The 52309-nt window shown below is 64.8% G+C and carries 28 protein-coding genes (1 of these 28 only partly in view); 12 read left to right on the forward strand and 16 right to left on the reverse strand.

The annotated features are described in order from the left end of the window. Together DL238_RS13005 and DL238_RS13010 are read left to right on the forward strand one after the other, a co-directional pair. Positions 1-3041, forward strand: the 3' portion of a protein-coding gene (locus DL238_RS13005; RefSeq protein WP_115492652.1) for an efflux RND transporter permease subunit. Its footprint begins 148 nt before the window's first position; 3041 of the gene's 3189 nt are visible here — the last part of the coding sequence; the start codon falls outside the window, past its left edge; it ends in the stop codon at positions 3039-3041. 11 nt (positions 3042-3052) lie between these two features. Then, the gene (locus DL238_RS13010; protein WP_115492653.1) at positions 3053-4489 is read left to right on the forward strand and encodes an efflux transporter outer membrane subunit; all 1437 of its coding nucleotides are present in this window, start codon (positions 3053-3055) and stop codon (positions 4487-4489) included. Between the two features lie 171 nt (positions 4490-4660). On the opposite strand, the gene DL238_RS13015 is transcribed toward DL238_RS13010, so the two are convergent. Further along, positions 4661-6709 carry a S9 family peptidase gene (locus DL238_RS13015; RefSeq protein ID WP_199798048.1) on the reverse strand — a complete coding sequence of 683 codons (2049 nt, stop codon included), beginning with the start codon at positions 6707-6709 and terminating at the stop codon, positions 4661-4663. Between the two features lie 374 nt (positions 6710-7083). Between DL238_RS13015 and DL238_RS13020 the strand changes: the two genes are divergently transcribed. After that, on the forward strand, positions 7084-9279 hold the full coding sequence (locus DL238_RS13020; protein ID WP_115492654.1) for a TonB-dependent receptor: 2196 nt from the start codon (positions 7084-7086) through the stop codon (positions 9277-9279). On the opposite strand, the gene DL238_RS13025 is transcribed toward DL238_RS13020, so the two are convergent. The 3 genes from DL238_RS13025 to DL238_RS13035 are packed head-to-tail and all read right to left on the reverse strand — an operon-like array spanning position 9273 to position 11831. After that, positions 9273-10286, reverse strand: coding sequence for a histone deacetylase family protein (locus DL238_RS13025; protein ID WP_115492926.1), 1014 nt, complete (start codon positions 10284-10286; stop codon positions 9273-9275). The two genes, DL238_RS13020 and DL238_RS13025, sit on opposite strands and share 7 nt — an antisense overlap. Next, positions 10286-10876: an FMN-binding negative transcriptional regulator gene (locus DL238_RS13030; RefSeq protein WP_115492655.1), complete on the reverse strand. Its 591-nt coding sequence runs from the start codon at positions 10874-10876 to the stop codon at positions 10286-10288. The genes DL238_RS13025 and DL238_RS13030 overlap by 1 nt, the downstream gene beginning before the upstream one ends. A gap of 1 nt (position 10877) precedes the next feature. After that, complete coding sequence (locus DL238_RS13035; protein WP_115492656.1) at positions 10878-11831, reverse strand: alpha/beta hydrolase; 954 nt, start codon at positions 11829-11831, stop codon at positions 10878-10880. A 166-nt stretch (positions 11832-11997) separates the two neighbouring features. On the opposite strand from DL238_RS13035, the gene DL238_RS13040 reads away from it, so the two are divergent. Further along, positions 11998-12756: an AraC family transcriptional regulator gene (locus tag DL238_RS13040; RefSeq protein WP_115492657.1), complete on the forward strand. Its 759-nt coding sequence runs from the start codon at positions 11998-12000 to the stop codon at positions 12754-12756. A 134-nt stretch (positions 12757-12890) separates the two neighbouring features. Here DL238_RS13040 and DL238_RS13045 read toward each other — a convergent pair whose 3' ends face one another. From DL238_RS13045 to DL238_RS13070, 6 genes are all read right to left on the reverse strand, one after another. After that, positions 12891-15095 (reverse strand): TonB-dependent receptor, encoded by a 2205-nt coding sequence (locus tag DL238_RS13045; protein ID WP_115492658.1) that lies wholly within the window; start codon positions 15093-15095, stop codon positions 12891-12893. Between the two features lie 124 nt (positions 15096-15219). Beyond that, entirely contained in the window at positions 15220-15903 is a 684-nt protein-coding gene (locus tag DL238_RS13050) for a Fe2+-dependent dioxygenase (RefSeq protein ID WP_115492659.1), read from the reverse strand. A 10-nt stretch (positions 15904-15913) separates the two neighbouring features. Continuing rightward, positions 15914-16915, reverse strand: a complete 1002-nt coding sequence (locus DL238_RS13055) for an FAD:protein FMN transferase (RefSeq protein ID WP_115492660.1) — start codon at positions 16913-16915, stop codon at positions 15914-15916. After that, positions 16912-17727: a DUF4198 domain-containing protein gene (locus tag DL238_RS13060; protein WP_115492661.1), complete on the reverse strand. Its 816-nt coding sequence runs from the start codon at positions 17725-17727 to the stop codon at positions 16912-16914. The genes DL238_RS13055 and DL238_RS13060 overlap by 4 nt, the downstream gene beginning before the upstream one ends. 20 nt (positions 17728-17747) lie before the next feature. Then, on the reverse strand, positions 17748-18269 hold the full coding sequence (locus DL238_RS13065) for a DUF2271 domain-containing protein (RefSeq protein WP_115492662.1): 522 nt from the start codon (positions 18267-18269) through the stop codon (positions 17748-17750). Between the two features lie 31 nt (positions 18270-18300). Beyond that, a complete protein-coding gene (locus tag DL238_RS13070; RefSeq protein WP_181883918.1) occupies positions 18301-18948 on the reverse strand; it encodes a PepSY-associated TM helix domain-containing protein in 648 nt (215 codons plus the stop codon). A 98-nt stretch (positions 18949-19046) separates the two neighbouring features. Here DL238_RS13070 and DL238_RS16400 point away from each other — a divergent pair, with 98 nt between their 5' ends. Further along, a complete protein-coding gene (locus DL238_RS16400; RefSeq protein WP_183312835.1) occupies positions 19047-19205 on the forward strand; it encodes a hypothetical protein in 159 nt (52 codons plus the stop codon). A gap of 48 nt (positions 19206-19253) precedes the next feature. Here the strand turns inward: DL238_RS16400 and DL238_RS13075 are convergent, their stop codons facing one another. The 5 genes from DL238_RS13075 to DL238_RS16185 are packed head-to-tail and all read right to left on the reverse strand — an operon-like array spanning position 19254 to position 39647. Further along, positions 19254-20405, reverse strand: a complete 1152-nt coding sequence (locus tag DL238_RS13075) for a TIGR03032 family protein (protein WP_115492664.1) — start codon at positions 20403-20405, stop codon at positions 19254-19256. Next, on the reverse strand, positions 20402-21694 hold the full coding sequence (locus DL238_RS13080) for a TolC family protein (RefSeq protein ID WP_181883919.1): 1293 nt from the start codon (positions 21692-21694) through the stop codon (positions 20402-20404). Before DL238_RS13080 ends, DL238_RS13075 begins: the two co-directional genes overlap by 4 nt. Before the next feature lie 56 nt (positions 21695-21750). After that, positions 21751-23037, reverse strand: a complete 1287-nt coding sequence (locus DL238_RS13085; RefSeq protein WP_115492666.1) for an HlyD family type I secretion periplasmic adaptor subunit — start codon at positions 23035-23037, stop codon at positions 21751-21753. After that, on the reverse strand, positions 23037-24770 hold the full coding sequence (locus DL238_RS13090) for a type I secretion system permease/ATPase (protein ID WP_115492667.1): 1734 nt from the start codon (positions 24768-24770) through the stop codon (positions 23037-23039). The genes DL238_RS13085 and DL238_RS13090 overlap by 1 nt, the downstream gene beginning before the upstream one ends. 15 nt (positions 24771-24785) lie before the next feature. Further along, positions 24786-39647: a cadherin domain-containing protein gene (locus tag DL238_RS16185; protein WP_181883920.1), complete on the reverse strand. Its 14862-nt coding sequence runs from the start codon at positions 39645-39647 to the stop codon at positions 24786-24788. Positions 39648-40008: 361 nt separating this feature from the next. Between DL238_RS16185 and DL238_RS13160 the strand changes: the two genes are divergently transcribed. The 6 genes from DL238_RS13160 to arfA all read left to right on the forward strand — a co-directional run bounded on the left by DL238_RS13160 (position 40009) and on the right by arfA (position 47267). Beyond that, positions 40009-40842, forward strand: coding sequence for a hypothetical protein (locus DL238_RS13160; RefSeq protein ID WP_115492668.1), 834 nt, complete (start codon positions 40009-40011; stop codon positions 40840-40842). Positions 40843-41590: 748 nt separating this feature from the next. Beyond that, on the forward strand, positions 41591-42685 hold the full coding sequence (locus DL238_RS13165; protein ID WP_115492669.1) for an ABC transporter ATP-binding protein: 1095 nt from the start codon (positions 41591-41593) through the stop codon (positions 42683-42685). Further along, complete coding sequence (locus DL238_RS13170; protein WP_234031074.1) at positions 42682-43602, forward strand: carbohydrate ABC transporter permease; 921 nt, start codon at positions 42682-42684, stop codon at positions 43600-43602. The genes DL238_RS13165 and DL238_RS13170 overlap by 4 nt, the downstream gene beginning before the upstream one ends. Then, positions 43599-44420, forward strand: coding sequence for a carbohydrate ABC transporter permease (locus DL238_RS13175; RefSeq protein WP_115492670.1), 822 nt, complete (start codon positions 43599-43601; stop codon positions 44418-44420). Before DL238_RS13170 ends, DL238_RS13175 begins: the two co-directional genes overlap by 4 nt. Beyond that, complete coding sequence (locus DL238_RS13180; RefSeq protein WP_115492671.1) at positions 44417-45736, forward strand: extracellular solute-binding protein; 1320 nt, start codon at positions 44417-44419, stop codon at positions 45734-45736. Before DL238_RS13175 ends, DL238_RS13180 begins: the two co-directional genes overlap by 4 nt. Before the next feature lie 19 nt (positions 45737-45755). Further along, positions 45756-47267: an arabinosylfuranosidase ArfA gene (arfA, locus tag DL238_RS13185; RefSeq protein ID WP_115492672.1), complete on the forward strand. Its 1512-nt coding sequence runs from the start codon at positions 45756-45758 to the stop codon at positions 47265-47267. Positions 47268-47376: 109 nt separating this feature from the next. On the opposite strand, the gene DL238_RS13190 is transcribed toward arfA, so the two are convergent. Next, a complete protein-coding gene (locus DL238_RS13190) occupies positions 47377-50238 on the reverse strand; it encodes a TonB-dependent receptor (RefSeq protein WP_234031075.1) in 2862 nt (953 codons plus the stop codon). A gap of 305 nt (positions 50239-50543) precedes the next feature. Between DL238_RS13190 and DL238_RS13195 the strand changes: the two genes are divergently transcribed. Continuing rightward, positions 50544-52094, forward strand: coding sequence for an alpha-N-arabinofuranosidase (locus DL238_RS13195; RefSeq protein WP_199798049.1), 1551 nt, complete (start codon positions 50544-50546; stop codon positions 52092-52094). The last annotated feature ends 215 nt before the right edge of the window (positions 52095-52309 follow it).

Below are 52309 nucleotides of genomic sequence, written 5' to 3' on the forward strand. Positions count from 1 at the left end.
TCTATCCCGGTGCCTCGGCCGAGACGGTGGCCGATACCGTCGCCAATCCGATCGAGCAGGAGATCAACGGCGTCGACGGTATGCTCTACCAGTCGAGCGAATCCACCGGCGACGGGCGGATGACGATCACCGTCACCTTCGCGCCTGGCACCGACCTCGACGAAGCGCAGGTGCTGGTCCAGAACCGCGTCGCAATCGCCGAGGCGCGGCTGCCCGAAGAGGTCCAGCGGCTCGGCATCGTCACCCGCAAGACCACGCCCGACTTCCTGATGGTGGTCAATCTGGTATCGCCCGACGGTTCGCTCGACCGCGAATATATCTCGAACTACGCACAGACGCGGATCAAGGACCGTGTCGCCCGGCTCGAAGGGGTCGGCGACGTACAGATGTTCGGCCAGCGCGAGCTGGCGATGCGCGTGTGGATCGATCCGGGCCGTGCCGCCGCGCTAGGCCTGACGGGCAGCGATGTCGTGCGTGCGCTGAGGGCGCAGAACGTGCAGGTCGCCGCCGGCACGCTCGGCCAGCAGCCGAGCCCCGATTCCGCATTCCAGCTCAATGTCGAGACGCAGGGCCGCTTCACCAGCCCGGACCAGTTCGGCCAGGTGGTGATCCGCACCGACGAACAGGGCCGCCAGATCCACGTCAGCGACGTGGCACGGGTCGAGATCGGCGCGGCGGACTACGCCACATCGGCCTACCTCAACGACACGGATTCGGTGATCCTGCCAGTGTTCCAGAAGCCCGGCTCCAACGCGCTCGCCGCGGCGGAAGGCGTCAAGGCGACGATGGACGAACTGGCGGCCGATTTCCCGCAGGGCCTCGAATACCGGATCGTCTACAACCCGACCGAATTCATCGCCGAAAGCATCGACGCGGTGCTGCACACATTGCTCGAGGCGGTGGTGCTGGTGGTGCTGGTGATCATCGTCTTCCTGCAGAAGGCGCGCGCCTCGATCATTCCCGTGCTCGCGATCCCGATCTCGCTCGTCGGCACCTTCGCCGTGCTCGCGATGCTCGGCTATTCGCTCAACAACCTCTCGCTGTTCGGGCTGGTTCTCGCGATCGGGATCGTGGTCGACGACGCGATCGTGGTGGTCGAGAATGTCGAGCGCAATCTGGAGGCTGGCTACAGCCCGCTGGAAGCCGCGCGGCGATCGATGGACGAGGTCGGCAGCGCGCTGATCGCGATCGTGCTGGTACTGTGCGCGGTGTTCGTGCCCACGCTGTTCATGGGCGGCCTCTCGGGCGAGTTCTACAAGCAGTTTGCGGTCACGATTTCCGCGGCGACCATCATCTCGCTGTTCGTGTCGCTCACGCTGTCGCCCGCGCTGTCCGCGCTGCTTCTGCGGCCGCACGAGCACCTGCCCGAGGACGCGCCGCGCTGGCGCAAGGCGATCGAGCGGGCGGGCGACAGGTTCAACGCCGGGTTCGAGCGCTTCAGCGACAGCTATGCGCGCCTGACCGGGCGGCTGGTGGCGATGCCCCGGCGCATGATGCTCGCCTATGGCGTGCTGATCGGCCTCACCGGGTTCGCATTGGTTATGACCCCCACCGGCTTCGTACCGCAGCAGGACCAGGGCTATTTCGTCTCGGTCATCCAGCTTCCCCCGGGCTCGTCCACGACCCGCACCGATGCGGTGATGAAGAAGGTCGCCGAGCGTGTGCTGCCGATCGAGGGGATCACGGGCACGGTCATGCTGTCCGGCTTCGACGGGACGACGCAGACCCAGTCCGCCAGCTCGGCGGCCGCCTACTGGGTGCTCGACGATTTCCATCACCGTGAGGGCAACGGCCAGTCGATCGACGAACTGATCGCCAAGGCGCAGGCCGCCACCGCCGACATCAACGAAGCGCGCCTGATGATCGTCAAGCCGCCCGTCATCCAGGGGATCGGCTCCGCCGGCGGGTTCCGCATGATGCTGAAGGACGATTCCGGGCAGGGCTACCGCCAGATGCAGGAAGTGGCCAATGCCGTCATCGCGCAGGCCAACCAGCAGGAAGGGCTGGCCGGGGTCTATACCTTCTTCGACACCGGCACCCCGCGCGTGAAGACCGATATCGACCGCGAAAAGGCGCAGATGCTGAGCGTTTCGCCGAGCGACATCTTCGACACGCTGTCGGTCTATCTGGGCAGCGCCTTTATCAACGACTTCAACCTGCTCGGGCGGACCTATCGCGTCACCGCGCAGGCGGATGCGAGCTATCGCGACGATGTCAGCGATATCGGCAATCTGTATGCCCGGTCCCGCAATGGAGCGATGGTGCCGCTGGGATCGGTTGCGACCGTGACCGACACAACCGGCCCGTACCGCGTCAGCCGCTACAACCTCGCGCCCGCAGTGGCCATCGACGGCGACACCGCCCCGACGAGTTCGACCGGGCAATCGCTGGTGACGATGGAGAAGGTCGCAGCCGAAACCGTACCGCAGGGCTATTCGACCGAATGGACCGGCATCGCCTTCCAGCAGGCCAGCACCGGCAACACTGCGATCTACGTCTTCGGGCTCGCGGTGCTGCTCGTCTTCCTCGTGCTGGCGGCGCAGTACGAAAGCCTGATCATGCCGCTGGCGATCATCCTGATCGTGCCGATGTGCCTGCTGGCGGCGATGATCGGGGTCAACCTGATGGGGATGGACAACAATGTCCTCACCCAGATCGGGCTGGTCGTGCTGATCGCGCTGTCCGCCAAGAACGCGATCCTGATCGTGGAATTCGCCCGCCAGGGTGAGGCGCTGCACGGGCTGTCGCCCATCGATGCCGCGATCGAGGCGGCGCGGACCCGTCTGCGGCCGATCCTGATGACGAGCTTCGCCTTCATCCTCGGCTCGGTCCCGCTGGTGATCGCGACCGGCGCGGGCGCGGAACTGCGCCAGGCGCTGGGCACGGCGGTGTGCTTCGGCATGCTTGGCGTGACCGGCTTCGGCCTGATCTTCACCCCCACTTTCTACGTCGTTTGCCGCGCTCTGGGCGACCGGCTCGCATCGCTGCGCGGTCCCAGCCGCCGTAGCGAGGCGAGCCCGGCGATGCAGCCGGCCGAATAGGACGAACAGCCATGCACATTCGCAACCTCACCCTCTCTGCCGTCTCCGCGCTGGCTCTCGCAGCCTGCGCGGCGGGGCCGGACCCTGTCGCCTCTACCCCCATCCGCGATGTGGAAACCGGCCCCTACCTTTCCGCCGAGGCCGACGTCGTCAGCCCCGCGCCGCTGCCGCAGGACTGGTGGCGCCTGTACGACGACCCCGTGCTCGACGGGCTGGTCGCCGATGCGCTCGCCGCCAATACCGATATTCGCCAGTCGGTCGCCCGGATCGACCGGGCGCGGGCGGCGCTGCGCGGCGCGCGATCGGATCGCTTGCCGCAAGTGGGGCTCGATGCGTCCGCCGGATATGGCCGCACACCCGAAGCGCAGACCTTGCCGGGGCAGGACCGCGACGGCGGCCAGTTCTCGATCGGCGCCGATATCGCCTACGAAGTCGACCTGTTCGGGCGGGTAAGCAGCGGTATCGCCGCCGCACGCGGCGATGTCGCCGCGGCGCGCGCCGATGCCGAAGCGGTCAGGGTGATGGTGGTGGCCGACACCACCCGCGCCTACGCCGACGCCGCGAGCGCGGCGGCGCGGTTGCGCGTGGCACGCTCGATCGTCGATCTGCTCGAAGACAGTCTGCGCCTGACCCGCCTGCGCCACGATGCGGGCTATACCGATGGGCTTGCGGTGGCGCGGATCGAGAGCCTGCTCGAACAGCGCGCCGCCACCATTCCCGCAATCGAGGCGGAGCGCCGCGCCGCGCTGTTCGCGCTCGCGACGCTGACCGGCCGCGCGCCCGCCGCGCTGCCCGCCAATATCGGCGAGCGGACCGTTCCGCTGGAGATCGAGGCGCCGCTGCCGGTGGGCGACGGGACGCAGCTGCTCGCGCGTCGCCCCGATGTGCGCGCGGCGGAACAGCGCGCGCTGGCCGACGGGGCGCGGATCGGCGTCGCCCGCGCCGACCTGTACCCACGCATCACGGTGGGCGGGTCGATCGGATCGAACACATCCAAGCTGGGCGACCTGTTCACCGGCGGCCCGCTGGGCTTCGTGCTCGGCCCGCTGATCGACTGGGCCTTTCCCAATCGCGAGCCGGTCTATGCCCGGATCGACGCGGCCGAGGCGGATGCACGGGGATCGCTCGCCGCATTCGACGGCACCGTCCTCGTCGCCTTGCAGGAAGCGGAGACCGCCCTGTCGAACTACGCCCGCTCGCTCGAACGGCGGCGGATCCTGGTCTCAGCAGTCGCCTCGGCGGAGCGCGCGGCACGGATCGTGCGCGCGCAGAACCGCGAAGGGCTGATCAATTCGCTCGATACACTCGATGCCGAACGCACGCTGGCCGAAACCCGCGCGACGCTGGCCGATCAGGATGCCGATGTGTCGCGGCAGCAAATCGCGCTGTTCCGCGCATTGGGCGGCGGCTGGTCCGCCAGCCATGGAGGCAATAATGAAGCCCTCTAAAGATTCATGGTGGCACATCCATCGCGACGCCATCCTGTCCGGCATGTTCGGGTTCCTCATGACGTCCGCCATATTGCTCTGGCCGATCGTCTCGGCAGCCTAGCGCTGGACCAGAGGCACGCCCGGTCGTGCGATCGGGCGTTTCGAACACGATAGCGCCAGACCGCTTGTCTATGTGCGGTTGCGCGATGCGCAGTCGGAGACGCTCTGTTCGGCAAAAGCCCAGAAAAGCGCCATTTCGCTGTATTCCTCGCGCAGGTCGGCGCTTCCCTGATGCCCTGCATCCGGGTCGACCAGCAATATCGCAGGCTCCCCGGGCAAAGCGCGGTGGCGGACCTCGGCGACGAGTTTCGCGGGTTCCCAGTAGGCGACGCGATCGTCTTTCAATCCTGCGGTGCACAACAGTGCCGGGTAGCTCGCCGGTTTCACGTTCTCGTATGGCGAGATGGAGGCAATGTAGTCGTAGGCTTGCGGATCGGCGAGAGGGTCGCCCCAGTCCGGACGGAACAGCGGGACAAGGGGATGGTCGGCATCGCTCATGGTATTGAGCATGTCCACAAAGGGCACCTTGGCGATCACACCGGCCCATAATTCGGGCGCTATGTTCATCGCTCCGGCCACCAGAAGCCCTCCGGCGGAAAGCCCATAGGCGGTTACCTTTTCGGGCGCGCACCGCTTCTGCGCCACAAGGTGGCGCGCACAGGCGATGAAGTCGGTCATGGAATTGCGTTTCTGGAAGCGTCGGCCATCGAGGAACCACTGTCGCCCTTCCTCCCCGCCGCCGCGCACATGCGCGATCGCGTAGACCCAGCCGGCATCGACCAGGACGGTAGCGGGCAGGGAGAAGACAGGCTCGCTCGACACACCATAGGCGCCATAACCGTAGAGCAGCAGCGGCGATGAGGCGTGGCGAGGGTGATCGCGCCTCGAAAGGAGGGTCACCGGCACCATGGTCCCATCCGGCGCCCGCGCCTCCGTCCTCTCCACCCGATAGGCACCGGGATCGTAGTTCCGGAGTTCGGTCTCGCCGACCAGGGTACGCTCGCCCGAGACAAGATCGACGTCGTACCATGACATCGGCCGGGCGGGGGTTTCGAACCCCACGCGGACCGAAGATACCGAGTAGTCCTGCCCCGGCGGGAGGGTCAGCGCGAAGGCCGGCGCATTGAAGGCAATGTCCCGCTCCGTCCCGTCGGGTTTCATCAGGACAAGGCGATGCAGCCCATCGGCACGCTCGAGCCGGACCAGCCCGTCCTCGAAGGGCAAGAGCGACACGATCGGCCTGCCCGGACGGTGAGGGACCAGCGTGGGACCGGCTTTCAGCGTTCTGGAATCGAGGCGGACCAGCTTGCCGTCGAAAGCTTCGTCCATGGTGGTCAGCATCAGCAGCTGCCCGTTCCATTCGTGAACCGAGTAGATGATGCCTTCTTCGCGCTCGCGCACCACCCGCGGCGGTGCGCTTTCCGCACCGCGGGCGATAAGGCGGGTTTCGGACGTGTCCGGCCCCGCGAGCTCCAGCGCCACGAACCCGCCAGCCGCCGTACGCCGGACCTGCATGAAGATGGCCGGGTCACGCTCTTCATAGACAAGCGCCCCCTCCCCGCCCCCAAGTGCGCTGCGATAGAGCCGAGTGGGACGGTTGCGCGCATCGCGCCAGATCCAGAACAGGCTGTCAGATCCCGGCGCAAAGGTCAGGCCGCCATAGCCGTAGGCATCGCCGGGCACGAGCACGCGAACCTCGCCGTCCTGCGTATCGAGCACGCAGATGCGATGGCGGTCGTTGCCGACCAGATCCTCGGCCCAGGCGAAATACCGGTGGTCGGGGCTCGGCTGGAATTCGGTCGCCCGGTAATAGGAACGCCCCTCCGCCCGCACGGCCTCGTCGACGAGGATTTGCTCGGGCCCCTCGGGCTTGCGCCGCACGTGAACCGGGCGCGTCGCGCCTTGTGGTACGTAGCTGTAGTAGAGCCATTCCTCTCGCATAAGCGGCGGAGCGGCATCTGTGGTGCCGGATCGCGCGAGCATGGCCGACACGAAGGCCTCACGCCGCGCCTCGAGCGGACCCAGCATCGCACGTGCGTAGTCGGCTTCCTGCTCGAGGTGGTTCGCGAGCCGGGGCGGCAGATTGTCCAGCGAACGCACGCCTTCGTCGGGGATGAACTTCATCCACGAATAGGGATCGTTCCGGCGCCGTCCGAGCTGTTCGATCCAGTCGTCCACGCGCGACGCGACGGGCGGTGTCGCGTTCGGCCAGCAACCGCTCGCGGCGGTTCTCCCGGGTCGGGCAAGAGACCCCGCGCAGCTGGCCGTCATGAAGGCGGTGGCGGCGGTGCCGAGGAGCATGCCGCGCCTCGTCAATCGGGATCGGGAGAAGTTCGGCATGCATCCGATCCTAAGCTCGGGCAACGTAAGGAAGCGCGCTGATACGGGCCGATCACCGCATCGATCGGGCCGCAACCGATCTGCGATTATCGCGCCGCAATTGAAGCAATGATGCGCCTCATGGCCCAATCAAGCAACAATCTGACCCACCTTCAACGCCGGGCCACAAATCGGACTGATAGCATTGCCTCGTACTCAGAGGGAGGCACAGCATGAAACCCCGGAAAACCTTGATCGCTCTCGCCAGTGGCACGTCGCTTCTGGTTCTCTCGCAACCGGCCCTCGCCCAGGAAACGGACGAAGCCGAGACCGTAGCGCCCAATACGATCGTCGTGACCGCCACCAAGCGCAGCGAGCGCATCGAAGACGTTGCCGCCTCGATTACCGCGGTCACGGCGGAGGAGCTGGACGAGCTCAACGCCCAGAGCCTTTCCGACTATATCACGCGCGTACCCGGCGTGGTCTTCAACGACTACCAGCCCGGCGTGTCCGAAGTCGTGATCCGCGGTGTGGCCTCGACCACCTATCATGAGGCCAATCAGGCAACGACCGGCTATTATCTCAACCAGATTCCGCTGGTGGAGCCGGGTTTTCCCATTGTCATTCCGGACGTGGACACGTTCGATCTCGCCCAGGTGGAAGTGCTGCGCGGTCCGCAGGGTACGCTATTCGGCTCTTCCTCGCTCGGCGGCGCGGTAAACTATGTCGTGAACGAGGCGGATGCGAGCGGCTTCGATGCCGGGTTCGAAGGGATCGTGTCCTCCACGCGCGATGCCGGTGAGGCGAGCACCGCCGTAAAGGCCATGGTCAACCTGCCGATCGTCGAGGACAAGCTGGCGGTCCGCGTCGTCGCGCTCCAGCGGTATGATGCAGGCTATCTCAACAACACAGGCACGGGCGTGGACGGCAGCAACGACCTGCGTGTTCGAGGGCTGCGCGGCTCGATCGTCTGGACGCCGACCGAAGCCACCACCCTTTCGGCCCTGAGCATGTATCAGGAATACGAGCTCAACGATCAGACCTATGTCGAATTCCGCGACGATTTCGGCCCATTCGAGCGGCGCACCAACGTCCCCGAATATCAGAACACCAGTTTCCAGCTGCACAGTCTGCGACTGGACCAGGCACTCGGCTTCGCGACGCTGACCGCCATCGGCAGCTATACCCTCAAGGAAAACGACCTCGCGTTCGACGATTCGATCTTCGTGGGGATCGATCCCCGCACCGGTACGGCGCAGCTTTCCGGCTCGGCCGGCGACTCGGAGACCTATTACGGCGAGGCGCGGCTTACTTCGGATGAAACCGGTCCGTTCAACTGGCTGATCGGTGCGAATTTCACCAAATTGCAGGCCGACAGCACCGGCCGTGTCTTCATCGAAGGAATCGGTGACTACATCGACGCCAACCCCACCGAGTTCGGCGGGCTGCCCGCCAGCGAGATCGCGCCGGACGACTTCGTCCAGCGCACGGTCAGTAGCAGCGATGTGCGCGAGATCGCTCTATTTGGCGAGGCATCCTTCACGATCGCCGATGTGCTCACCTTGACGCTCGGCGGTCGATTGTTCGAATACCAATCCGAACCGCGGCTGCAGTTCCTCCCGAATGCCGACCTGATCGCCCCGTTCGACTACCAGCCGGGCAAGCAGACGGAGAGCGGGTTCATCCCCAAGGCCTCGCTGCGTTACCAGCCGACCGACAATTTCATGGTCTACGCGCTTTATTCGGAAGGCTTCCGGATCGGCGGGATCAACGTCTACTCGGTCGCCGCAGGCACGCCGCTCGATTTCGACAGCGACTCGACACAGAACTATGAGCTGGGGTTCAAATACCAGCCGCTGCCAGGGCAGATTTCCATCGAGGCGACCGCCTATCACATCGATTGGAACGACATTCAGGCGCGCCTGTTCGTTCCGGTTACCTTCGAAGCCTATACGACCAATGGCGGCGGTGCGGAAATCGACGGGGTCGAGGTCTCGCTCAATGTGAGCCCTGCGGATTTCGTGTCGCTGTCCACCAATGTCAGCTACAGCGATGCGCGGCTGTCCGACGTGCTGCCTACGACTGGCGGCGGCTATCCTGCGGGCACCAAGCTGCCCGGTGCTTCGGACTGGACGTTGTCGAACCGGATCGATTTCCGACTTCCCATTCCCGGCCTCGAGCCGCGGCTGGGCTTCGCCCACCGCTACCTGTCGGAGGCGCCCGTCGCGTTCGGCGACCCCCTGGAGAAAGGCGATTATCACCTTGTCGACATCAACGCCGATGTCACGCTTGCCGAAGGGATCGAGCTGGGCGTCTTCGTGAAGAACGTGTTCGACGAATACGCTATCCTGAACGCACCCTTCGGCTTTGCCGGTTCGGTGACACGGCCCCGCACCGTGGGTGCCAGCGTTCGGTTCGACCTTTACTGAGCCGGGAGAGCATCAAGGAAGGCGGTGACGTTTCGGCCGAGATCGTCCACCGCGTAGCCGCCTTCCATGACGACCAGAGTGGAAAGGCCCATTGCGCCGATGGCTTCGCCCAGGCGCGGAAAATCATTCTGTGAGAGGCTGAAGCCGGAAATCGGATCACCTTCGTAGGTGTCCGCCCCGAAGGACAGGACGAGAAACTTCGCCCCCCAGTTCGCGATAGCCTCGCTCGACCGCATCAGCGCCTCGCGATAGTCCCCCCAACCGGTACCGCGCGGCAGCGGCAGGTTGAGCGTCGTGCCCTCGCCGGCGCCTTCGCCGCGCTCGTCGGCATAGCCCCAGTAGAACGGATAATCGGTACGCGGATCAGCGTGGATCGAGGCGAAGAATATCGCATCGTCCTGCCAGAAAATGTCCTGCGTGCCATTGCCGTGGTGGTAGTCCACGTCCAGCACCGCCACCGGGCCGAGGCCCAGCGCACTCGCCTGGCGGGCCGCGATGGCGGCGTTGTTAAGATAGCAATAGCCACCCATGTAGTCCGGACCGGCGTGATGACCGGGCGGGCGACACAGCGCGAAAGCCGTGCGCTCTCCACTATCAGTCATGTCATGGAGAGCGGAAAGCGCGGTCTGTGCCGACCAGTATGCCGCCTGCCACGTCCCCTGGGCGATCGGCGTGCCGGCATCGTAGCTATACCGGCCCAGCTGCGCATCGATCCTGTCCAGCGCGAGATCGCGCCGCTGCACCACGGGGAAGGTGTAGCCGATGGCATCGCCCTGCCGCCCTGCGGCGTGCCATTCGGCGAAGGCGCATTTCAGGAAGGAAACATATTGCGCGTCGTGCACGGCGAGGATCGGCGCCAACCCGTGATCCCCAGGTGGGCGACAGTCCAGCAGCGCGGCAATATCGCCCGCCCGGCCGGGCACTTCGGCGTAGGCGACCCAGTCTCCGTTATGCAGCTCGCGAACCGGAGCATGCGCAAGTTGCCGATCGTCGAAGACCGCCTTGATCATGCCGTTCCTTCCACCATTTCGCGCATCCATTGCGCCAGTTGCCTGTCGGGATGGTTGGTGACAATTTGCGCGAAGACGTCCTTCTTTTCATCCTGTCCCAGCTTGAAGGCGGGGGTGCAGTCGCGCACGTGTGCGCGGAAGGCGATGATCCGGTCCAGCATGCGCTCGTATCGCGCGCCCAATTCCGCAGTCGTCCAGCGAGCTTCTGTTCGGCCTTCCAGATGGCCGAGCAGGCGCTCCACCGATGCGCCCGTCTCTTCGGGCTGGAACTCGATCTCGACCCTGAAGCGCAGGACCGCATAGTTCCATGTCGGGCCCCAGTCGGTCTCGCCAACATGACGGGGGGAAACATAGCCTTCCGGACCATTGAACAGGACCAGGCCCGAAGCGTCCTGCGCGAAATCCTCGCACAGCGGATTATGGCGCGCGCAGTGGCCGAAAAGAGAAATAATCTCGCGTTGTCTGTTGCATTCGGCGAGCAGCGGCAGCGGGCTGGCGTTGAATTGGCGTGAAACGACCCATGCCAGCGGATATTCACCGACGAGGCGCGCAACGCGCTCCAGCATATCGGGCGAATGCGCGGACATGTCAGTCCATGTCCAGCCGTTCGCGCAGCCATGCGGACTGCTCGGCGAGGGCGCGGCGCGCGATCGGCGCGATGGCCATCGCTTCGAGGAAGCTGTGAGTGGCGCCACGATAGATGGTGCGCTGTACGGGCACCCCTGCGGCCTCCAGCCGGTCGGCAAAGGCGATGTTGCTATCGGTGAGAATGTCGCATTCGGCGATGCCCACGAATGCCGGCGGAAGCCTTTCCAGATTGGCCCTGATCGGCGCGACCAAAGGATCGTCCAGATCCTCTTCGCTGCGCACATAGCCGCGCCAGAAGGCATCCATCTCGTCGGCCTCGAGCGTGTATTGCGGGCCGGAAAAGGCCTTGTAGCTTTGCCGAGGCTGCGGATCGAAGGCGCCGTAGTTCAGCAGCATTCCCGCAAGCAGGCTGCCCCCGGCATCGCGCCGGCGCAGACATGCGGCAACGCAGAGATTTGCCCCCGCCGAATCTCCTCCGATGGCCATGCGCTGCGTGTCGATGCCAAGCTCGCCGCCCTCGCGCTCGAGCCAGTCGAGCGTATCGACCACCTCGTTCAGCGCGATGGGATAGCGGCTTTCGGGAGCAAGGCTGTAGTCGATACCGATCACCGCAATGCCTGCGCGCGCGGCATATTCGCGCATCAGCCGATCATGCGTGTCGATGCTGAAGATCGTCCAGCCGCCACCGTGGATATAGAACAGGACGGGCAGGCCAGCCTCGTCGATCGGGCGGTGAAGGCGCAACCGCAAACCCTCGTGTTCCCAGGTCTTCGTTTCGGCCATGGGCGGGCCACCGCTACGCCATTCCTTGCGCACGAGCTCGGCAATCCTGCGGCGTTCGGTCGGGTCGGCGGGCTGCTGCGTAGCGTGTTCGGCATAGGCCTGTTCCAGTTCGGCGACGAACCTGGCGATGTCGGGATCCACGCGAGCATCGCTCGCTTCGAATCTCCCCATTTTCTAACCCTTCATCCTGCATTTCTCCCCGATCTCGGCTAATGCGACCGTAGCCTCATCTCTACTCCGGACGGGTCAATCACGCGTACGATCAGGCCAAGCTCTGTCTCGCACTTGCAATATTTTCGCCATTGCCTTTCAATCGGTCCGTATTCGAGAAGGTTCAATGCAACACAGCTTCGACATTCTCGCTAGAAAACAGCCGGTCGTGGTTCTGGTGGACGAATATCCGTCGGGATACCTCGACCCCCTCCACCAGCACGATCATATCCAGGTCCTGTACGCCTCTGCCGGGGTGATGTCGGTCCGTACGCCCGATATCAGCTACGTCATCCCTCCCCAACGGGCAGTGTGGATACCGGCGAATACCGATCACGAGGTCTATTGCCGCGGACCGGTCTCGCTGCGCACGCTCTATCTCGAGCCCGAATTGAAAGCCCGCGGCCACAATTGCCGTGCCTTCGAAGTCTCCGATTTCCTGAGAGCGCTGATCCTCGAGGCTGCGAAGCTGGATTCACCGGCCGATGAAAACGGTCGCGCCGGACGCATCATTGCGCTGCTGCTGGAGGAAATCGAGCGTATGCCCGATGCGCCCTATCAGGTGAACATGCCGCGCGATCCGCGCCTGCTGAAAATATGCGAGGCGCTGCTCAAGGATCCCTCCTGCACGCGCGATATCGACGACTGGGCAAAGGAAATCGGGATGGGCCGGAGGACTCTGACCCGGTCCTTCAAGGCCGAAACCGGCATGGGACTGGCGGTGTGGCGCCAGCAGGTCCGGCTGATGGAGGCGCTCTCGCTCCTGAGCGAAGGGATGTCCATCACCCGCGCAGCGTATGAAGTCGGTTATGAGAGCGCGAGCGGCTTCAGCGCGATGTTCCGCCGCACCTTTGGCCAGTCCCCTCGCCAGTACCTCGGTTCCTGAGCGGCCGCCTGCAGCCAGCTCGTGACAGGACACGATGACGGCCGCTGCGTGGGCTTGCGGACCGTTCAATTCTGAGCTGCGGCGGGTCATCCATGAAGCGGACCGCTTCGATGGATGACCCGCGCAGGTTGCAATCAGTACCGATACGCGACCGACAGCACCGCCTGGCGTGCGTTCGCCGGCACCGCGAAGTGGGGATTGCGCAGCTTGGTGACGTACCGCTCGTCGCCGACATTTTTCACGTTCAGGCGCAGGCCGAGCGTGTCGGTGATGGCGAACGCGGCGAACAGGTCCGCCCGCACGTACCCGTCTGCCGAGATCAGGTTTCCACCGTCCGCGAAGCGTTCGGACTGGTAATAGACCCCGCCGCCGACACTGAAGCGCTCATCGAACTCGACTGTGCCGGACAGCGAGAGATTGTGCTTGGGCGTATTGGGCAGCGTGTTGCCGACGTTGGAATCGCCGTCATCGGTCGGGTCGTCATTTCCGGACACCGTGTCTTCACGGATTTCGCTATCGACATAGGTGTACCCGCCGAAGAGCGAGACGGGGCCCGCTCTCCCGGTCACGCCGATTTCGAAACCGCGGATGCGTGCCGCATCGAAGACGTCGGTCACCTCTCCCAGCGCATCGGTATTAATGATATTGCCGCGATCCACCTGGAAGGCCGCAGCCGAAACCTGCATCGCGCCGCCGAACAGTTCCGCCTTGGCGCCGATTTCGTAATTCTCGGTTTCCTGCGGCGAGTAGGTTTCGTTCCTGATGGACGGATTGGCCGAGCCTGCGCCGACATCGGTCCCCGGAGGGTTCTTCGCATCGGCATAGGAAGCGTAGAGGCTAACCGACGGGACCGGCTTGAAGGTCGCGCCCGCCTGCCAAGTGACGAAGTCCGTTTGCACTTCGGCGTTAAAGGGCCCCCCGCGACCGCTGCCGGAGCCGCTTGCGCGGTAGTCGGTATAGCGCACGCCGCCGCTGACGATCAGCTGCGGGACCAGCGTGATCGAGTCGAACAGGTAGACGCTCAGATCCTCCGCGTCCGACAGCGACGGCGTATCGGACCGCGTGATCGAGCCGTCCCATGGGTCGGACGGGTCGGGATTCGGCAGATCGGTGCAGTTGAAATTCGCGATGTCCTCCGGCGGGCAGGTCCGGTTGCCGGTATCGACGTTGTAATTCAGATTATAGGTATCCGCCCAGGCGTACTCGGCCCCGAAGGAAAGGCTGTGGAGTACCGAACCGGTTGCGAACTCGCCCGAAAGGTTCGCGTTAGCGGTCATCGCTTCGGTGTTTGAATTGCGGCTCTTGATCGCGCGCCAGACGAGGCCGTTGGCGACGTTCCCGGCGCTGTCGTCCGGGTTGGTGACGATGTAGTCCATGTCGCTGTCGGAATAGCGCAGCAGCGCCGATGCGCTCCAGCCATTGCGCATGTCGTGATCGAACTTGAAGGTCGTGGTGTCCGTCCGCGATTTCTGGAAGTCGCGCGCCAGAAGGCCGTAGAAATTGTCGAAGTCGACATCGGCAGGCACGCGTTCCCCGCCGGGCAACTGGTTACGCGACGTCAGCGGAATGCCGTAGTCGGGCAGCTGGTCGCCCTCGAAGTGATAATGGGTCAGGCTGACGACCGTGTCGCCGCCCACGCCGAACGCGATCGACGGCGAAACACCCCAACGATCATCGAAGACCTCATCGCGGCCCGGCTGGTTCGAATCGTGGAACAGGCCGACGAGCCGCACGGCGAGCTGGTCGCCGATCTGCTGGTTGATATCGGCGGTCACCCGATAGAGGTCGGATGTACCGATCGTGCCGGTGGCCGAGACGAAATCGCCCGCGCGTGCCGTCTTGCTGACGATGTTGATCCCGCCCGCAGCCGCACCGCGGCCGCCCAGCGCGCCGCTCGGCCCCTTGAACACCTCGATCTGCTCGACCGCGAAGGTCTCGCGCGTCTGCGATCCGATATCGCGCGCGCCGTCGACGAAGACATCGCCGGTCGCATCGACACCGCGGATCAGGGGAATATCCGCCGCTGCGGTGCCGCCCTCGCCCGCACCCAGCGTGATGCCAGGGACCGTGCGCAGCGCTTCTTCGAAGGAATAGGACGCGGTCTGCTCCAGCGTTTCCTCGGTCACGACGTTCACGATCCGCGGAGTGTCGAGGATCGAAGCGGTGCTCTCGTCAATCTCCAGTTCGTCCGCACGCTCGCCGCTGACGATGATGCTGGAGTTTGGCTGGGCACCCGCTTCCAGCTCGCCCTCTTCTGCGAGAGCGGGTGCGCTGGCGATGAAGCCGACACATCCCAAGGCGAGATAGGTGGCGGGCCGGGCGGCAATGGTACGCTTCATGATCGGTCTTTCTTCCCTGTCCGTTTTATGAACGGCGCCTATGGGGAAGGTGAAAACCGGAGTCAATGCAAATGCGAACTATTCTCACTTGCAAGAATATCTGTGGGGGCGCCCCTCTCGCGAGCTAGGCGTCGGCCCAGCTGCGCATCAGGTTGTGATAAAGGTTGGTCAGCTCCATCACCGCCTCGTCCTGCGACCCCCGATCGGCCGAAAGGACACGAACGGTGCGGTCGAGCCGGTAGAGCTGCTCGCGCTGGAAGGGATCGCGCACCATGCTTTGCAACCAGAAGAAGCTCGCGACGCGTACGCCATCGGTAACCGGCGTGACGCGGTGCACGCTCGATGCGGGATACAGCACCATGTCGCCGGCGCGCAGCTTCACCCGGTGTTCGCCGAATAGGTCCTCAACCACCAGCTCGCCGCCTTCGTAGCTGTCGGGTTCGGACAGGAAGAGCGTGGCCGACAAATCACTGCGGATGCGGAAATCGGCGCCTTCCAGTCGGCGGATCGAATTGTCGACATGGTTGCCGAAAGTCTCGCCCCCCTCGTAGCGGTTGAAGAGCGGCGGAAAGACCTTGAGCGGCAGTGCCGCAGCCACGAACTCCGGCGTCTGCCCGAGCGCGTCGAGAACGATCCGGCCTGCCCGCTGCGCCGCTTCGCTGCCCTGGCGAAGCTGACGGTTGCGTTTGGCGGTGCGCGACTGGTGGCCCGATGTCTCGTTGCCGTCGACCCATTCCGCCGCGTCGATCATCTCGCGAAGGCCCTCGACCTGCTCGGCACTCAGCACGTTTTCGATCCGAACCATCATAGCGGCTCTCCTATTGTTTCCATTCGCGCCACGCGGCGCTTTCGGCGACGCGCCGCGGCCCCACGATCCGCGCGGGCACCCTGTGCCGGTCTGCAAAGGCAATGCCTTCGTCCAGCCCCAACACGATCAGCGCGGTCGCCAGCGCATCCGCCTGCATGCAGCCGGGATGGAGCACATTGGCCGACAGCGCGTCGTTTGTGGGATCACCGCTCTCGGGATCGAGAGTGTGCGACCAGGAGCGATCCTGCGCAAATCGCCGCCGCTCCCAGTGGCCGGAGGTGGCGAGCGACCAGCCGGTCAGGCCGATCCGCGTGCGGCTTGCCACCGATCCCAGAGGTACGGACAGGTCGATCCACCACGGCAGTGCATCGGCGCGCAGGCCGACCGCTTTCGTTTCGCCGCCGATATCGAGCAGCATGTGTCCGATGCCCATCCGCGCGATCGCAGCGACCCCCATGTCGACGGCGTAGCCTTTTGCGATGCCTGACAGGTCCAGCACCGCACCGCCCGGCTGAACCAGGACGTCCGGCTCGTCGGTCCTGATACTCCCCAGGTCGACATTTGCAGACCGTGCGGGCGCAGGTGCTGCTTCGTCGAAACCTTTGTCGCCAAAGCCCCAATGGTCGCTATGCAAGCCCAGCAGGGGGTCGAACGCGCGCTCGCTCGCGCGCTGTATCGAATGTGCGCAGTCGAGGACCTGCCGGAACTGCGGGCCGATCCGGTGTCGACTGCCGGGCGCGCCGGCATTGAAGCGGCTGAGCTGGGAATCCCGTCGCCACTGGCTCATCTGCGCGATCACGCTTTCGAAACAGCGTTCAAGGACTGCTGCCATCGGTCCCGTGTCCAGTTCCGGTGGTGCGAGTGCCCGCAACGACCAACCCGTTCCCATCGTCGTACCGGACAGGGCGATCTGGCGCGCATCTGCCGGTGCGGGCGAGCAGACAGGCTCGCCCGGCGGCAAAAGCAGGTCGAGCGTATCGTCGGCGCCGATGCCTGCGGCCCTTGTGCTCAAAGCGGCATGAATTCGAGCACGGCGGTGTAGGACATGCGACGCGCCGTCCCCTCCTCGTATTCGCCCCGTCCCGCCGATGCTTCGAGATAATACATCCCGGCCTCGTCCGCGCTCAGCGTCACCATGCCATCGGCATCGGTGGTCAGCGTCTGGATGCCAGGTTCGTCGCGATAGCGGGTGCCGCCCGCGACGAATTCGAGTTCCAGCCCGGCCGCGGGCTCGCCATCCATCAGGAAGCGCATCTGCGCGGGCTCACCCGCGATCAGATCGTTGGGATGGGTCACCGGGATCATCTCGAGGCCGACATTGGTGGGCGCCAGCGCGGTCTCGTTCGGCGCACCCAGCGTCACGAACGTTTCCGTGCGCCCGGAATTCTCGCTGATCCGGACGTCGGTCGCCCCTTCGGGGATAGCGGTTTCGAGCTCCGCACGGCTCCCGCGCCAGCGGCGGCGTTCGCCGTTCAGCTCATAGAAGCCCATCATGCCGTTGCTCGCGATCGCGATCCGATAGGTGCCCTGGCTTTCGAGTTTGAGATCGAACACGCTGCGATAAGCGCCGCTACCGATGATCTCCGGGGTGACGGACTGGCCATCCGGTCCGATCACGACCAGATCGTCGAGGCCGAGCGGGCGATGTTCGAAAATGAACAGACCGTTGGACGCTGCTGCGTCGACGGTAACCGTTTCCTCCTCGCCTGCCATCACGGTGGCGGACGGCAGCAGCCAGCGGCGATGCGCCTCGGCGGCGCTGGGCGCGAGGGTCGACAGGCCGAGTGCGAGGCCGGCGGCAATGAGGGAAGGTTTGGCGAACATAGAGAGGAATCCTTCGAAGGTCAGGGCTGGATGGAAAGACGCACGGTGCCGAGTTCCTTCGAACCCGATTTGGAACCCGTCATGGGCTTGGCCGGCGGCCACTGAAAAGGAATGCTGACAAGCTCGCGACCGCCGACCTCGCGGGCCGCCTCAACGCGCAGCACATAGGACCCCGCCGCGAGCCTGGGCAGCGGGCGGGTGCCTTCGCTGAAGCGCAAAGTGTAGTTTCCCGGGGCCTGCGTCGGTCCGCTGATGCCGTCGGCGGGCATGTCGGTGGTGCGCCCTGCACGCCGCCACCAGGTCCGCATATCGGGCAACCATTTGCGCGGATCGTCGCCGCGCAAATCCACATCGTACCAAACGTCGAGATTGGCCACCGCCTTACCGTCGGCGTCCTCCAGCCATATCGCGACGTAAGGATTGTGATATTCGGCCACGCGCAAGCGCGGGATCTCTACGCGCACCTGCATCTCCCCCGCCGCAGCGGGCGCCGCCACGGCAGCAGCGGTCACGGGAATGGCAATTCGGTAGGCTTTACGCATGAACGGGTCCTCGTTCGGAAAAGTGTAGCGGTCAGTGCATCAGGAAAAGGATGAGAAGCAGCGGAATGACGAGGCCGGCGCCAACGATCGGCCAGGTCGAGGGGCGCTTGCGGGCATGGACCTGCAACAGCAGCAGGCCCGTCACGCAGAATATGACGCAGGCCCCCGCGAAGATATCGATGAACCACGCCCAGGCGAGGCCTGTGTCGCGCCCCTTGTGCAGGTCGTTCAGGTAGGCAATTGCGCCGCGATCGGTGTCTTCGAGCGTGGCATCTCCCGAAGCCAGATCGATCGCGATCCACCCGTCACCTCCGGCGCGCGGCAGCGGCACATACAGCTCGGTCCCGGTCCATTCGGGGCGCCTACCATCGAGCTCGATGTCGAACTCGCGCTCAAGCCATTCCTTCGGTGCCTCGGCCGGCTCGCCCTCCGGTGAAGCGCGCAGCTGCGACAGCAGGTCGGCGGGCAGCGTAGCCTCGCGCGTCTCGATCGTCGGGTCCGCCTCGATCGTCCCCGCATGATTGAGCGTGATGCCGGTGATCGCGAACAGGACCATCCCGACGAGGCAGATCGCGCTGCTCATCCAGTGCCAGGTATGAAACTGGCGCATCCAGAAGGGCGAGAAACGCGACCGCCGCTTCGGCCTCGCGATCTTTGCGTTCTTGACCGCCTGATTCATCAAAAGTGCCGATCCAAAATGACAGACCAGTGCGAATGACCTCATTGCGAATGCATGTCAATAACAGTTCCAGCGTTGAGCCACCCAGCGTGGCTCCGATGATCGACCTCTATCGCCTCGCGATGAATCGGAGGGACGTCTCAGCCCCAGATTATCTGGCGAGCCGCTGCCGCTTTGCGCCGAATGTCGGTCATAGGCAGGCCGTCGCCATTCGCCTCATCGCACCCGAACTTGTACTGCCGGGATGGAGCCTTTGACGCACCCGTATCGCCGTGTTCACGTCGCGATTGGCCCTTCGCCCCACTTCACAGCTCTTGGGTCGGTCCCATGGAGAGCGTGCGTTTGAGTTCTTCCGAGGTGGGGCCGATCATCGCTGGCTGGCGTATGCCGGGGAGTGCGACGACGTCGTAGAGTTCGGTGACGATGCCTTCGAAGTTGATCGTGTGGAGGATGGTGCCGCTTTTGGTGTCGATGAAATAGAGCCCGGCGCGCGGGGAGATGCCGCGCTTGTCGAGCTCTTCGTCGAGGGAGAGGCCGCTGAAGGTCTTGTTGTCGCGCGGCAACGAGAGGCCAGCGACCGCGACATCGCCCATGAAGGCGAGGCCGCGCAGGTATCCGGGGCAGAACGCCACCGGGACAAAGGACTTGGCGTCGAGGTCGACATAGCCGAACTCGCCCTTGCCGCTGTTGTGCAGCCACAGCTTGCCCTCGTGCCAGCGCGGTGAGTGCGGCATGGAGAGGCCCCCGCACACGATCTCGCCCGTCTCGACATCGATCACGATGCCCCTGTCGCGGCGTCCGTCGCGCCAGGCGTCGTAAGTGTCGGTCGCACTGATCGCGGTGACGAAGGCGGGCTTGCCGTCGCGCATGGCGAGCCCGTTCAAGTGACAGCGATCCTCGGCCACCAATGCACTGATGAAGTCCGGCTTCCACACGGGCACGAAGCTGTGATCGGCCGAGGGGCGCGCGAGGCAGTTGAACAGCGTGTTGACGAAGACCGGCTGGCTCTCGCCGTCGATACCGATGTCGTGCGCGTCGAGATCGCCGGTGAAGTAGCTGAGGCGCGGCATGTAGAGCGCATCCGAGCCCTTCACCGCGCTGGCTCCATCTTCGAGCACGTCGGTGAAGCGATAGAGCTGCGTCTCGCTGGAGATCCACAGATGCCTGGGCTTGCCGCTGCCCACGTCCGCGGCGCTCGCCATGCCCAGGCAGCGACCGATATTGCGGTTGTAGGTCCACAGCTTGCCCTCCTGCCCGATGCCGAAGAGGATGACCTTCCCCACCTGATAGGTGGTGATCGCGACGCTCGCGTTCTGACTGGCCAGCCATGTCTCGAACCCGCGCGAGACGTTGACTTCGAACCTTGCGTCGCCCGGCGTGGCAGTCTGGGCGGTGCTGGCATCGACGGTCTTCTTTGCGGCGGTCTTTTTTGCGGCGGGCTTCTGGGCGGCGGTCATCGCTCGGTATCCTCGGAAACGGAAAGGGGTATGGCCTGGGTCAATACGGCGATGGTCAGCCGTTCGCGCAGCGCGCGGTACTGCGCCCGGATCGCCTCGGCCTCGGCGCCTGCGAGCGCCGCTTCGGCCAGTTCGTATTCCTGATAGGGCCTGAGGCCCTCGTCGAACTGGCGGCGAACCGCAGCAACCTCGGCGGCAAGCGCGCCGACCTCGTCCTCTCGCGCATCGGCGAGAGCGGCGAAGGCGTCGGCGCGGGCAAGGCTGGCGCGAAGCTGTTCGGCAAGGTCCCGGCGTTCGCGGTCCGCCTCGGCTCGGGCGCCTGCGAGCCGCGCAAGCGCCTCGTCGCGCTCCCCGCCGTAGCTGCCGCCGCCGAACAGCGGCATCGAGACGTCGAGCCCTACCCTGCGCGCGGTGGTCCAGCGGTCGAACAGGCGGTCGTACTGATAGGCGCCGACCGCCTGCACGCTGATCTCGGGCCGCTGGATGCGCCGGGCGACATCGACATCGGCGCGCGCGGCGTCGATCCGCGCATCGGCGGCGAGCATGCCGGGCGCGGTGTCGATCGCGTGGGCCACGCTTTCTTCGGCGGCGAACGGAGAGATGAGCGCAACCCCCACCGCCATCTGCCCACTGCACGGCTCCGCCATATCGCCCACCAGGCTGGCAAAGCGGATCCGCGCGCTGCCCAGCGATGCCTCGCGCTCGACCCGGTCGGCGCGGGCCGAGGCGATCTCGGCGCGGATGCTGCTGGCGGTGGCGATGGTGATGAGCCCGGCCTCGAGCCTGCGCGGCAGGCCTTCGGCAAGCGTGCGGAAGCGCTCCTCGCGCCGCTCGGCCGCGGCGACCAGTTCGGTCAGTTCGAGAATGCCGAGGAAGGCGAGCCCTGCATCGCCCTGCAGGTCGAGCGCGGCTTCGCGCGTTTCGAGCATGGCCGCCTGGCTCCGTGCGCCGAGCGCACGCCTGCGCGCGGCGCTCTGCCCGAAATCGAACAGGCGCTGCGAGAGGACCAGTCCGGTCTGGGTATTGGTCCGCCCGTCGACCAGCCCGCTGTCGCCCTCCGCAGCGCGGGCATAGGCGGAGACCTGCGGGAAGGCGGTGCCGCGCTCCTGCCGCAGGCGCGCCTGCGCGATCGAGGCATTGGCGCGCGCGGCGGAGACTTCCGGGCCGCGCTGCTGCGCCAAAGCGAGCGCTTCGGGAAGGGTCAGACAGGCGCCGGGCGCGGGCTGTTCGCCGAAGGGGCTCGGCGGACCGATAGCATCGTCCTGGGCTGCCAGCGGAGACGCGCTCAAGGTGCCCACAACGGCGCACAGAAGTGCACAGGGGACACCAAGCCACTCCACAAAAGTCACGAACGCGCGCCTCGCCGAAGGATGCTGGTGAGCGGTTCGAAGAAATAGTCGAGTATGGTGCGCTTGCGGCCCGACTCGAGGAAGGCCTCGACCGGCATGCCGGGCACGATCTTCGCATCGATCTGAGCGCGTTCGCCCGCGTCCATCCGGATGCGCGCCTCGTAAAAGCTGTAGGACCCGTCGGCGCTGGTCTTCAGGTCGGCGCTGACCCGGGTGACCTCGCCCTCGATGCTGGGCGAGCGCCAGCTGTCGATCCCGGCGAGGCGCGCGCGCACCTTCTGGCCGCGGAAAATGTCCTCGATGTCGGACGGGCGGATCTCGACCGTGGCGACAAGCCCTTCGCCCTCGGGCACGATCTCGAGGATCGGCTCGCCCGGCGTCACCACGCCGCCGGCAGTTCGGTAGCGCAGGTTGAGCACGGCCCCTGCCATCGGCGCGCTGATGACGTTGCGCTCGACCACGTCCTCGACCGATGTCCGCCGTGCCTCGAGTTCGGATTGCCGGGCGAACTCCTCGACCAGGTCGGCGGCGACGGTTTCGGAGAACTGCGCGCGGGCCTGCGCGATCTGTTCGGACAGATCGGCCATCTCAGCGGTATCGGCGGCGCGGGCGGTGTTGAGCCGGCCCAGCTCTGCCGAGAGTCGCGCCTCCTCCCGTTCGAGCCCTGTGACTTCGGAGCGGGTCACCAGCTGTTCGCGTAGCAAGCCGCGCTTGTCCGCCAAATCTGCTCGCACGATAGCGAGCTGGCGCGCGTTGCCGTCGATCTCGGCCTGCCGGTTGCGGACCGAGGCGGCGAGGCCTGCGCGGCGCGTTTCCAGCACCCCGACATCGGCATCGACCTTGCGGCGCTGCTGGAAGAACAGGTCGCGGTGGCGCTGGACGATCTCGGCCTTCGCCTCCGCAGGCACCCCGGAGAAGTCCACCCGGTCGAGATCGGGATCGGCTGCGCCTGCGGACAGCGCGCGCAGCCGCGCGATGCTCGCCGCGTTCTCCGCCTGGTCGATCGCCGCGCGCTCGCGGCCCGAGGTCGCGGCGACATCGCGCAGGATCATCAGCGGCTGCCCTGCTTCGACGCTGTCGCCTTCCTCGACCAGGATTTCATCGATGATCCCGCCTTCGAGATGCTGGACCACCTGCCGGTCGCTGTCGCCCGCCACCTTGCCGAACGCGGTCGTCCCTTCGGCTAGCGGAGCCATGCCCGCAAAGACGATGAACAGCCCGAACAGGACGAGGCAGGCGATGCCGGATCGCCGCAGCGTGGGATCGGATCGCAGCACGCCCATCACGACCGGTTGCCTATCGCGACCACTCCGGCGGGCGCTGCCGCCTGCTCCAGCCCGGCGAGATAGGCCTGCGGCTCCACCGCCGCGACCCGCGCGGGGGAGAGCAGCATGACCCTGTCGGCAAGCTGGATCATCGAGGGATCGTGGGTCGCCAGCAGCACGACGCTGCGCGCGGCGGCCTTCTCGCGCCCGATCAGTTCGATCAGCGATTCGCGCAGTGCCCGGTCGAGGTTTGCGGACGGCTCGTCGAGCAGGATCAGCGCGGGCTCGCGGAAGAACGCGCGGGCCAGCGCGATCATCGCGACCTGCCCGCGGCTCAGATGCGCGCCGCCTGCGCCCACCTGTGTATCGTAGCCCCTTGGCAGCGCGGCGATGAGATCGTGGGCGCCCACGCTGCGAGCCGCTGCGAAGATCTCCTCGCGCTCCGCATCGCCGAAGCGGGCGATGTTCTGCGCAACGGTGCCGGGCACCAGCTCGCCGTCCTGCGGCAGGTAGCCGATATGGCGCCCGCGATCGGTGCTGTCCCACACGTGCAGATCGATCCCGCCAAGCCGCACGGTGCCCGCCAGCGGCGGGAACACGCCCGCGAGCGTCTGCAGCAATGTCGTCTTGCCCGAGCCCACTGTGCCGACAAGGCAGACGACTTCGCCCGCTGCCACCCTGATCGAGAACTTGGGCGCCAGCGGCTTCTCGCTGCCGGGCACCGCCAGTTCGAGGTTCTCGACCGCCAGCGAAGGCGTGGGCCGAGGCATCTCGGTAATAGCAGGCCTGCTCTTGGGGCCGAACAGCCTCGTGCCCAGCTCGCGCCATGCGGTGCGCGCGGCGATCAGCTGCCGCCACATCGAGACCGACTGGTCGATCGGGGCGAGCGCGCGGCCCATGATGATCGAGGATGCGATAATCGCGCCGGGCGTGGTCTCCTGCGCCAGCACCAGCGCCGCGCCAATCCCCAGCGCCGCGATCTGCAGCCCCATGCGCAGGGTCCGCGCGATCGAGGTGAAGGCCCCGTTCTCGTTCGCGCGCGCGATCGTCCCCGCGCTCGCGGCGCCCTTCCTTGCCTGCCAGTCGGCAAAGGTCGCGCCGACCATGCCCATGCCGATCACCGCGCTGCGCTGGCGTTCGAGCAGGGCGGCGAACTGGCTCGCGCCCGCTTCCGCCGCCTGTGCCCGCTCGACCGCGCTGCGCGTGGTCAGCTCGCTGTAGACGGCGACCCCCAGCACAATCGCAGCCCCCAGCACGCCCAGCCCGCCGATCACCGGATGGACGAGGAACATCAGCGCGAGGAAAAACGGCGCGAAGGGCAGGTCGAACAGCGGCAGGACCAGTCCCTGCGCCAGAAAGGACTGCAGAGTGGAGAGCCGCCCCTGGCTGACCCGCAGCGTGTTCCCGTCGCTATCGGCCAGCGCCTCGCGGAAAATCTGCTCGTCATAGGCCGCTTCGAGCTCGGCCGCCGCGAGCGCGACCGCTCGCCTGCGTGCCATCTCGGAAATCGCGAACACCACGAGCAGCAGCGCCGCCACCGCCGAGATCAGGATCAGCGTCTCGGTCGATCCCGAGGTCAGCACCCGGTCGTAGACCTGCAGCATGTAGAGCGGGGAGACCAGCATCATCAGGTTCGCGACCAGCGAGAACAGCATCGCCGCGCGGAAATAGGGCACCAGCGGACCCTCGCCGCGAAGTATCGCGCCGAGGACCGATCCGCCTTCTGTCTCGCTATTGCTGGAGTTCGTCATACTTCGCGCCAGCGCTCAAAGCCCCCCGAAGTCTTGCGCCGTCTGATCGACCGGCAGCGTGAGCTCGACCGCAAACCGTCCATCCATGGTGTCCATCCAGTTCGCCATGTCTAGCGCATCCAAAGCCAGCGACGCGTCGAACGGATCGGGTGCCATGAAGGGGCCTCCCGAGCCGCCGCCGATGCGGACGCCGCCAGACGGGTCGGTGTCGGCCAGGAAAGCGGCGATATCGATGGAGTCGATCGTGCCCGGCGCGTCGAGATCGATCGCGACATCGGCCCCGAGATCGTCGCCCAACTGCGCGCGCGCACCCTCGAACATGCCGTGGTCCCCCCTGACGCCAGCCAGGGCAAGCTCGGTGCCGAAGATCATCGCAGTGACGCCGGTCGAGACCTGCACGCCCTGCTCCACCAGAAGGTTGGCATTGCCGGACTGGTAGAGATCGTAGTTCACCCCATCGATCTCCCGCGTGCCGCCAGCCACGAAGCCGTCGGCATAGACCTGGTCGCTGGCGGTACCGTCCACGATCAGCTGCGAGCGTCCGCCGCTGCGCGCATCCGAAATCTCGCGGATTGCGGCTTCGGAAACCGTCAGTTCGTTGAATCCCGTGCCGGTCAGGTCGATCCGCTCGATCGAGTGGAGGCGCGACAGCAGGGGCCGATAGGTGAGGTCGAGCATCATCTCCACGCTGGCGAGCGCCAGTGTGTCGGTCCCGTTGCCGCCGTCGATATCGGCGAAGGCGAAGTTCGATACGGAGATCGTGTCGTCGCCCGCGCCGCCCCGGATCACGTCCGCGCCGCCATTGCCGATAATCGTATCGTCGCCCGCATTGCCGATCAGGTTGTCGGCACCGCCGGTTCCGGTGCGCGTCAAGGCGACCGTGCTCGCGCTGCCGACGGCACTGCCGAAGATAACGTAGGCTTCGCCGCCCTGGCTGTATCCGTTCGGATCGGCGTACATCGCCCCCACGATCAGGTCGTCGAAACCGTCGCCGTTGAGATCGCCCGCCCCGGAAACGGATTTGCCGCTCCGGTCATCGCCGTCGATCCCGAGGATTTCAAATCCGTCGGTACCGTCGAGCGCGGCAAGATCGAGGCCGGTGCCGAAACCGTCGGCGCTGCCGAAGACGACGTAGCTTTTGCCGACAAACCCCTGTTCGTCGACCGTCGCACGATAATCTCCGATAATCAGGTCGTCGAACCCGTCGCCGTTGAAATCTCCCGCACTGGAGACAGCGCTGGGTACGGTAAATTGCGAAGGGTCGATCCCGAAAATCCTGAAACCATTGGTGCCATCGATCGAAGCGAGATCTACGGTGGCGCTGAAGCCACCGGCATGGCCGAACACCACGTAGGCCTCCCCGCTAGAGATCCCGCCATCAAAGGCACCGCCGCTGGCTGCGATGATCAGATCGTCGAAGCCGTCGCCGTTGATGTCGCCCGCCCTTGCGATAGACAGACCCACATTGTGGTAAGCGCGGCTCCCGTCGATCCGGAAGCCGTTGCTTCCATCGAGCGCGGCGAGATCGAAGCTGTCTACGAAGCCGGTCGTGCTGCCGAACACGACGTAGCTCGATCCGGCACTCTCCACCCCGTCCACATCGGTAGACGAACCGATGATCAGATCATCGATACCATCGCCGTTGATATCGCCGGCAGCGGCAACGGATTTGCCACCTTCGTCGCCTGCCGTCAGCCCATCGAGCCGAAAGCCGTTGGTCCCGTCCAGCGACGCGAAAGAGGTGACAGCGGCGAACCCATCCGCCTTGCCGAAGACGACGTAAGTCTCGCCTGCCGCGAATTTTCCGTCCGGATCGCCGCCAGGTGCACCAACGATGATATCGTCGAAGCCGTCTCCGTTGATATCGCCCGCGCTTGCGACCGCGAAGCCGCTTCTGTCGCTTCGATCGATGCCTTCCATCCGGAAACCGTTGCTTCCGTCGAGCGTGGCGAGATCGAGGTTGCTTCCGAAGCCGTCCGCCCTGCCGAACACGACATAGGCCCTGCCCGCCTGGAACTGACCGTCTACCCGAGCAAGGTACGAGCCGATGATCAGATCGTCGATACCATCTCCGTTGACATCGCCCGCGCTGGAGACCGATCGACCGGCTTTCTCCCCTAGGTCCATGCCGGTCATCTTAAAGCCCTGCGTAGCGTCGAGCGCCCCCAGGTCGATGCTGGCCGGATAGCCGTCGGCCGTGCCAAAGACGACATAGGCCCCGCCGGTCCCGGAAGTCGAAGCCGATCTGGCGCCTTCCGCCCCGATAATGATGTCGTCGAAACCGTCGCCGTTGACGTCGCCCGCGCTTGACACCGATCGGCCGACGCTCTCGCCACTCCTCGTCCCATCGAGCCGGAAGCCGTTGTTTCCATCCAGCGATGCAAGCGAGATCACCCCCGCAGGCTCCATGACAGAGACCGCACCCTCGACCAGCAGTCTCGCGGTCCCATTGGTGAAGACGGTATAGCCCTCGCCATCCACCACGGTGTCTTCGCCCCGCGTCCAACCGCGGATGACGACACTGTCGCCGACATCGCCGGTAATGGTCAGCGTCGTCACCCCGCCGCTGAGATCGTCGGACAGGCCCACAACGCCCAGCCTGTCCAGCCAGACGGCGTTGTCGCCGCTGCCGGTGAGGTCGATGGTCTCGATCGAGTCGATCCGCGCGCCTACCTCACGCGAGGTCAAGTCCAAAACCATGCCGCTGCCCGACAGGGCCAGCGTGTCGCTGCCACGCCCGCCATCAATATCGGCAAAGGCGAAGTCGGCGATGGAGATGATATCGCTGCCCGCACCGCCGCGGATCACATCCGCACCGCCGCCGCCGGTCAGCAGGTCGTCGCCCGCATTGCCGACCAGGTTGTCGGCCGCGGCGCTGCCAGAGCGTGCCACCGCCTTCGAATCCTCGGTGCCGGTGGCACCCCCGAACAGCACGTAACTCCTCCCCGCATCGGCATTGCCGCCGGGATCGGCATTCGGCGCACCGATGATCAGGTCGTCGTACCCGTCGCCGTTGACGTCGCCCGCCGCGGCCACCGAGTGTCCGCTGAGCTCGTCCCCGTCGACGCCTTCGATCCGGAAACCATTCGTCCCGTCGAGCGACGACAGGTTCCAGCTGGCCTCGAAGCCGCCCGGCTTGCCGAAGATCACATAGCTTTCGCCAGCGCTGCTCTGCCCGTCGGGATCCGCCTGACGCGCGCCGACAATGATGTCGTCGTACCCGTCGCCGTTGACGTCGCCTGCATGCGCGACGCTGCGACCGCTCATGTCGTCCGCGTCGATCCCATCGATCCGGAAACCGGTGCTGCCATCGAGCGTGGAGAGGTCGATGCTGGCGCCGAACCCGTTTGCGCGACCGAACACGACGTAGGTCGCACCGGCGCCGGCATTGCCGTCGGAGGCGACACCATAGGCGCCGACGATCAGATCGTCGAAGCCGTCGCCGTTGATGTCGCCGCCCCCGGAAACGGAGAACCTGCTGATGGCATCCGCGCTCCAGTCGATCCGGAACCCGTTGGAACCATCGAGCGAGGCGACGGAGAACCTGCGGGAGAAGGTTCCATCCACCGCACCGAACACGACGTAGCTCTCGCTGGCGTAAACGACGCCGTCGGGCGATGTCCGGTACGCCCCGATGATCAGGTCGTCGAACCCGTCGCCGTTGAAATCGCCCGCACCCGAAACGGCAAAGCCGCTGTTGTCGCCTGCTTCGCTGCCCGAGAGCCAGAGCTCGGCATCGTCGAGGCGGTAAGCTGGGGAGAAACCCGGCCCGCCGAAGATAAGAAAGCCCGCTCCGATGTCCGGGGTAGTATTGAGATCTGCGTCAAGCCTGGAACCCGGGGCGCCCACGATCAAGTCATCATATCCGTCGCCGTTGAAGTCCCCCACGCCCGAGACGGAGGCACCGGCCCGGTAGTCGTTGAAAAATGAGTTGAGCGCGAAGCCAATTGCTCCGTTCAGCTCCGCCGGATTCAGAGTCGGCTCGAACCCAGTCGCGCGACCGAGCACCACGTACGCAGTGCCCTTGTCGAGATCTCTGCCGGGCGCACCGATGATGAGATCGTCGATACCGTCGCCATTGATATCGCCCACGCCCGCGACAGAGTGTCCACCCTCCGCGTACGACTCGAAGCCGTTGAACCTGAAGCCGTCGGTGCCGTCCAGTTTGGATAGATCGATGCCGGGATCGAATCCGCCAGCCCGGCCGAAGACGACGTAGCTGTCGCCGGCACCGAATCGGCCTCCGTCCGGTGCCCCGATGATAAAATCGTCGAAGCCGTCGCCGTTGATGTCGCCCACACCCGCGACGGACCTTCCGCTGTGGTCGCCCGGGGCGATTCCATCGAGCCGGAAGCCGTTGCTGCCGTCGAGCGAGGACAGCGCAACCGCGCCGACCGGGTAAGACACCGCAACCCCATCCTGCACCAGCAGCCGGGCGTTGCCGTTGGTGAACACCTGGTAGGTGCTGCCTCCAAGGTCGATGCCGGCACCCTGCGCCCAGCCCCCGTCTTCGATCCGCAGACGGTCGCCCGCATCGCCGTTGACGGTCAGCGTGGTGACGCCGCCGCTGCGATTGTCGGACAGCTCGAAAATAGACTGCGCATCCACGGTCAGCGTGTTGTCGCCGCTGCCCGCCAGATCGATCGTCTCGATCGAATCGATGCGCAGGCGAGGGTTGGCGGTGAGGTCCAGGTCGACCGCGCTGCCTTCCAGCGCCAGCGTATCGCTGCCATGGCCGCCATCGATGGACGCAAAGGCAAGGTCGGCGATCGCAATCGTATCGCTGCCCGCACCGCCCCGGATTACATCCGCGCCGCCATTGCCGACGAGTATGTCGTCGCCCGCGTTGCCGATCAGGTTGTCGGCCCCGGCGGTGCCCGTGCGCGAGATCGATCGGGTATCCTCCGTCCCGGTCGCGCCGCCGAAGATGACGTAGCTTTCGCCGGAATTTCTTCCGCTCACATAGCCATTGGGCGAACCGACGATCAGGTCGTCGTAACCATCGCCGTTCACGTCTCCCGCGCTGGCCACGGAGGACCCGCTACGATCATATTGATCGATACCCAGGATGCGGAAACCATTGGCCCCGTCGATCGAAGCAAGATCAAGACTCGCGCCAAATCCCTCTGGGCGGCCGAACACGACATAGCTTTGGCCGGAATATGCGGCCTCACCGGAGGAAGTGGGGGCCCCGATGATCAGGTCGTCGAATCCGTCGCCGTTCACATCGCCCGCACTTGCGACCGAATAACCGCTAAGGTTGCGCCGCCCGCCTCCATCGATCCTGAAGCCGTCACTCCCGTCGAGCGCGGAGAGATCGATGGCAGCGCCAAAGCCGCCCGCCCGGCCGAAGACGACGTAGCTTTCACCGGCGAAATCTCGACCATCGGCAGAAGCGCGGCTGGCCCCGATGATAAGATCGTCGTAACCATCGCCGTTAACGTCCCCGGCACTCGCCACCGAACTGCCGCTGCGGTCGTATGGATCGATCCCGTCCAGACGGAACCCGTTCGTGCCGTCGAGCGAGGCGAGGTCGATCGCCGCACCAAAGCCGCCGGCCTTGCCGAACACGACGTAACTCGCGCCGGCTTCGAAATCTCCGTTGGGCCGAGCACCGGTGGCCCCGATCATGATATCGTCGAATCCGTCGCCGTTGACATCGCCCGCGCCCGCGACCGAGTAACCGCTGTTGGAATAGGCACCGGCCCCATCGATCCGGAAGCCATTGTTTCCATCGAGCGATGCGAGCTCGATGCTGGCAGCGAAACCGTCCGCCCGACCGAACACGACGTAGCTTTCGCCCGCGGTATCCTGACCGTTCGGATCGGCGCTGAAGGCGCCTATGATGATATCGTCGAACCCATCCCCGTTGAGATCGCCCGCGCTCGCGACCGATCGCGCACTGGTATCGTAATTATCGATCCCGCGAAGGCGAAAGCCGTTGCTGCCATCGAGCGAAGCGAGGTCGAGACTTGCGCCGAAGCCGTCCGTCCTGCCGAACACCACATAGGTTTCTCCGGCATACCAACGCGAACCCGGGTTGGCGAAGCGCGCCCCGATGATGAGATCGTCGACCCCGTCCCCGTTGACGTCCCCCGCGCTTGCGACCGAGCTGCCGCTGGCGTCATCCCAGTCGACGCCATCGAGCCTGAAGCCGTTGCTTCCGTCGAGCGAAGCGAGATCGAACGAGGCTTCGAACCCGCCGGGCCCGCCGAAAACCACATAGGATTCTCCGGCATCTTCCAGTCCGTTCGCGCCGGCGCCCGGAGCACCGATGATCAGATCGTCGTAACCATCGCCATTGACGTCGCCCGCGCTGGCGACGGAGGTTCCGCTACTATCGAACACGTCGATCCCGTCGAGCCTGAAACCGTTGCTCCCGTCGAGCGAGGACAGAGCGACAGACGCGACCGGCACAGCCACCGACACCCCGTCCTGCACCAGCAGGCGGGCGTTGCCGTTGGTGAACACCTGGTAGGTGGCCCTGGGAAGGGTGATGTTCGCCTCTTGCGTCCAGCCACCGTCGGTCAGGCGCACGTCGTCGCCTGCATTGCCGTCGACCCACAGCGTGGTGACGCCTGCGTCGGTATCGTCGGACAGGCCCAGCAGCGCCAGCCGGTCGAGCGTCAGGCTGTTGTCGCCGCTGCCGCTCAGATTGATCGTCTCGATCGAATCCAGACGCGAACGCATCGCGTTGTCCGTCAGGTCGAGCGTCAGACCGCTGGCCCACAGCGAAAGCGCGTCGGTTCCATGGCCCCCGTCGATATCGGCAAAGGCAAGATCGCCGATGCTGATCGTATCGTGGCCCGCACCGCCGCGGATCACGTCCGCCCCGCCGTCGCCGATCACCATGTCGTTCCCGGCATTGCCGATCAGGTTGTCGGCTCCGGTCGTGCCGATGCGTGTTACCGGCGCGGTATTCTCGGTGCCCGTGGCGCCCCCGAAGATGACGTAGCTTTCGCCGGAATTCGACCTTGCGCCATCCGCCCCCGGCGCACTGACGAGGAGATCGTCATAGCCATCGCCGTTGACATCGCCCGCAGAGGACACGGACGCACCGAGTCGATCCAGTGCGTTGCCGCCCTGGATGATGAACCCCTGCTGCTCCGTGAAAGCGGCGAGGTCGATCAACTGGCGGCCATCGACACTGGTGCCAAATCCGTTGCCACCGCCGTAGATGACATAGGCAGACCCGGCGGATTGGCCCCCGTTATCCGTCGAGGACGCGCCGACGATCAGATCGTCGTAGCCGTCTCCATTGACGTCCCCGGCCGAAGAAACCGACGTACCCGCATGGTCGAACGTCGCGGCGCCCCTGACGACGAAGCCTTGCGCGGCGGTCAGCGTGGCGAGATCGATGACGCGTCGTCCGCCAACGTCCGTCCCGAAACCGCCCGCCGATCCGAACACGACATAGGCGTCGCCATTATCGGTGCTCCCGCCACCTCGGGGCACACCGATGATCAGATCGTCGTAGCCGTCCCCATTGATATCCCCGGCCGAAGAAACCGCGCTTCCCAGACGATCGCCACCCGCTTCGGCCTGAATGACGAAGCCCTGACCGGCGCCGAGCGTGGCGACGTCGAGAACCTGGCTGCCACCAACGTCGGTCCCGAAACCCCCTGCCGAACCGAAGATGACATAGGCTTCGCCTGCGTAGGTTCCGGCATCGTTGCCGTAGGGCCCGCCGACGATCAGGTCATCATAGCCATCGCCGTTCAGATCGCCCGCCGAGGAGACACTGAAGCCCAGCGTGTCTACGGCATCCCCGCCCCTGACGATGAAGCCCTGACCCGCAGAAACGGTCGTCAGGTCGATCACCTGGCGTCCGCCGACGCTGGTCCCGAAGCCGTTCGCCGATCCGAAGATGACATAGGCTTCGCCCGCCGAAGATCCGCCCCGGTCATTGAGATAGGCGCCCACGATCAGGTCGTCGAAGCCATCTCCATTCACGTCGCCTGCATTCGATACGGAGTAACCGGCGAGATCGCGCTCGGCATCGCCCTGAATGACGAAGCCCTGCGCCGGCGCGAGCGCGTCCATATCGATGATCTGCCTGCCGCCCTCGTCGCTCCCGAAGCCACTGGTCGAGCCGAAGATGACATAGGCGCTGCCGGAGTCGGGTTCGCCAAGATCGCTGAAAGGCGCTCCGACGATGATATCGTCGATCCCGTCGCCATTGATGTCGCCCACCCCGGAAACCGACCAGCCGAAATCATCGTACTGCGCTTCGGCGCGCAGGATGAAGCCTTGCGCCGCGGTCAGCGTGCTCAGATCGATGACCTGGCGACCATTTGCTTCGGTCCCGACCGCATTCGGCGAGCCGAAAACGACATAGGCCTGGGTCGGGTCACCCGCCACGCCGCGCGCGCCGATGATGAAATCTGCGTAGCCGTCCGCGTTGACGTCGCCCGCGTCGGAGACGGAGACACTGGACAAATCGCCTGTCACATCGCCAAGGACGACGAAGCCCTGCGCAGCGGTGAATGTGGAAACGTCGATCACACGCGCCGGTTCGAACACGTCGGTCACGCTGAGGCTGACCGCCTGGTTCGTGCTGTAGGTGCCGTCGCTCGCCGTGACGGTGAACTGGTAGACGTTGTCGCCATCCGCGTCGGCGGGCGCTTCGAAGTCGGGCGCGTTGCGGAACGTGACTTCACCGGTTTCGCTGTCGATCGCGAACAGAGCGGCATCGGTGCCGCTGAGCGAGTATGTCAGCGCATCTCCATCCGCATCGCTCGCGTTCGCATCATAGGCTGCGGTCTGGTTCTCGGCAGCGCTGGCGCTCGCAGCGGAGGTGAATGCCGGCGCATTGTCGTTGACGTTGGTGACCGTGATCTGGACCGACTGGTCGGTGCTGTTCGTGCCGTCGCTGGCGGTGACCACGAGGTCGTAGACGTTGTCGCCATCGGCATCCGCCGGGTTCTCGAAGTCGGGTGCGCTGCGGAACGTCACGACGCCGGTCACGGCATCGACCGCGAACAGCGCGGCGTCGGCGCCGCCGAGCGAATAGCTGATCGAGCCGCCATCCGCATCGGTGGCATCGACATCGATTACGGCGGTCTGGTTCTCGGCCACCGAGGCCGATGCGGCGCTCGTGATCGCCGGAGCATTGTCGTTCTGGTTGGTTACGGTGATCGCGACGTTCTGATCCGTCCCGGTGGTGCCGTCGCTCGCGGTCACAACGATGTCGTAGAGATTATCGCCATCGGCATCGGCGGGGTTCTCGAAATCGGGCGCGGTGCGGAAGCGCACCACACCGGTCTCGACATCGATCGTGAACAGCGCCGCGTCGGTGCCCGACAGGCTGTAGCTGATCCCGTCGCCATCCGCATCGGACGCGGTGGCGACATAGGCTGCGGTCTGGTTCTCAGCCACCGCCGCCGATGCGGCGCTCGTGATCACCGGCGCGTTGTCGTTCTCGTTCGTCACGGTGATCGCGACGTTCTGATCCGTCCCGGTGGTGCCGTCGCTCGCGGTGACCACAATGTCGTAGACATTGTCGCCGTCGGCGTCGGCCGGGTCCTCGTAGTCGGGCGCGGTGCGGAAGCGCACCACACCGGTCTCGACATCGATCGTGAACAGCGCCGCGTCGGTGCCCGACAGGCTGTAGCTGATCCCGTCGCCATCCGCGTCGGACGCGGCGGCGACATAGGCTGCGGTCTGGTTCTCTGCGACCGACGCCGATGCGGCGCTCGCGATCACCGGCGCGTTGTCGTTCTGGTTCGTCACGGTGATCGCGACGTTCTGATCCGTCCCGGTGGTGCCGTCGCTCGCGGTCACGACGATGTCGTAGACATTGTCGCCATCGGCGTCGGCCGGGTTCTCGTAGTCGGGCGCGGTGCGGAAGCGCACCACACCGGTCTCGACATCGATCGTGAACAGCGCCGCGTCGGTGCCCGAGAGGGAGTAACTGATGCCGTCGCCATCTGCGTCCGACGCAGCGGCGACATAGGCTGCGGTCTGGTTCTCTGCGACCGACGCCGATGCGGCACTCGCGATCACCGGCGAATTGTCGTTCTGGTTCGTGACGGTGACCTGGACCGACTGATTGGTGCTGTTCATACCGTCGGAGGCGGTCACGACCAGATCGTAAACATTGTCGCCATCGGCATCTGCCGGGTTCTCGTAGTCGGGCGCAGTGCGGAACGTGACCACGCCCGTCGCGGCGTCGATGGTAAAGAGCGCCGCGTCGGTGCCACTGAGCGAGTAGGTCAGCGGGTCGCCATCCGCATCGGTGGCGTCTACGTCGATTGCAGCGGTCTGGTTCTCGGCCACCGAAGCCGATGCGGCGCTCGCGATCACCGGAGCGTTGTCGTTCTGGTTCGTGACGGTGATCTGCAAGGACTGATCGGTGCTGTTGGCGCCCTCGCTAGCGGTGACGACGATATCGTAAACATTGTCGCCATCGGCATCGGCAGGCGCTTCGTAGTCGGGCGCAGCGCGGAATGTCACCACGCCCGTCGCGGCGTCGATATCGAACAGCGCGGCGTCGGTGCCGCTCAATGAGTAGGTAAGCGCATCAGCATCCGCATCGGTGGCGTCGACATCGAGCGCAGCAGTCTGGTTCTCGGAGACGATCGCGCTTGCGACCGAGGTAATCACGGGCGCGTTGTCGTTGCCGTTGGTCACCGTGACCTGGACCGACTGATCGGTGCTGTTGGTGCCGTCGGATGCGGTAACCACGAGGTCGTAGACATTGTCGCCGTTCGCATCGGCAGGAGCCTCGAAGTCGGGCGCAGTGCGGAAGCGCACCACGCCGGTTTCGACATCGATCGCGAACAGCGCAGCGTCGGTGCCCGAGAGGGAGTAGCTTATGCCGTCGCCATCGGCGTCATCCGCGTCCGCATCATAGGCGGCGGTCTGGTTCTCGGCAGCACTGGCGCTCGCAGCGGAGGTGAAGACCGGCGCATTGTCGTTCTGGTTCGTGACCGCGACCTGGACCGACTGGTCGGTGGTGTTGGTGCCATCGCTGGCGGTGACCACGATGTCGTAGACGTTGTCGCCGTCGGCATCGGCGGGGCTTTCGAAGTCTGGCGCGGTGCGGAAGCGCACCACACCGGTCTCGACATCGATCGTGAACAGCGCCGCGTCGGTGCCCGAGAGCACGTAGCTGATGCCATCGCGATCCGCGTCCGACGCACCGGCCACGTAGGCCGCGGTCTGGTTCTCGCTCACCGAGGCCAATGCGGCGCTGGTGATCACCGGGGCATTGTCGTTCTCGTTGGTCACCGTGATCTGCACCGATTGATCCGTGCTGTTGGTGCCGTCGCTGGCGGTGACGACGATATCGTAGACATTGTCGCCATCGGCATCGGCGGGGTTCTCGAAGTCGGGCGCGCCGCGGAACGTGACCACGCCGGTCGAGGCGTCGATCGCGAACAGCGCCGCATCGGTGCCCGAGAGCGAGTAGGTCAGCGTGTCGCCATCCGCGTCGGTTGCTTCGACATCGATTGCGGCGGTCTGGTTTTCGGCCACCAAGGCCGATGCGGCGCTCGTGATCGCCGGGGCATTGTCGTTCTGGTTGGTCACCGTGATCTGCACCGATTGATCGGTGCTGTTCGTGCCGTCGCTCGCGGTGACGGTCAGCTCGTAGACGTTATCGCCATCGGCATCGGCCGGTGTCTCGTAGTCCGGCGCGGTGCGGAACGTCACCACACCCGTCACGGCGTCGATATCGAACAGCGCGGCATCGGTGCCGCTGAGCGAGTAGGTCAACGTGCCGCCATCCGCATCGGTGGCGTCGACATTGATTGCGGAGGTCTGGTTTTCGGTCACCAAGGACGATGCGGCGCTCGTGACCACCGGCGCATTGTCGTTCTGGTTCGTGACGGTGATCTGCACGGTCTGTTCGGTGCTGGCGATGCCGTCACTGGCGGTGACCACGAGATCGTAGACGTTGTCGCCGTTCGCATCGGCGGGAGCTTCGAAGTCGGGCGCAGTGCGGAACGTCACGACGCCGGTCTCGACATCGATTGTGAACAGCGCGGCGTCGGTGCCGCTGAGCGAATAGCTGATCGAACTGCCATCCGCGTCCGACGCATCGGCGATGTAGGCGGCGGTCTGGTTCTCTGCCGCCAAGGCCGATGCGGCGCTGATGATGACTGGCGCGTTGTCATTTCCGTTGGTGACGGTGACCTGCACGGTCTGGTCGGTGCTGGCGGTGCCATCGCTTGCGGTGACCACGAGGTCGTAGACATTGTCGCCATTCGCATCGGCGGGAGCCTCGAAGTCGGGCGCAGTGCGGAAACGCACCACACCGGTCTCGACATCGATGGTGAACAGCGCGGCGTCGGTACCGCTGAGCGAGTAGCTGACAGCGTCGCCATCGGCGTCGGCCGCGTCCGCATCATGGGCGGCGGTCTGGTTCTCGGCAGCGCGAGCGCTTGCAGCGGAGGTAAACGCCGGCGCATTGTCGTTGACGTTGGTCACGGTCACCTGGACCGACTGGTCGGTGCTGTTGGTGCCATCGCTGGCGGTGACCACCAGATCGTAGACATTGTCGCCGTCGGCATCGGCCGGGCTTTCGAAGTCGGGCGCGGTGCGGAACGTCACCACGCCCGTCGCGGCGTCGATCGCAAACAGCGCCGCATCGGCGCCGCCGAGCGAGTAGGCCAGCGCATCGCCGTCGGGATCGGTTGCGTCGACGTCGATCGCGGCGGTCTGGTTCTCCGCGATCGAAGCCGACGCGACGCTGGTAATCACCGGGGCGTTGTCGTTACCATTGGTCACGGTCACTTGGACCGACTGGTCGGTGCTGTTCGTGCCGTCGCTGGCGGTGACCACCAGATCATAGACGTTGTCGCTCTCGGCATCGGCGGGAGCCTCGAAGTCGGGCACGGTGCGGAACGTCACCATACCGGTCGACGGATCGATATCGAACAGCGCGGCGTCGGATCCGCTGAGCGAGTAGGTCAGTGCACCGCCATCCGCATCGATTGCGTCGACGTCGATCGCAGTGGTCTGGTTCTCCGCGACGCTGGCAATGGCGGCGGACGTGATGACCGGCGCGTTATCGTTCTGGTTGGTCACGGTGACCTGCACGGCCTGGTCGGTGCTGTTGGCACCATCGCTGGCGGTGACCACGATGTCGTAGATATTGTCGCCGTTCGCATCGGCGGGAGCTTCGTAGTCGGGCGCGGTGCGGAAGCGCACCACACCGGTCTCGACATCGATCGTGAACAGCGTCGCATCCGCGCCCGAGAGGCTGTAGCTGATCCCCTCGCCATCCACGTCGGATGCCTCGGCGACATAGGCTGCGGTCTGGTTCTCGGTCACCGATGTCGACGTGGCGCTGGTGATCACCGGCGCGCTGTCGTTCTGATTCGTGACGGTGACCTGCATGGCCTGATCGGCACTGTTCGTGCCATCGCTCGCGATCACGACGATGTCATAGACGTTGTCGCCGTCGGCATCGGCCGGGTTCTCGAAGTCGGGCGCGCTGCGGAACGTCACCACGCCCGTCGCGGCGTCGATTGCGAACAGTGCGGCATCCGTGCCCGAGAGCGAGTAGGTCAGCGGAAGGCCATCCGCATCGGTGGCGTCGACATCGATCGCGGCGGTCTGGTTCTCGGAGACGATCGCGCTTGCGACCGAGGTGATCACCGGCGCGTTGTCGTTGCCGTTGGCCACCTTGATCGCGACGTTTTGATCCGTCTCGGTGGTGCCGTCGCTCGCGGTGACGACGATGTCGTAGACGTTGTCGCCATCGGCATCGGCGGGAGCTTCGAAGTCGGGCGCGGTGCGGAAAGTCACCACGCCGGTGGCGGCGTCGATGGTGAACAGCGCCGCGTCGGTGCCCGAGAGCGCGTAGCTGATCGAACTGCCGTCCGCGTCGGTGGCGTCGACATCGATTGCGTAAGTCTGGTTCTCGGCCACCAATGCCGACGCCGCGCTCGCGATAACCGGAGCGTTGTCGTTCTGGTTGGTGACGGTGATCTGCACGGACCGATCGGTGGCGTTCGTGCCGTCCGAGGCAGTGACCACGATGTCGTAGACGTTGTCGCCGTCCGCATCGGCGGGGTTCTCGAAGTCGGGCGCGACGCGGAACGTCACTACGCCGGTCTCGCTGTCGATCGCGAACAGCGCGGCGTCGGTGCCGCCCAGTGAATAGCTGACGGCATCGCCATCCGCATCGGTGGCAGCGACGTCGATTGCGTAGGTCTGGTTCTCTGCCACCATCGCCGAAGCAGGATTGGTGATCACCGGCGCATTGTCGTTCTGGTTCGTGGCGGTGATCCGCACGCTCTGGTCGGTGCTGGCGGTGCCGTCGCTTGCGGTCACGACGATGTCGTAGACATTGTCGCCATCTGCATCGGCGGGGTTCTCGAAGTCGGGCGGGGCGCGGAACGTCACCACGCCGGTCTCGCTGTCGATCGTGAACAGCGCGGCGTCGGTGCCCGAAATGCTGTACGTAATGGTATCGCCGTCCGCATCGCTCGCGTCGACGTCGAGCGCCGCCGTCTGGTTCTCCGCCACCGAGGCATTCGCAGCCGAGTTGAACACCGGCTCCCTGTTCGAGGGCGCGGGACTAGGTGCCGGCGCGGGACTGGGTGCGGGTGCCGGGGAGGGAAGTGCCGGGCTTTCCCCGCTGGCAGCGGACGCAATCCCGCCGACACCCAGCGCGCCGATGCCCGCGATCAATCCTGCCGGAAGCGCGCCAACGACGGAAAGGCCCGCCGCACCCAGCGCAGCTTCGCTGACGAGGATCGCGCCTCCCTGAACGACCACGCTTTCGGCCGCGATGGTGACGACCTGACCATTCTCGAGAGTGAGTTCCAGCGCACCGCTATCGAGCACGCGAGAGGAGACGACCCCCTCGACCTTATCCAGCGAGACCAGATCCTCGCTCGCTTGAGCTTTCAGCGAGGCGGGCACAAACGCCGCAGCGGCAATCGAGGTCAGCAGACCAGGGCGACCGCTAACGGACCGGCGGTGGGGCCGAGAATTCGACGTGCTCAATTTTCTTCCTCCCGCAAGACATCATTAAGGATGTCCTGCCTCTAGCGCGCTATGGCCTCCGCGCTTCGAGCGAGGCAACGAAACAAAATTGGAGCATTTTTGTGATGTAAGTTGCTGGGACGCGCTGCTAAACTTTCGTTCTCGGACTACGCAACGAGGGGGGCGTCCCATTTACACGCCGTTTGAACAGCTTCTGGGCATCACGCTGAATTCGGAAGATTGGCAGGCGCCGGAGCGCATCGCCGCGCATACCGACTTCCCCGAAGCATGCGCCATAATGGCCGCGCGCCTCCTCGGCCTGTACGATGAGTCGATCCGCCTGCGGTGGCTGATCGAATTCTCGCGCTATACCACCTTCAGCCTCATCGTGTGCCTTTTGGCGGGCGAGCGCGAAGACGATCCGGACAGCTGGGTCACTATCGGGAAGCTGCAACGCGTCCTCCCCTCACTGGGCATACCGGGCGGGCGCAACATCACCGAACTCGTATCGAAAATGCAGAACGACGGCCTCCTGAGGTCGGTCCGCGCTCCTCACGACGGCCGCGTGAGGCTGCTGCGTCCGACACAGCAGATGATCGCTCTCGACCGGCAGTTCATGCCCGTAACACATGCGCCGCTTCACCGTCTCTTCCCCGAGGAGGGGTACGACGCCGCCCTGCGGGGCGATGCCGTCTACCATCATGCCTTCAGGCGGGCGTCGCTTCAGTCGCTCGGTGTCGTCCAGCGTGTGATGAGTGCCAACCCGGGTGCGGATTTTTTCATCCAGAAGACCGTGGGCACCAGGGTTTTGATGCTCTTGTACATGGAAACTGCAGAGGCGGCCGATGGTGCGACGCAGCCCGGTTTCCTGACGCGCGCTGCCGAACGCAGCATGGTGTCGCGCACGCATGTCAGCAACCTGATCAGCGCCGCCGCCGAGGCAGGGTTCGTGCAAACCTCCGGCTCCAGAAAAGATACGGTCATCATGTCGCCCGCACTCAGACAGGATACCGAGATGTGGATCGCCGACAGTTTGAGCGCGACCTCGATTACCCACCGTCTCGCCCTGGAAATCGCAGCCGCAGAGGGGCCCGCGCTTGCGATGCCGCCCTGGGATGGATGTTCGGAATGACGCTGATCCCCGGTATCGGAAGGCGCCGTTGGCGCGGCGCACTCCACACCACGGCGCGTGCTGAAAGGATGATCGCGACCCGGTAGCGACTCGCCGCCGAGCCTTTGCATCGCTCTTTTGAACCGCTTGCCATCGACCGTGCCGATGAAGAACCACGATCGGCCATTCGGACGCACACGCAGGTACAGATGGCCTCCAACGCAAGGGATACCGACCTTGGCGGACCCGACCTGTCGAGCCGTGAGTTTCTAACGCGCGCGCAGCAGTTCGCCCGGGTTCGTTGAAAATCGCTGGAAACTTGGAAGTGGCGGAGAGGGTGGGATTCTATTCCAGGACTTATCCCTCTACTTTTCTTGGCTTTTATGATCTCACTCGACTTGGCGTACCCCCGCCAGCACCCCGATCTCGGTCGACGCCAGTAAAGCGAATTTTGCCGCGCGCGATCTTGATCAGGACAACTCAATTGGCATGGAACAGCGTGCGGGGCGTCGTTTCGTGGAATGCAGCCATCGGTTCAGAACCGGCCCCCTCCGCGGTCCATACATTGAGGGTGTCAAAGCGCCACACCTTAGGACGAGTTACGCCCTCCGATTCTCATTCAGCACGCCAAGCGCTAGGCAGCGTCAGGACCTACGACAGGGCAGTCGATGTGTAACCGTCCGAGTGAAGGGCGCTTGGTATGCGAGCAGAACGTCGAAGATCGCATCCTGCGCTTGACGCTCCATTGGCTGCGGAATAAGTCAGACAAATGGGAGAGGCATTAAGACTGGCGGACATCGCGAAGTCCTATGGCGGACCGCGTGTCATTGACGGATTGTCGCTCGACGTCGCTCCGGGCGAGTTCCTCGTCCTTCTCGGCCCGTCGGGCTGCGGCAAGTCGACACTCCTACGCGCCATTGCCGGACTGGAAGATCTGGACGCCGGATCGATCCATCTGGGCGAGGAGCGAATCGATACCCTGCCGCCGGGCCGCCGGGGCGTGGCGATGGTATTTCAGCAATATGCCCTGTATCCGCACATGAGCGTGCGCGAGAACATGAGCTTCGGCCTGCGCAACGCGGGCACGGACGCGCAGACCATCGATGAACGCGTCAGCGCCGCCGCTGCCAGTCTTGAGATCGAGCCTCTGCTGGACCGCAAGCCCGGCCAGTTGTCGGGCGGCCAGCGGCAGCGGGTCGCGATCGCGCGCGCGATCGTGAAGGAGCCCAAGCTCTTCCTGCTCGACGAACCGCTTTCCAATCTGGATGCAGCCCTGCGCACACGCACCAGGCTGGAGCTTGCGCAACTCCACAAGCGACTGGGCGCCACGATGGTGTTCGTCACCCATGATCAGGTCGAGGCGATGACGCTGGCCGACCGGATCGTGGTGCTGAACGGCGGCAGGATCGAGCAGTGCGGCACGCCGATGGAAATCTATCGCCGCCCGGCGTCGAAGTTCGTCGCCGAGTTCGTCGGCTCACCAAAGATCAATCTGATCGCTGGACAGGTGGACGCGGCCCAGGGTCGCGCCGCGTTGCGCCTTGGACGCGGAGAGCTGCTCGACACGACGATCCCCGCAGCCGATCTCGCCGGGCAGCAGGCGGAACTCGGCGTGCGCGCAGAGCATGTCGGCATCACCCCGCCGGGCGCGGGGACTATCGATGCCAGCGTCGTGATCGTAGAACGGCTGGGCGAGCGGACGCTGGTCTACACCCGGCTCTCCGACGGCACACAGATCGTGGCCGAGGATCGCGGCGACACCACGGTCGCCTCGGGCGACAGCGTGGGCCTGCGGTTCGAGAGCCAGCGCGCGATCCTGTTCGATTCAGACGGGAACGCGCATTTCGGCGAAGCTGCACAGTGACCACGCTCGCCCACGAACCGACTGCGCCGATCCCGGCTAATACGAAGAAATCGGTCCGTTACGACCGGCATGCCGTCTGGTTTGTGCTGCCCTACCTGATCGTCTTCGTCGCGATGATCGTGGTGCCGCTCGCCATCGGCATCTGGCTGTCCTTCACCAAGGGCGATCTGTTCGGAATCGAGCGCACGGTCGGCCTTGCCAACTACGTCCGCCTGCTCGGTGATCCGATCTTCCTCCAGACGGTCGGCAACACATTCTACTTCGTCCTGCTGACCGTTCCCACACTCGCGATCATCGGCCTCGCACTGGCGCTGGCGCTGAACCGCGAGACTCGATGGGCGACGGTTCTGCGCGCGATCTTCTTCGCCTCTACGGTCCTTTCGGTGACGGTCGTCACGCTGGTCTGGCGGCTGGTCTTCCTGCCCGACAGCGGCTTGCTGAACGTGGTGGCGGGATGGTTCGGTACCTCCGCCCCCGCCTTCCTCAATGACGAGAACCTGGCGATGATCGCCATCGCGATCACCACCATCTGGTGGTGCATCGGCCTGCCGATGGTGCTGTTCCTCGCGGCCCTCCAGCAGGTGCCGCGCGACCTCTACGAAGCGGCTGCGCTCGACGGAGCGGGCCGGTGGAAGGCGCTGCGCCACATCACTCTGCCCGCCATCAAGCGGACCTTCGCGCTGGTGCTGATCATCGAAGTGATCCTGCAGTTCCAGCTGTTCGGCCAGCCGCAGCTGATGACGCAGGGCGGACCCAACAACGCGACACGTCCGGTCGTGCTCTTCATCTACGAGGCCGGCTGGCGACAGTGGGAGCTGGGCTATGCCGCGGCGGCTGCTCAGGTGCTGTTCGGGATGATCCTGGTCGCCGCGATGATCCAGTACTGGATCACCACCCGGCGCGAGGATGCGCGATGAGCAAGCGCACCTCGCCCATCGTTCTCGCCATGCTGGTGCTCGCGGCGATCCTGACGCTGGCGCCGCTGCTATGGGTGCTGGGCCTCTCGCTCAAGGCGAACAGCGAATTGCTGGTCGATCCCAACTCGGTCTTCAGCGCGCCCTATACGCTGGAGAACTACCGAACGCTGTTCGGCGACGGCCAGGTGTTCCGCTGGATCGCCAACAGCCTGATTGTCTCGCTGGGGATGACGGCGGGGGTGCTCACCCTCTCGTCGCTCGCGGGCTATGCGTTTGCGCGCATGCGTTTTCCGGGGCGCGACGCGCTGTTCGTGATCGTGCTGCTGGGCCTCGCTGTTCCCGAACAGGCGGTGATCATCGCACGCCACCTGATGTTCGGCTGGGCGAACCTGCACAACACCTATTTCGCGCTGATCACGCCCGGCCTCGCCGCCCCCTTCGGCGTTTTCCTGATGACCCAGTATTTCAAGGCGATCCCGAAGGATCTGGACGAAGCGGCCGCGCTCGACGGAGCGAGCCCGTTGCGCATCTTCACGCACGTTCTGCTGCCCCTCACCCTGCCCGCGCAGGCGACGCTGGGGATATTCACCTTCCTTGGCGCGTGGAACGACTACTGGTGGCCGCTGATCTCGGCGACCAACAAGTCGATGTTCACGCTGACCGTGGGCATCGCCTCTTCGCAAATGAACTTCGCGCAGACCGAGGGGCTGGGCTTCCTGATGTCGCAGGCGGTGCTGGCGGGCCTGCCGATCCTGATCGTGTACCTCTTCTTCCAGAAATACATCGTGCAGGCGGTCGCCGGGGCAGCGGGTCGATGAGGCGATTGACCGCCCTGCTCCTGCTCGCGCTGGCTGGCTGTTCGCAACCGGGCGGCAACGACGAGGATGGGCGCACTCAGATCGTCATCCAGCGTGTCTTCGGCGCGTGCGAGGCGGAGTACGGAGACGTCGTCGATCCGGCGGAGGCAGAGGGCGAATGCGGCATCATGACCGCGCTCATCAACCGCTTCGAGGCCGAGAACCCGGATGTCGACGTGGTCGAGAACATCGTATTCTGGCCTGGATACGACCAGTTGACTGCATCGCTTGCGGCGAACGACGCGCCCGATCTCGTGACCATGCATGGGTCGGTGCTGGCCGATTACCAGGCGCGGGGCCTGCTGGAGCCGGTGGGGGCCGAGCTGGCCGAACGCGGGATCGAGCCATCGGATCTGACCGCGGCGGCGCGCACCGCGATGACCATCGACGGACAACTCTGGGCGCTGCCGATCGATAGCTGGGCGCCGCTGTGGCACATCAACATGAACCTGTTCCGCGAGGCTGGGCTGGTCCGCAACGGCAGACTGATCCTGCCCGAAAGCCCCGAAGAGCTCTATCGTCACGCGCGCCAGTTCCGCGAGCGCACCGGCAAACCCTATTTCGTCCAGGGGACCGCGAACGAATATGCCGGCTTCACGCGCAACTTCTACACTTTCGTGATGCAGCAGAACGGCACCCTGTTCGACGAGAACGGCCGCGCCAATTTCCAGACGCCCGAAGCCGCGGCGGCCCTTCGCCTGTTCCGGACCATCCACGAACAGGACATGACGACCAAGAACCAGGATTACAGTGCTGCCGTGTCGGGCTTCATGAACGGGGATGGCGGCGTGTTCCTGGTCGGTACGTGGATGGTGCAGACATTCACCGCAGCTTCGATGGAACAGGATCGACCGCTTTCGGGCGGCTACGCGGTCTATCCCTATCCGCAGCTGTTCGACGCGGCGAACCGGACCTTCGCCGATTCCCACGGCTTCGCCATGCCACGCAACCGGAACCGCAGCGATGCCGAGCGCGATGCGGCCATGCGCTTCCTCGCATTCTTTGCGCGCAACGATGCCGCCTGGGCGCGCACCGGCCACCTTCCCGCCATGCAGGCGGCGATCGAGAGCGAGGAATGGCGCGCGCTGCCCCATCGCGAGCAGCTGGCCGAACTCGCCCGCACCGCGACCCCGCTGCCCAAGGACATTCGCCGCCAGTTCCCGATCGAAACCATCGTCGGGCAGGAAGCGGCAGCGGCTATTTCGGGCGCCAAGACGATCGATCAGGCGCTCGCCGACATGGAGCGGCGGGTGAACGACGTCCTTTCCAACATCTAGACCAGAACAGGATCACGCCATGCTCAAGGCCCGCGTCATCGCCGATGCCGATTTCACCATCTCCGCCGTCGATCCGCGCATCTACGGCAGCTTCGTCGAGCATCTGGGCCGCTGCGTCTATGGCGGCATCTACGAGCCCGATCACGAGATGGCGGATGAGAACGGCTTCCGGCAGGACGTGCTCGACCTGACGACGGAGTTGGGCGTCTCCATCGTGCGCTACCCTGGCGGCAATTTCGTGTCCGGCTACAACTGGGAGGACGGCGTCGGGCCAAAGGAAGATCGCCCCGTGCGCCTCGACCTCGCTTGGGGATCCACCGAGACGAACCAGTTCGGCACCAACGAGTTCATGGTGTGGTGCGACAAGGCCGGGGTCGAGCCGATGTTCGCGGTAAACCTTGGAACGCGCGGGCCCGCGGAGGCGCAGAATCTCCTCGAATATTGCAACCACCCCGAGGGTACGCTGCATGCGGACATGCGCCGCGACCATGGTGTGGAGAAGCCGCACGCCATCAAGTTCTGGTGCCTCGGCAACGAGATGGACGGCCCCTGGCAGACCTGTGCCAGGACCGCTGCGGAGTACGGTCGGATCGCCACCGAAACCGCCAAGGTCATGCGGTGGACCGATCCGAACGTCGAACTGGCGGTATGTGGATCCTCGCACCGCGAAATGCCCACCTACGGCGCGTGGGAATACGAGGTGCTCGACCACACGTTCGAGCATGTCGATTTCATCTCTCTGCACCAGTATTTCGAGAACCACGAGAACGAGGTCGATCGTTTCCTGACCGTGATCGACGATCTCGATGCGTTCATTTCCGAAGTCGTCTCGATCGCGGACTCGGTCGCCGCGAAGCGGCGGTCGGACAAGCGCATCATGCTCTCGCTCGACGAATGGAACGTCTGGTATCGCGCGCGCAGCGGGTCGGACCTGCGCGCGGAGAACTGGGAGATCGCGCCGCACCTGCTGGAAGAGGTCTATAATTTCGAGGACGCGCTGGTCGTCGGTGGCGCGCTGCTGACCATGATCAACCACGCGGATCGCGTGAAGGCCGCCTGCATCGCGCAGCTCGTCAACGTGATCGGGCCGATCATGACCGAGACCGGCGGCCCCGCATGGCGGCAGACGATCTTCCATCCCTTCGCCCAGGCCTCCCGCTTCGGACGGGGCACCGCACTGCGGTGCAAGGTCGAGACCGAGACTTTCGCAGCCGGCAAGCACGAGGCCGCGCCCTGCCTGCTGACGGCCGTGGTGCACGATCCGGATAGCGGGCGAGCGACAGTGTTCGCGCTGAACCGCTCGGTCGATCATGAGATGGAACTGGAGGTGGACTTGCGCAACATGGGGCCGCGCGCGCTGGACGAGGCGATCGAGCTCCATCACGAGGATATCAAAGCGATCAACGACCGCGACACCCCCGACCGGGTCGCGCCGCATGCGCATCCAGACGCTGAGCTGGAGTGGCAGGCTCTGCGGGCGACGCTGAAGCCGCTCTCCTGGAACGTGTTCGTTACGGGCGCTGCCCCGTAGCCACCCTCTCGATTGCCGCCGCAAAAAAAGAGGCCCGGCTGGTCATACCAGCCGGGCCTTTGCGTAGGTAAGGGACCGCCCCAGCGGCGCGGACCCTGGGGAGAGAGCCTTAGTTGAAAGTGTATCGCACACCGAGGGCGAAAGTCCGCGCGAGCAGCGTATTGCCCAGATTGAACTCGTCCGGCCCCCCGAACTCGCCGAAGCGATAGTAGGTTTGCTGATATTCCTTCGTTAGGTTCACGGCATCGAAGGTGACGCCGAAATTGTCCGTAAGGTTATAGTTCAGCTGGAAATCGAGGCTGCTTTCCGGTCGCCGCCACACGCCCAGCGGACCGGCGAAATTGCGCTCCTCGTTGTTGTTGAGGAAGTTTTTCCGCCAGACATAAGACAGGCGGAGTCCCAGTGGACCGCGATCATAAGCTGCCGTGATATTGTAGGACAGGTCGGAGACGCCGAAGAAGTCGCTTTCCGTCGTGTCGACGATCTCGCCCGCCTGGTTGGAAATCGGAATCGTCTGGTTGCTGTCGAGCAGCGTCAGACTGCCGGTTGCGCCCAGGCCATTGAGCATGCCCGGCAAGGTCGGGAAGTAGACGAAGCCGAGTTCAAGCCCCTTCAACTCGCCATCCGAGGCATTCTCGGGCCGCGTTATGGCAAAAAGATCCGTGTTGAGGCCGGTATTGGGAATCTCGAGCACCGTGACCAGCGGCACAACCAGGCCTTCCACATCGCGCTTGAACGCGGTCAGGAAAATCGCGCTGTCAGGCTGGAAGTACCATTCGAGCGAGAAGTCGTAGTTGGTCGAACGCGTCGGCTCGAGGTTCGGATTGCCCCCGGCCCCGGTGCCACGGCCCACGTCCGTCAGGTCCCCAGTGAGGGCGTAATACGGATTGAGATCGGCAAATCCCGGACGCCGAAGGGTCCGACCGTAATTAAACCTGACCCGGAAGTTGTCGGTCAGATCCGCAATCGCCGTTATCGAAGGCAGGAACTCGCTCGCCTTCGCCTCGTCGTCCACGACCGTGCCCGAAAGACGATCGGTAAAGGTCAGGTCGGTATCGACATCGACATAGCGCAGGCCCGCCTGCAGGAAGAGACGTACGTCGCCGACGTAATGCTCAAAGTCGACTTCGCCATAGATCGAGAGTGTTCTTTCGGTGATGTTGAACACTTCGACCTGGTTGAACTCATCCGACAAAAGGATGCCCGGGTCGACGCTGTCGGCATAGAGCTGCCGGACGAAATCCGCGTTGTCCTGCAGCCACTGGCCGCTGATATTGATCCACGACATCGGGACATCGGCGCGCCCGTTGAAGAAGTCGTCGCTGATGAAATAGGATTCGGCCGGCAGGTTGGTCAGGGGCTGGCCGAGGGCCGGCGCATCCTGCTCGCGAACAGTATCTGCTGCGCCGCGCTTATCGAAACGGAAGCCTGCACGAACCGCTTTGAGGATGCTCGCGTCGAACTCGTACGCCGCATCCGTCTGCCAGGTGATCGCGTCGCCCTGCGAGGTGCCAGCATTGTCGTAGAGTTCGCCGACCGTCCATGCGGTCGGATCGTAGAGGCGCGTATTGTCGTCGAAACTCCAGCTCGGCAGACCATCGTCGGCGTTGAAATCGACAGTGATCTGCGGGGCGACACGCGTCAGGCGCGTGGCCAGGAACTGCGTTTCGAACTTGCTCCACTGGTAAGAAAGATCGGTAGTGACGCTCAGGTTATCGCCGATCTGCCAGTCAGCGTTGAACGCGCCGACGTAGCTGTCGGTCTTGTTGTCGGTGAAATCGCCGCTCTGGAAACCGAAGACATCGCCGACCACGCGGTCGGATATAATGTTCGTTCCTTCGTAGAGATTGAAGGTCGACCCCGGATTGGGACCGAGCGAGCCCCACCAGTCGACGAAGGTGAAATGAAGGTTGTTGAATGTGTTCGACCGGAAGCCGTTGTAGAGGAATTCCGCAGTGTAGGTGCTGGATGAGTTAGGAGCCCACTGGAGAGCGGCATTGATCGCAGGCCGTTCGCGCTCACCATACACATCGGGCGCAAAGTTGGCGTCGCGCGCGAGGTAATATGGGGTTTCGATCCCGTTGAGAGTGAAGGTCGATCCGGCTTCGTAGGGAATGCCGGTTTCCAGGCCCGGTGTCCACGCGCCCGTGTCGGGGAACACCCGCTGAAGCGGCGTAAAGCCTGTTCCGGGGGGCGGATTCTCCGTCACGAAAGGAACCAGGGCGCCGGAAAAGACGCTCATGTCGCGGAATTCCGCTTTCGAATAGCTGCCCGCTATGAGCACGCCGATGTCGCCGATGCCGGTTTCCCACTTGTTGCTCAGCAATAGGCTGACGTTAGGATTGAAGGTGTCCGCAGCCTCGTTGTAAACTCCGCGTGCGTTAGCCGAGAGCGCAAAACCATCAAAATCGAGCGGGCGACGGGTGATCACGTCAACCTGGCCTGCAAGTCCCGTTTCGATCTGCGTCGCCGACCGTGTCTTGTAGACGTCGATCCGCTTGACGAGGTTGGCGGGAATGTCGGCCAGCGCGAAGGCGGTGCCCGAAGCGGTGAAAATCTTGCGTCCGTTGAATGTCGTCAGCGCGTCGGGCAGGCCGCGAATGGAAAGGGTGTTCGTTTCGCCGCCCTCCCGATTGGTCACCTGAACACCCGTAAGGCGCTGCAGTGCCTCGACCACGTTGTTATCCGGCAGCTTGCCGATATCTTCCGCTACAATCGAATCGACCACCTGAGAAGACTCCCGCCGCACTTCGATCGCTTCGGAAAGCGCGGCGCGGATGCCCGTGACGATGATCATCTCCGATGCCTCGGGATCGGCCGGCGTCCCCTCTGCCGGCTCGGGTCCCTCCTCCTCCTCGGGCACGGGATCGGGCTGCGTACCCGTGGTTTGCGCTGCGGCGGGGCTCGCCAGGCATCCGAGCGCAAGCGCCATTGCGGACACGCCTGCGAGTTTACACGCGGTGTATTTCATTCCAGAAATCCTCCCATGGATCGATTTTCTTATTTATCAGACAACTTGTAACGCAGCCCGAACGAATGCGCAATACTCCCAGTTGCGATCCATAAACATCTGATACTATTGCGCTTTCTGGGCGTTTGGCGAGACGGTGAATATCCTGCGAGTCCCTTATGAGGGCCGGTGATCGCTTGTCAGGTTAACTTAAGTCTGATTATTGTCCGTACGGTCGGGACACGCCAGCGGCGTTGGACACCGGCCGATTTGACATTGCACGATCAGGACCGGGCTTCGATCCGGCAACCGAAGGGGAGAGTTTGATGAGAAGAACACTGAGGGGAGCGGCGATCGCAATCGCGGGTGTCGCCAGCCTGGGCGTATCGGGTGCGATGGCGCAGCAGCCGGCGCAGAACGTGAGCGTCGAGGTCGACTTCGATGCCACCGGCCCCCGGATCGAACCCGAGGTGCAGGGACACTTTGCGGAACATCTGGGCCGGGGCATTTACGAAGGGGTATGGGTCGGGGAGGATTCGGCCATTCCCAATACCGACGGTTTCCGGACCGACGTGCTCGTAGCACTCCAGCAACTCGAAATTCCCGTCGTCCGCTGGCCGGGCGGCTGTTTCGCCGACGAATATGACTGGCGCGACGGCATCGGCCCGCGGGCGGAACGCCCCGTCCGCCTCAACACCCACTGGGGCTGGGTGATCGAGGACAACGCCTTCGGCACCCATGAATTCCTGAACTATTCCGAAGCTCTCGGTGCCAAGCCCTATGTCGCGGGCAACATGGGATCGCTGCCCGCCGTCGAAATGGCACGCTGGATGGAATACATGACCGGAGACCTGCCGACCGACCTGGCGGAAATGCGCCGAGCCAATGGTCGCGACGAGCCTTGGGACGTGCCCTATTTCGGGATCGGCAACGAAAGCTGGGGCTGCGGAGGCAACATGCAGCCATCCTATTCCGCAGACCTTCACCGGCGCTATTCGACTTTCGTAAAGGCGCCTCCGGGCAAGTCGATCGTGAAGGTGGCGACCGGTGCGAATGTCGACGATTACAATTTCACCGAGACACTGATGCGCGAGGCGCGTCACACGATGGATGCGATCAGCATCCACTACTACACCTTTCCCGGCAGCTGGGAGGACAAGGGCCCAGCCACCGGCTTCGGCCGCGACCAATGGGCCAGCACGCTAAGCCATGCCCTCCGGATGGACGAGCTGGTTACCAATCACGTGGCGATCATGGACAAGCACGATCCTGAGGGACGGGTGGATCTCTACGTCGACGAATGGGGCACCTGGTACGATTCCGAACCCGGATCGACGCCCGGCTTCCTGTACCAGCAGAACAGCCTGCGCGATGCGCTGGTCGTGGGGCTGACGATGAACGTCTTCCATGATCACACCCGCCGGGTGAAGATGGCCAATATCGCGCAGATGGTGAATGTGCTGCAGGCCTCGATCCTCACCGACGGGGAGGAAATGCTGCTGACCCCCACCTACCACGCGCTCGACATGTATCGTCCGTTCCGGGGAGCGGTGCCTTTGCAGGCCGAGGTCGACACGCCGCGCTATGTGGAAGGTGAATACGACCTTCCGCTGGTCGACGTGTCGGTCGCGCGCGGTGAGGACGGCAAGCTGATCGTCTCGCTGATCAACCTCAGCCCAGACACGCCGGCGCGGGTTGCCACCAACCTGGAAGGGACCGCGAGCGGGCGGATCATCACCGGTCCGGAGTTGGACACGCACAACACCTTCGACAATCCCGAGCGGATCACGCCGGCGCCCTACGCCGCCCGCTCGCGCGGCGGAGAGCTGGTGTTCGATCTTCCGGCGAAGTCGCTGGTGGTCGTGACCATCGACTGAGCTACCGCCCAGCATCGAAAAGGGCCCGCTCGCTTCACGCGGCCGGGCCCTTTTTCTTGCATCGAACCGATCGGGCACCTCGCCCTATTCGTGGAATTCCTCGACGAAGCGGAAACTCCCGCACAGGAACGCATCGGCCACCAGGCGCAGGGGCGCGACATCGACGTCGGAAACCTCGGCCCGGATCAGCGCCCCGAACTTGCGATAGATCGAGG

The sequence above is a fragment of the Alteriqipengyuania lutimaris genome (assembly GCF_003363135.1).
Taxonomy (GTDB): Bacteria; Pseudomonadota; Alphaproteobacteria; order Sphingomonadales; family Sphingomonadaceae; genus Alteriqipengyuania; species Alteriqipengyuania lutimaris.

What these genes read in the sequence shown, in the direction of transcription:
- DL238_RS13010 (WP_115492653.1), top strand. Translation starts at nt 3,053, where the DNA reads ATGCACATTCGCAACCTCACCCTCTCTGCCGTCTCCGCGCTGGCTCTC.
- DL238_RS13075 (WP_115492664.1), bottom strand. Translation starts at nt 20,405, where the DNA reads ATGACCGCCGCCCAGAAGCCCGCCGCAAAAAAGACCGCCGCAAAGAAG.
- DL238_RS13040 (WP_115492657.1), top strand. Translation starts at nt 11,998, where the DNA reads ATGCAACACAGCTTCGACATTCTCGCTAGAAAACAGCCGGTCGTGGTT.
- DL238_RS13160 (WP_115492668.1), top strand. Translation starts at nt 40,009, where the DNA reads ATGGCCGCGCGCCTCCTCGGCCTGTACGATGAGTCGATCCGCCTGCGG.
- DL238_RS13195 (WP_199798049.1), top strand. Translation starts at nt 50,544, where the DNA reads ATGAGAAGAACACTGAGGGGAGCGGCGATCGCAATCGCGGGTGTCGCC.
- DL238_RS13190 (WP_234031075.1), bottom strand. Translation starts at nt 50,238, where the DNA reads ATGAAATACACCGCGTGTAAACTCGCAGGCGTGTCCGCAATGGCGCTT.
- DL238_RS13050 (WP_115492659.1), bottom strand. Translation starts at nt 15,903, where the DNA reads ATGATGGTTCGGATCGAAAACGTGCTGAGTGCCGAGCAGGTCGAGGGC.
- DL238_RS13020 (WP_115492654.1), top strand. Translation starts at nt 7,084, where the DNA reads ATGAAACCCCGGAAAACCTTGATCGCTCTCGCCAGTGGCACGTCGCTT.
- DL238_RS13085 (WP_115492666.1), bottom strand. Translation starts at nt 23,037, where the DNA reads ATGGGCGTGCTGCGATCCGATCCCACGCTGCGGCGATCCGGCATCGCC.
- arfA (WP_115492672.1), top strand. Translation starts at nt 45,756, where the DNA reads ATGCTCAAGGCCCGCGTCATCGCCGATGCCGATTTCACCATCTCCGCC.
- DL238_RS13175 (WP_115492670.1), top strand. Translation starts at nt 43,599, where the DNA reads ATGAGCAAGCGCACCTCGCCCATCGTTCTCGCCATGCTGGTGCTCGCG.
- DL238_RS13165 (WP_115492669.1), top strand. Translation starts at nt 41,591, where the DNA reads ATGGGAGAGGCATTAAGACTGGCGGACATCGCGAAGTCCTATGGCGGA.
- DL238_RS13065 (WP_115492662.1), bottom strand. Translation starts at nt 18,269, where the DNA reads ATGCGTAAAGCCTACCGAATTGCCATTCCCGTGACCGCTGCTGCCGTG.
- DL238_RS16400 (WP_183312835.1), top strand. Translation starts at nt 19,047, where the DNA reads ATGATCGACCTCTATCGCCTCGCGATGAATCGGAGGGACGTCTCAGCC.
- DL238_RS13030 (WP_115492655.1), bottom strand. Translation starts at nt 10,876, where the DNA reads ATGTCCGCGCATTCGCCCGATATGCTGGAGCGCGTTGCGCGCCTCGTC.
- DL238_RS13180 (WP_115492671.1), top strand. Translation starts at nt 44,417, where the DNA reads ATGAGGCGATTGACCGCCCTGCTCCTGCTCGCGCTGGCTGGCTGTTCG.
- DL238_RS13060 (WP_115492661.1), bottom strand. Translation starts at nt 17,727, where the DNA reads ATGTTCGCCAAACCTTCCCTCATTGCCGCCGGCCTCGCACTCGGCCTG.
- DL238_RS13090 (WP_115492667.1), bottom strand. Translation starts at nt 24,770, where the DNA reads ATGACGAACTCCAGCAATAGCGAGACAGAAGGCGGATCGGTCCTCGGC.
- DL238_RS13070 (WP_181883918.1), bottom strand. Translation starts at nt 18,948, where the DNA reads ATGAATCAGGCGGTCAAGAACGCAAAGATCGCGAGGCCGAAGCGGCGG.
- DL238_RS13045 (WP_115492658.1), bottom strand. Translation starts at nt 15,095, where the DNA reads ATGAAGCGTACCATTGCCGCCCGGCCCGCCACCTATCTCGCCTTGGGA.
- DL238_RS13035 (WP_115492656.1), bottom strand. Translation starts at nt 11,831, where the DNA reads ATGGGGAGATTCGAAGCGAGCGATGCTCGCGTGGATCCCGACATCGCC.